Origin of the sequence: Serratia silvae (assembly GCF_023282985.1) — a bacterium.
Classification (GTDB): Bacteria; Pseudomonadota; Gammaproteobacteria; order Enterobacterales; family Enterobacteriaceae; genus Chania; species Chania silvae.
In genome coordinates, this window is record NZ_JAGQDC010000017.1 from 56416 (window position 1) to 114086 (window position 57671).

At 53.7% G+C, this 57671-nt stretch carries 56 protein-coding genes, 1 pseudogene and 1 riboswitch (1 of these 58 running past the window's edge); of the genes and pseudogenes, 20 read left to right on the forward strand and 37 right to left on the reverse strand.

Going from position 1 to position 57671, the window contains the following annotated elements; all coding sequences use genetic code 11:
• On the reverse strand, positions 1–586 hold the 5' portion of the coding sequence (locus tag KAJ71_RS18515) for a glycosyltransferase (RefSeq protein ID WP_248947042.1). Its footprint begins 422 nt before the window's first position; only the first 586 of its 1008 coding nucleotides appear in the window; it begins with the start codon at positions 584–586; the stop codon falls past the left edge of the window.
• Positions 587–862: 276 nt separating this feature from the next.
• On the opposite strand from KAJ71_RS18515, the gene pabB reads away from it, so the two are divergent.
• The 4 genes from pabB (at position 863) to KAJ71_RS18535 (ending at position 6481) form a co-directional block, all read left to right on the forward strand.
• A complete protein-coding gene (gene pabB / locus KAJ71_RS18520) occupies positions 863–2236 on the forward strand; it encodes an aminodeoxychorismate synthase component 1 (RefSeq protein ID WP_248947043.1) in 1374 nt (457 codons plus the stop codon).
• Positions 2233–2811 (forward strand): CoA pyrophosphatase, encoded by a 579-nt coding sequence (locus KAJ71_RS18525; protein WP_248947044.1) that lies wholly within the window; start codon positions 2233–2235, stop codon positions 2809–2811. The genes pabB and KAJ71_RS18525 overlap by 4 nt, the downstream gene beginning before the upstream one ends.
• A gap of 374 nt (positions 2812–3185) precedes the next feature.
• Positions 3186–4550 (forward strand): L-serine ammonia-lyase, encoded by a 1365-nt coding sequence (gene sdaA, locus KAJ71_RS18530; RefSeq protein ID WP_248947045.1) that lies wholly within the window; start codon positions 3186–3188, stop codon positions 4548–4550.
• 347 nt (positions 4551–4897) lie between these two features.
• Positions 4898–6481 carry an EAL domain-containing protein gene (locus KAJ71_RS18535; protein WP_248947046.1) on the forward strand — a complete coding sequence of 528 codons (1584 nt, stop codon included), beginning with the start codon at positions 4898–4900 and terminating at the stop codon, positions 6479–6481.
• Positions 6482–6585: 104 nt separating this feature from the next.
• On the opposite strand, the gene KAJ71_RS18540 is transcribed toward KAJ71_RS18535, so the two are convergent.
• Positions 6586–8133, reverse strand: coding sequence for a TerC family protein (locus tag KAJ71_RS18540; protein WP_248947047.1), 1548 nt, complete (start codon positions 8131–8133; stop codon positions 6586–6588).
• A 586-nt stretch (positions 8134–8719) separates the two neighbouring features.
• Between KAJ71_RS18540 and manX the strand changes: the two genes are divergently transcribed.
• The 5 genes from manX (at position 8720) to mntP (ending at position 12893) form a co-directional block, all read left to right on the forward strand.
• Positions 8720–9691, forward strand: coding sequence for a PTS mannose transporter subunit IIAB (manX, locus tag KAJ71_RS18545; protein WP_248947048.1), 972 nt, complete (start codon positions 8720–8722; stop codon positions 9689–9691).
• A 55-nt stretch (positions 9692–9746) separates the two neighbouring features.
• Complete coding sequence (locus KAJ71_RS18550) at positions 9747–10547, forward strand: PTS mannose/fructose/sorbose transporter subunit IIC (protein ID WP_248947049.1); 801 nt, start codon at positions 9747–9749, stop codon at positions 10545–10547.
• 15 nt (positions 10548–10562) lie between these two features.
• A complete protein-coding gene (locus KAJ71_RS18555) occupies positions 10563–11405 on the forward strand; it encodes a PTS mannose transporter subunit IID (RefSeq protein ID WP_248947050.1) in 843 nt (280 codons plus the stop codon).
• Between the two features lie 54 nt (positions 11406–11459).
• A complete protein-coding gene (locus KAJ71_RS18560) occupies positions 11460–11918 on the forward strand; it encodes a DUF986 family protein (RefSeq protein ID WP_248947051.1) in 459 nt (152 codons plus the stop codon).
• A 217-nt stretch (positions 11919–12135) separates the two neighbouring features.
• Positions 12136–12316, forward strand: a riboswitch (yybP-ykoY riboswitch).
• A 10-nt stretch (positions 12317–12326) separates the two neighbouring features.
• The gene (gene mntP / locus KAJ71_RS18565; RefSeq protein WP_248947052.1) at positions 12327–12893 is read left to right on the forward strand and encodes a manganese efflux pump MntP; all 567 of its coding nucleotides are present in this window, start codon (positions 12327–12329) and stop codon (positions 12891–12893) included.
• A gap of 80 nt (positions 12894–12973) precedes the next feature.
• Here the strand turns inward: mntP and rlmA are convergent, their stop codons facing one another.
• A complete protein-coding gene (gene rlmA / locus KAJ71_RS18570; RefSeq protein WP_248947053.1) occupies positions 12974–13789 on the reverse strand; it encodes a 23S rRNA (guanine(745)-N(1))-methyltransferase in 816 nt (271 codons plus the stop codon).
• A gap of 143 nt (positions 13790–13932) precedes the next feature.
• On the opposite strand from rlmA, the gene pgeF reads away from it, so the two are divergent.
• The gene (gene pgeF, locus KAJ71_RS18575) at positions 13933–14646 is read left to right on the forward strand and encodes a peptidoglycan editing factor PgeF (protein ID WP_248947054.1); all 714 of its coding nucleotides are present in this window, start codon (positions 13933–13935) and stop codon (positions 14644–14646) included.
• A gap of 65 nt (positions 14647–14711) precedes the next feature.
• Here the strand turns inward: pgeF and cspE are convergent, their stop codons facing one another.
• The 3 genes from cspE to KAJ71_RS18590 form a co-directional block, all read right to left on the reverse strand.
• Positions 14712–14921, reverse strand: coding sequence for a transcription antiterminator/RNA stability regulator CspE (gene cspE, locus KAJ71_RS18580; RefSeq protein WP_002221949.1), 210 nt, complete (start codon positions 14919–14921; stop codon positions 14712–14714).
• A 41-nt stretch (positions 14922–14962) separates the two neighbouring features.
• A complete protein-coding gene (locus KAJ71_RS18585; RefSeq protein ID WP_002211058.1) occupies positions 14963–15079 on the reverse strand; it encodes a DUF2627 domain-containing protein in 117 nt (38 codons plus the stop codon).
• Between the two features lie 749 nt (positions 15080–15828).
• Entirely contained in the window at positions 15829–16827 is a 999-nt protein-coding gene (locus tag KAJ71_RS18590) for an MBL fold metallo-hydrolase (RefSeq protein WP_248947055.1), read from the reverse strand.
• A gap of 213 nt (positions 16828–17040) precedes the next feature.
• Between KAJ71_RS18590 and KAJ71_RS18595 the strand changes: the two genes are divergently transcribed.
• Positions 17041–17325 carry a hypothetical protein gene (locus KAJ71_RS18595; protein WP_248947056.1) on the forward strand — a complete coding sequence of 95 codons (285 nt, stop codon included), beginning with the start codon at positions 17041–17043 and terminating at the stop codon, positions 17323–17325.
• Positions 17326–17361: 36 nt separating this feature from the next.
• On the opposite strand, the gene KAJ71_RS18600 is transcribed toward KAJ71_RS18595, so the two are convergent.
• From KAJ71_RS18600 to KAJ71_RS18610, 3 genes are all read right to left on the reverse strand, one after another.
• Positions 17362–18732, reverse strand: coding sequence for an amino acid permease (locus KAJ71_RS18600; protein WP_024486480.1), 1371 nt, complete (start codon positions 18730–18732; stop codon positions 17362–17364).
• Between the two features lie 174 nt (positions 18733–18906).
• Positions 18907–19143 (reverse strand): DUF4060 family protein, encoded by a 237-nt coding sequence (locus KAJ71_RS18605; protein WP_021181027.1) that lies wholly within the window; start codon positions 19141–19143, stop codon positions 18907–18909.
• A 90-nt stretch (positions 19144–19233) separates the two neighbouring features.
• Positions 19234–19536, reverse strand: a complete 303-nt coding sequence (locus KAJ71_RS18610) for a phage protein NinX family protein (RefSeq protein WP_024486479.1) — start codon at positions 19534–19536, stop codon at positions 19234–19236.
• A 185-nt stretch (positions 19537–19721) separates the two neighbouring features.
• On the opposite strand from KAJ71_RS18610, the pseudogene KAJ71_RS18615 reads away from it, so the two are divergent.
• Positions 19722–19835, forward strand: a pseudogene (locus KAJ71_RS18615) (glutathione transferase); the annotation flags it as partial.
• Positions 19836–19922: 87 nt separating this feature from the next.
• Here KAJ71_RS18615 and KAJ71_RS18620 read toward each other — a convergent pair.
• The 3 genes from KAJ71_RS18620 to KAJ71_RS18630 all read right to left on the reverse strand — a co-directional run bounded on the left by KAJ71_RS18620 (position 19923) and on the right by KAJ71_RS18630 (position 20795).
• Positions 19923–20204 (reverse strand): YebO family protein, encoded by a 282-nt coding sequence (locus KAJ71_RS18620; protein ID WP_248947057.1) that lies wholly within the window; start codon positions 20202–20204, stop codon positions 19923–19925.
• Positions 20205–20302: 98 nt separating this feature from the next.
• Positions 20303–20446 carry a PhoP/PhoQ regulatory lipoprotein MgrB gene (gene mgrB, locus KAJ71_RS18625; RefSeq protein WP_375540743.1) on the reverse strand — a complete coding sequence of 48 codons (144 nt, stop codon included), beginning with the start codon at positions 20444–20446 and terminating at the stop codon, positions 20303–20305.
• Positions 20447–20555: 109 nt separating this feature from the next.
• Complete coding sequence (locus KAJ71_RS18630; protein ID WP_021181023.1) at positions 20556–20795, reverse strand: DUF2766 family protein; 240 nt, start codon at positions 20793–20795, stop codon at positions 20556–20558.
• Positions 20796–20964: 169 nt separating this feature from the next.
• Here KAJ71_RS18630 and KAJ71_RS18635 point away from each other — a divergent pair, with 169 nt between their 5' ends.
• Positions 20965–21177, forward strand: coding sequence for a YccJ family protein (locus KAJ71_RS18635; RefSeq protein WP_021181021.1), 213 nt, complete (start codon positions 20965–20967; stop codon positions 21175–21177).
• Between the two features lie 145 nt (positions 21178–21322).
• Here the strand turns inward: KAJ71_RS18635 and cbpM are convergent, their stop codons facing one another.
• Both cbpM and cbpA read right to left on the reverse strand, forming a co-directional pair.
• The gene (gene cbpM / locus KAJ71_RS18640) at positions 21323–21625 is read right to left on the reverse strand and encodes a chaperone modulator CbpM (protein ID WP_248947058.1); all 303 of its coding nucleotides are present in this window, start codon (positions 21623–21625) and stop codon (positions 21323–21325) included.
• A complete protein-coding gene (cbpA, locus tag KAJ71_RS18645; RefSeq protein ID WP_248947059.1) occupies positions 21625–22545 on the reverse strand; it encodes a curved DNA-binding protein in 921 nt (306 codons plus the stop codon). Before cbpA ends, cbpM begins: the two co-directional genes overlap by 1 nt.
• 793 nt (positions 22546–23338) lie before the next feature.
• Here cbpA and KAJ71_RS18650 point away from each other — a divergent pair.
• Entirely contained in the window at positions 23339–23725 is a 387-nt protein-coding gene (locus KAJ71_RS18650) for a helix-turn-helix domain-containing protein (RefSeq protein ID WP_248947060.1), read from the forward strand.
• Positions 23726–24425: 700 nt separating this feature from the next.
• On the opposite strand, the gene KAJ71_RS18655 is transcribed toward KAJ71_RS18650, so the two are convergent.
• Both KAJ71_RS18655 and lysM read right to left on the reverse strand, forming a co-directional pair.
• The gene (locus KAJ71_RS18655) at positions 24426–24590 is read right to left on the reverse strand and encodes a hypothetical protein (protein ID WP_248947061.1); all 165 of its coding nucleotides are present in this window, start codon (positions 24588–24590) and stop codon (positions 24426–24428) included.
• A 505-nt stretch (positions 24591–25095) separates the two neighbouring features.
• Positions 25096–25536 carry a peptidoglycan-binding protein LysM gene (gene lysM, locus KAJ71_RS18660; protein ID WP_248947062.1) on the reverse strand — a complete coding sequence of 147 codons (441 nt, stop codon included), beginning with the start codon at positions 25534–25536 and terminating at the stop codon, positions 25096–25098.
• A 224-nt stretch (positions 25537–25760) separates the two neighbouring features.
• Between lysM and KAJ71_RS18665 the strand changes: the two genes are divergently transcribed.
• Positions 25761–25952, forward strand: coding sequence for a YdfD/YebW family protein (locus KAJ71_RS18665; RefSeq protein WP_248947063.1), 192 nt, complete (start codon positions 25761–25763; stop codon positions 25950–25952).
• A gap of 84 nt (positions 25953–26036) precedes the next feature.
• On the opposite strand, the gene ompC is transcribed toward KAJ71_RS18665, so the two are convergent.
• The 6 genes from ompC to KAJ71_RS18695 all read right to left on the reverse strand — a co-directional run bounded on the left by ompC (position 26037) and on the right by KAJ71_RS18695 (position 33850).
• Entirely contained in the window at positions 26037–27146 is a 1110-nt protein-coding gene (gene ompC, locus KAJ71_RS18670) for a porin OmpC (protein ID WP_283106823.1), read from the reverse strand.
• Between the two features lie 568 nt (positions 27147–27714).
• Complete coding sequence (gene astE, locus KAJ71_RS18675) at positions 27715–28698, reverse strand: succinylglutamate desuccinylase (RefSeq protein ID WP_248947064.1); 984 nt, start codon at positions 28696–28698, stop codon at positions 27715–27717.
• Positions 28699–28710: 12 nt separating this feature from the next.
• Complete coding sequence (gene astB / locus KAJ71_RS18680; protein ID WP_248947065.1) at positions 28711–30051, reverse strand: N-succinylarginine dihydrolase; 1341 nt, start codon at positions 30049–30051, stop codon at positions 28711–28713.
• Between the two features lie 27 nt (positions 30052–30078).
• Positions 30079–31551: a succinylglutamate-semialdehyde dehydrogenase gene (astD, locus tag KAJ71_RS18685; RefSeq protein ID WP_248947066.1), complete on the reverse strand. Its 1473-nt coding sequence runs from the start codon at positions 31549–31551 to the stop codon at positions 30079–30081.
• Positions 31551–32585, reverse strand: coding sequence for an arginine N-succinyltransferase (astA, locus tag KAJ71_RS18690; protein WP_248947098.1), 1035 nt, complete (start codon positions 32583–32585; stop codon positions 31551–31553). Before astA ends, astD begins: the two co-directional genes overlap by 1 nt.
• A 50-nt stretch (positions 32586–32635) precedes the next feature.
• The gene (locus tag KAJ71_RS18695) at positions 32636–33850 is read right to left on the reverse strand and encodes an aspartate aminotransferase family protein (protein ID WP_248947067.1); all 1215 of its coding nucleotides are present in this window, start codon (positions 33848–33850) and stop codon (positions 32636–32638) included.
• 659 nt (positions 33851–34509) lie between these two features.
• On the opposite strand from KAJ71_RS18695, the gene KAJ71_RS18700 reads away from it, so the two are divergent.
• Positions 34510–35484, forward strand: coding sequence for an alpha/beta hydrolase (locus KAJ71_RS18700; protein WP_248947068.1), 975 nt, complete (start codon positions 34510–34512; stop codon positions 35482–35484).
• A gap of 155 nt (positions 35485–35639) precedes the next feature.
• On the opposite strand, the gene KAJ71_RS18705 is transcribed toward KAJ71_RS18700, so the two are convergent.
• Positions 35640–37049, reverse strand: a complete 1410-nt coding sequence (locus tag KAJ71_RS18705; RefSeq protein ID WP_248947069.1) for an aminotransferase-like domain-containing protein — start codon at positions 37047–37049, stop codon at positions 35640–35642.
• A gap of 141 nt (positions 37050–37190) precedes the next feature.
• Between KAJ71_RS18705 and KAJ71_RS18710 the strand changes: the two genes are divergently transcribed.
• Genes KAJ71_RS18710 through KAJ71_RS18720 form a run of 3 tightly spaced genes read left to right on the forward strand, consistent with a single transcriptional unit; the run spans position 37191 to position 39759 of the window.
• The gene (locus KAJ71_RS18710) at positions 37191–38591 is read left to right on the forward strand and encodes a cytochrome ubiquinol oxidase subunit I (protein ID WP_248947070.1); all 1401 of its coding nucleotides are present in this window, start codon (positions 37191–37193) and stop codon (positions 38589–38591) included.
• A 2-nt stretch (positions 38592–38593) separates the two neighbouring features.
• Positions 38594–39601 carry a cytochrome d ubiquinol oxidase subunit II gene (gene cydB / locus KAJ71_RS18715; protein WP_248947071.1) on the forward strand — a complete coding sequence of 336 codons (1008 nt, stop codon included), beginning with the start codon at positions 38594–38596 and terminating at the stop codon, positions 39599–39601.
• A 14-nt stretch (positions 39602–39615) separates the two neighbouring features.
• Positions 39616–39759 (forward strand): DUF2474 domain-containing protein, encoded by a 144-nt coding sequence (locus KAJ71_RS18720; protein WP_094983222.1) that lies wholly within the window; start codon positions 39616–39618, stop codon positions 39757–39759.
• Positions 39760–39762: 3 nt separating this feature from the next.
• Here KAJ71_RS18720 and KAJ71_RS18725 read toward each other — a convergent pair whose 3' ends face one another.
• The 8 genes from KAJ71_RS18725 to KAJ71_RS18760 are packed head-to-tail and all read right to left on the reverse strand — an operon-like array spanning position 39763 to position 47772.
• Positions 39763–40851 carry a fatty acid desaturase family protein gene (locus KAJ71_RS18725; protein ID WP_375540744.1) on the reverse strand — a complete coding sequence of 363 codons (1089 nt, stop codon included), beginning with the start codon at positions 40849–40851 and terminating at the stop codon, positions 39763–39765.
• A gap of 2 nt (positions 40852–40853) precedes the next feature.
• Positions 40854–41948, reverse strand: a complete 1095-nt coding sequence (locus KAJ71_RS18730; RefSeq protein WP_248947073.1) for a fatty acid desaturase family protein — start codon at positions 41946–41948, stop codon at positions 40854–40856.
• A complete protein-coding gene (locus KAJ71_RS18735) occupies positions 41941–43059 on the reverse strand; it encodes a sterol desaturase family protein (RefSeq protein ID WP_248947074.1) in 1119 nt (372 codons plus the stop codon). The genes KAJ71_RS18730 and KAJ71_RS18735 overlap by 8 nt, the downstream gene beginning before the upstream one ends.
• A complete protein-coding gene (locus KAJ71_RS18740; protein ID WP_248947075.1) occupies positions 43056–43673 on the reverse strand; it encodes a phosphatase PAP2 family protein in 618 nt (205 codons plus the stop codon). The genes KAJ71_RS18735 and KAJ71_RS18740 overlap by 4 nt, the downstream gene beginning before the upstream one ends.
• Entirely contained in the window at positions 43670–44956 is a 1287-nt protein-coding gene (locus KAJ71_RS18745; RefSeq protein WP_248947076.1) for a F390 synthetase-related protein, read from the reverse strand. The genes KAJ71_RS18740 and KAJ71_RS18745 overlap by 4 nt, the downstream gene beginning before the upstream one ends.
• The gene (locus KAJ71_RS18750) at positions 44953–45759 is read right to left on the reverse strand and encodes an MBL fold metallo-hydrolase (RefSeq protein ID WP_248947077.1); all 807 of its coding nucleotides are present in this window, start codon (positions 45757–45759) and stop codon (positions 44953–44955) included. Before KAJ71_RS18750 ends, KAJ71_RS18745 begins: the two co-directional genes overlap by 4 nt.
• Complete coding sequence (locus tag KAJ71_RS18755) at positions 45752–46768, reverse strand: NAD-dependent epimerase/dehydratase family protein (RefSeq protein WP_248947078.1); 1017 nt, start codon at positions 46766–46768, stop codon at positions 45752–45754. Before KAJ71_RS18755 ends, KAJ71_RS18750 begins: the two co-directional genes overlap by 8 nt.
• Positions 46765–47772 (reverse strand): 3-oxoacyl-[acyl-carrier-protein] synthase III C-terminal domain-containing protein, encoded by a 1008-nt coding sequence (locus tag KAJ71_RS18760; protein WP_248947079.1) that lies wholly within the window; start codon positions 47770–47772, stop codon positions 46765–46767. The genes KAJ71_RS18755 and KAJ71_RS18760 overlap by 4 nt, the downstream gene beginning before the upstream one ends.
• Positions 47773–48147: 375 nt before the next feature.
• On the opposite strand from KAJ71_RS18760, the gene KAJ71_RS18765 reads away from it, so the two are divergent.
• A complete protein-coding gene (locus KAJ71_RS18765; protein ID WP_248947080.1) occupies positions 48148–48330 on the forward strand; it encodes an Rpn/YhgA-type helix-turn-helix domain-containing protein in 183 nt (60 codons plus the stop codon).
• Positions 48331–48380: 50 nt separating this feature from the next.
• Here the strand turns inward: KAJ71_RS18765 and narI are convergent, their stop codons facing one another.
• The 6 genes from narI to KAJ71_RS18795 form a co-directional block, all read right to left on the reverse strand.
• On the reverse strand, positions 48381–49058 hold the full coding sequence (gene narI / locus KAJ71_RS18770) for a respiratory nitrate reductase subunit gamma (RefSeq protein ID WP_161712431.1): 678 nt from the start codon (positions 49056–49058) through the stop codon (positions 48381–48383).
• A 2-nt stretch (positions 49059–49060) separates the two neighbouring features.
• Entirely contained in the window at positions 49061–49783 is a 723-nt protein-coding gene (gene narJ, locus KAJ71_RS18775) for a nitrate reductase molybdenum cofactor assembly chaperone (RefSeq protein ID WP_248947081.1), read from the reverse strand.
• Entirely contained in the window at positions 49780–51324 is a 1545-nt protein-coding gene (narH, locus tag KAJ71_RS18780; RefSeq protein WP_021805674.1) for a nitrate reductase subunit beta, read from the reverse strand. Before narH ends, narJ begins: the two co-directional genes overlap by 4 nt.
• On the reverse strand, positions 51321–55082 hold the full coding sequence (locus KAJ71_RS18785) for a nitrate reductase subunit alpha (protein ID WP_248947082.1): 3762 nt from the start codon (positions 55080–55082) through the stop codon (positions 51321–51323). The genes narH and KAJ71_RS18785 overlap by 4 nt, the downstream gene beginning before the upstream one ends.
• Positions 55083–55461: 379 nt before the next feature.
• The gene (locus KAJ71_RS18790) at positions 55462–56418 is read right to left on the reverse strand and encodes an NAD-dependent epimerase/dehydratase family protein (RefSeq protein WP_248947083.1); all 957 of its coding nucleotides are present in this window, start codon (positions 56416–56418) and stop codon (positions 55462–55464) included.
• Between the two features lie 265 nt (positions 56419–56683).
• Positions 56684–57430 (reverse strand): transcriptional regulator, encoded by a 747-nt coding sequence (locus KAJ71_RS18795; protein ID WP_248947084.1) that lies wholly within the window; start codon positions 57428–57430, stop codon positions 56684–56686.
• Positions 57431–57671: the final 241 nt, after the last annotated feature.

Genomic DNA, 57671 nt, shown 5'->3' on the forward strand with positions numbered 1-57671 from the left:
TCACCTCGGTGGTCCATGGGATATCCTGGTGGTGTAAACCAGGTTCGAAATAGAGCTGGTGCTGCTTGATAAAATCCAGGCGATACACGGCTAACCACACCACATGAATAAAGCGTCTTGATTTCAACGCCTTTTCCAACCACTGCGCGCCAGAAATAACCGTCGTATCTTTCAGACGCATAGCCGGAATAATGGGTTTCAAATCACCATTGCTTACAAAATAGCGCTCACCGTTACATTGCATCACGTCTAATTGATGTTCTTCGGCTAATGCAAGCAGCGTTGAGTACATTTTCGGATCCAATAAATCATCGGCATCGGGGAAAGCGACATATTTGCCACGAGCCACAGCCAGCCCGGCATTGCGGGCATTGGAAACCCCTGAATTGGGTTGATCGATGACCTTGATATGCGGATGCTGTGCGGCGTAGCGGTGCGCGATCTCTCCTGAACCATCGGTGGAACCATCGTTAACGATGATCACCTCCAACTGTTGCTCATGTTGCGCCAGCAATGAATTCAAGAAAGGGACAAATAGCTCCCCAACGTTATGCAAAGGGACAATAACGCTTAATTTTAATGACATTGCTGCCCTCACCTGTAGGGTAAATTAGAATAATTTTCGGGTACAACAAGATGCATTTATTATTTTACTTATTGATATATTCACCATGGTAGTTTATTTCGGCGGATATATAATGGCATTTTTAACATTTTATATTATGTTAGAAGTTGCAAAAAATGCTCAGTTTACCCTTGGTTTACTTTTCATCCGGCTAATCTGTAAGCAGCACCTTACGGCGTAATGTGGCAGAATGGCTGCCAACACCGCTGTTTACGTGAGTCAGGTTGATTGAACCCCATGAGTGTCACCGCCCCAAACCTTAAATCGTTACCCTATACGCGCGAAGCCATGTTTACGCTGTTCGCTCCATTGGCACACCTTCCCTGGGCCATGCTGCTGCATTCAGGCTTTGCCGAGCACCCGCATAACCGGTTTGACATTCTGGTGGCAGAACCGCGCACCACGCTGACGACTCGTGGTGCCAGTACCGAGATCCAGCAAGGTGAGACTCGCAGTAACTCACCAGAGGATCCCTTCCTGCTGTTGCAGCAACAGCTTGATGCCCTCGACCTGCATCCGCCACTGAACGGCGATCTGCCCTTTCAAGGAGGAGCGCTGGGTCTATTTGGCTATGATTTGGGGCGACGTATCGAAGCGTTGCCGCAGTTGGCACAGGCCGATACCAAACTGCCGGATATGGCGGTGGGCATTTATGACTGGGCACTGATCGCCGATCATCATCAGCAAAAACTGACCCTGCTGAGCTATGGAGATGTAGAACAGCGCTGGCAATGGCTTGACCAACAGCGGGCAGTGCCACAGCCCGCCTTTGCCCTGTCCGGCAACTGGCAGGCCAACATGACGCGCCAACAATATGGCGAGAAATTCCGGCAGATCCAGGGTTATCTGCGCAGTGGCGATTGCTATCAGATCAATTTGGCTCAGCGTTTTTCCGCCCCTTATCAAGGGGACGAATGGCAGGCATTCAAGCAGTTAAGCGCCAGCAACCGTGCACCGTTCTCCGCTTTCCTGCGCCTGCCAGCCAACGCAGTGTTGAGCGTTTCACCAGAGCGTTTCCTGTGGTTGGCCGATCGGCAGATCCAGACCAGGCCCATCAAAGGCACACTACCCCGCCTTGCCGATGCCACGCTCGATGCCGAACAGGCGAAAAAGTTGGCCAACTCACCGAAGGATCGGGCCGAAAATCTGATGATTGTCGATCTGCTGCGTAATGACATCGGCCGTGTGGCGGAGCCTGGCAGCGTCAAGGTGCCGGAACTGTTCGTGGTTGAGCCGTTCCCGGCGGTGCATCATCTGGTCAGTACCATTATCGCCACCCTGCCTTCCAACCGCTCTGCCACCGAGCTGTTACGCGCCTGTTTTCCCGGCGGATCGATTACCGGTGCTCCCAAAGTGCGGGCAATGGAAATCATCGAGGAGCTGGAACCACAACGCCGTAACGCCTATTGTGGCAGCATTGGCTATCTCAGCGTGTGCGGTACGATGGACACCAATATCACCATCCGCACCCTGATTGCCGAAAACGGGCGCATCAGTTGCTCTGCCGGAGGTGGCATTGTTGCAGATAGTCAGGAACAGGCAGAGTATCAGGAAACCTTTGATAAGGTAGGCCGCATCTTGCCACAGCTGGGGGAGTTTACCGTTTCGTGAACCATCAGGATTATCCGGCCTCATTGGCCGATTTTATCAGCCGCTTTCAGCTGAAACTGCCGCAGGCGATGCAGATCTCCCGAAACGCGCGCCCGGCCGCCGTGCTTATCCCGATCGTTTGTCGGCCAGAACCGACCTTGCTGCTCACCCGCCGCGCCGACTCGTTGCGTAAACATGCCGGTCAAGTGGCCTTCCCCGGCGGTAAAACCGATGCTGAAGACGGTTCCCCCATTATTACCGCACTGCGTGAAGCGCAGGAAGAAGTGGCAATCCCGCCACAGCGGGTGCATATCCTCGGCCAATTGGCGCCGCTCGACAGCAGCACCGGTTTTCAGGTGACACCGGTGGTGGGCCTGATCCCGGCAGACGTGGCGTTTCATGCCAACGAAGATGAGGTCGCCGAGGTGTTCGAAATCCCACTGCATGAAGCGTTGCGGCTATCGCGCTATTATCCGCTGGATATTCATCGTGATGGTCACACACATCGAGTCTATCTATCCTGGTATCAGAGCCAGTTCGTCTGGGGGCTAACGGCCGCCATTATTCGTCGTCTGGCACAGCAAGTGAGCATTTGAATCTGGCGTGTTTTGTGATTTCCGTCACATTAAAGCCGGGATTACCTGTCGTTTTGAGTATAAAGCGATCGCTATCACTCCAGCAGCCTGTTTTATCAACTACCGTTGCTGCTATCGATGTTTTAAAAAAACTGTAAACTCTCTCTTCAACCTTACGAAATACCTGTAAAATAGCCATAACCGGAATAAACCACTAATATTATAAGGATTACCCCGGTCGCGTTTATTAAGACGTTAACAGTGAAACCACGGATTATTTTATTTCATGCGAAAAGGGCCGCAAAACCCGTACGGCCCTTTTACACTATCGCAGTTCTCTGCGCGGTTTCTAACCGTAGCAGCCATAACAATATGCCTCTTTAAGGAGTTTTAGCGTGATTAGCGTTTTCGACATGTTTAAGATCGGCATCGGCCCGTCCAGCTCTCATACGGTTGGACCGATGAAAGCCGGCAAACAGTTTGTCGACGATCTGGTAAACGAAGGCTTGATGCCTTCCGTCACGCGTGTTGCCGTCGATGTTTACGGCTCACTCTCATTGACCGGTAAAGGTCACCATACCGATATCGCCATCATTCTCGGCCTGGCGGGCAATATGCCTGATACCGTCGATATCGATGGCATTCCAGGCTTTATTCGCGATGTTGAGCAACGCCAACGCCTGATGCTGGCCAGCGGCCTGCACGAGGTCGATTTCCCCCGCGACGGCGGCATGGTATTCCGTAGCGACAATATGCCGCTGCACGAAAATGCCATGCAGATCCATGCCTTCGCGGGTGACAAGCAGGTTTACAGCAAGACCTATTACTCCATAGGTGGCGGATTTATCGTTGATGAGGAACATTTCGGCAAAGCCGAAAGTAACGAAGTCTCGGTTCCCTATCCATTCAACTCCGCAAGCGAGATGTTGGCCCACTGCCACACCACCGGTCTTTCCCTTTCCGGGATGGTCATGCAAAACGAACTGGCGTTGCACAACAAGCAGGAGATCGAAGCCTACTTCGGCAACGTTTGGCAAACCATGCGCGCCTGTATCGATCGCGGTCTGAACACCGAAGGCGTGTTGCCTGGCCCACTGCGGGTTCCGCGCCGCGCCTCCGCCTTGCGCCGCTTGCTGGTTTCCTCAGACAAACTGTCCAGCGACCCGATGAACGTGATCGATTGGGTCAACATGTTTGCACTGGCGGTGAATGAAGAGAACGCCGCTGGTGGCCGAGTAGTGACCGCCCCGACCAACGGAGCCTGCGGGATCGTCCCTGCGGTGCTGGCTTACTACGATCATTTCATCGAGTCTGTCAGCCCGGAAACCTATGTTCGCTACTTTATGGCGTCCGGTGCCATTGGCACGCTGTATAAAATGAACGCCTCGATCTCAGGTGCCGAAGTAGGTTGCCAGGGCGAAGTCGGTGTGGCCTGTTCGATGGCCGCTGCAGGCCTGGCCGAGCTGCTTGGCGGTAGCCCTGAACAGGTTTGCATCGCCGCCGAAATTGGCATGGAACATAACCTGGGCTTGACCTGCGATCCCGTTGCAGGCCAGGTGCAGGTTCCTTGCATTGAGCGCAATGCCATTGCCTCGGTGAAAGCGATCAACTCAGCGCGTATGGCACTGCGCCGCACCAGCGAGCCGCGCGTATCCCTGGATAAGGTGATCGAAACCATGTACGAAACCGGTAAAGACATGAACGCCAAGTATCGTGAGACTTCCCGTGGCGGTTTGGCGATCAAGGTTCAGTGTGACTGATTAAGTCTGCCCCCTCGTCGTCACCGGCGGGGGGAAACGGCCGACAAAACCTGAACTGGCTACGCTACACGTAAAAGCGTTACATGCTGCGCCCGCTTAGATAATAAATAGATTAGCCAGGGGCAAACATCTTCACCCCCGAAAAACTCAGCAATATTGCTAATCTTACCGCCTCACCCATCCGCCGGTTAAACCCCAAAGTTTCCCTCTGATCGCGCCAACCGAAATAATTTGTTGAGTTACCATCAATTTTACATGCGAACAGGCTAGAATTAGCCAAGCATTGTATTACAGAATTTTCGCCTGGAAATGACATCAGGCCGCTAGACTGAACAAGGACTTACCAGATGTTGATGACCCAACTTGCCGCATCGAAATACCGCTATTACCGTTGGCTCCTCGCCGGCGCGGTTGGGTTGGCTATTTTATTGATTTCGCTATACACCCGCTACTATCAGGAAGTCCGCAATACCGAGCAGAACCAACGAATCCTGGCCAGCCGGGTGACCACCAAACTCAATACCTTACTGCTGCCCGCAGAGCAACAGGCGATCCGCACCATGTCGCTGGTTGGGCAACCCTGTGATTCGGTGATACCGACGTTACGCTTTCGTGCCGCACAGAATCAGGCGCTGCGCTCGTTGCTGCTGGTCAAGGACGGCACGATTTATTGCTCCAGCCTGTTTGGCCAGCGCCGCTATGTATTTACCGCCATTTTCCCGACCATGACCAAAAGCGGCATGCAGTTGGCTCTGCGCCCTGCCATCTTGGTCGCAAAAGGAACGCCGACGCTGGTGCTGTGGACTCCGTTGCCCGATCAAAGTAGCAGCGGAGTGCTGCACGTTTTCAATATCGATCTGTTGTCAAATTTCCTGCTGGAACCACAAGAGCCTTATGCTCACCGGGTAGCGCTGAACGTGGGTGCCTACAGACTTGAATATGGTCAACAGGAAATTACCCTGAACGATGCCAAAGCCGAAGACCTTCAATACACCGCCAAATCCGCCAAGTATCCTTTTTCCATCTCACTGTTTGGCCCCAACGCCCGCACTTTGGCGCTGGCCGCGTTACCCCGCCATATTCCTCTGGCACTGATGCTGAGCCTGCTGGCGGCCTACGTGGTCTATCTGATCACCGCCAACCGCATGAGCCTGTCTTACCATATTGGCCACGCCATTGCGCATCGCGAATTCCGCGTCTACTGCCAGCCCATTATCGACAGCGATAATGGGCGCTGTGTCGGCGTTGAAACCTTGATGCGCTGGAGGAATAAGCGACAAGGCTGGATTTCGCCAGACGTGTTCATCCCACTGGCCGAACAGCACGCCCTGATCATTCCCCTCACGCGTTATCTGATGACCACGGTGGTAGAAAACCTCAACCTGTTCCCCCCTCGCCCCTCTTTCTATATCAGCATCAACGTCGCAGCAGAGCATTTCAATACCGTCAGCATTATTGATGACATCCGCAGGATCTGGCTGCCCGCCCATCCGATGCCGTCACTGATGCTGGAGCTTACCGAGCGTACCGCCCTGTCAGAAATTCAGTATGAACAGATTAAAACGCTCAAAGAGATGGGCATCATGCTGGCGATAGACGACTTTGGCACCGGCCACAGCTCACTCAGTTACCTGAAAAAGCTCAGCCCGGACGTATTGAAGATCGATCATGGCTTTACCGCCGCCATTGGCACCGATGCGGTCAATGCCACGGTGACCGACACCATCATTACGTTGGCGCAGCGCCTGAAATTAAAACTGGTGGCCGAGGGGGTTGAAACAGAGGAGCAGGCAGAGTATCTACGCTCGCAGGGTGTCAATGCCTTACAGGGATATTATTTTGCCAAGCCGATGCCCATCAACGTATTCCCACTGTGGCTGCAACAGTATGAAACCCGCCAACGTGTGCTGCATCAACAGAAAAAAAACTGAGAGAATGGCTCTAATCACCGTCCCCCCTAACCCTCTCCCATAGGGCTGTCTCTTGATCAGATCTCCTGATCAAGAGACAGCTCCCTGTGGGAGGGGAAGACCACTTACTCGTTTTGTTCGTGCAGCGATTTCACCTTGGTGATACTGACCAGCTCAATGCGATAATCCGAGATCTCAAGGATTTCAAAGCGTAGGTCATGGAGTTCGACCACATCTCCCACCGTTGGCATCTGGCCGGAGTGAGAAAGCAGGAAGCCTGCCAGAGAGGCATAATCCTCGGTGGGGCTAACCAGATCGTCGCAATCCAACGCCTGCTCCAACGAGTGGAGATCCGCCCCGCCTTTCACCAGCCAGTGGTCGCCATCCTCGATAATATCCGGCGTTTCATCTTCGTCCGGGAACTCACCGGCAATCGCTTCCAGCACGTCTAACGGCGTGACCAGCCCCTGCACCACGCCAAACTCATTGGTCACCATCACCAGGCGGCCCTTGGCCCGACGCAATACCGCCAGCAGCTTGATCACGTCCATGGTTTCCGGCACGACGATCGGTGGTGTACGCGCGGCAAACTCGGCGATATCCACGCCCTGATCCAGCGCGACTAACAGATCCTTGGCACGCACCACGCCGATAAACTCGTCCAGCTCATAGCGACAAACCGGGAACAGGCTATGCGGGGTATCCAGCAGCTGTTCACGCACTTCGTCGCGGGAGCGTTCGCAATCTACCCACGAAATCTCGGTGCGCGGCGTCATTACACTGCGCAAGGTACGAGAAGCCAACGTCAGCACGCCGCTGATCATATAGCGTTCCTCCTGCGCAAAGGTTTCCTTCACCTCACGCAGGTTGTTTTCATCCATCTGCTGCTGGGTACGCTGTTGCCCCATCAGGCGCATGATCGCTTCAGCCGTGCGCTCACGCATCGGGCGACGAGACTCGTGCTTGATGAAGTTGCGCCGTGCAATCTGGTTAAACATCTCGATCAGGATCGAGAAGCCAATCGCCGCATACAGATAGCCTTTTGGAATGTGCACGCCAAGGCCTTCGGCAATCAGGCTCAGGCCGATCATCAGCAGGAAGCTCAAACAGAGCACCACGATGGTCGGATGGGCGTTCACGAAGTTGGTCAAAGGTTTCGAGGCCAGCAACATCACCGCCATCGCAATCACTACCGCTGCCATCATGACCGGTAGATCGTTGACCATCCCCACCGCCGTGATCACCGCGTCGAGCGAGAACACCGCATCAAGGATGACAATCTGCACCACCACCGCCCAGAATTTGGCGTAGCCACGGTTGGCGCCTTCCTGGTGGGTACTGCCCTCCAGCCGTTCATGCAACTCCATAGTGGCTTTGAACAACAGGAATACCCCACCAAACAGCAGGATCAAATCGCGGCCAGAGAAAGCGAACTCCCCCACGCTGAACAGCGGTTTGGTCAGTGTCACCATCCACGAAATCACCGACAGCAACCCAAGACGCATCACCAAAGCTAATGAAAGACCGATAATGCGCGCTTTATCACGCTGCTTGGGCGGAAGTTTGTCGGCCAGAATGGCGATAAATACCAGGTTGTCGATACCCAGCACGATTTCCAAGACCACCAAGGTCAATAACCCGGCCCAAATCGAGGGGTCCATTAATATTTCCATATCAGACTCCAGAAGAAAGACAGGTTGGCAGAGCTGCGCTCAGACATAGGGAGACAAACGCAGACGTGGCGTTGGCGATGACAGAGAGAAAACGGGATAGCACAAGCAGGAGGCAGCCATAAGGCCGAGCGAACGTTGTTGCGCCAACGGGTGGCGGATGAAACCTTGTAAAACAGTAACTTCGGTGACAGTCCATAGGGAGGGCTGAGGCCCTTCACTCCTTGGTTATGAAAGAGGAATGCACTCTAACAGGAAATTTTTCGCCAGAAAAGTGGCTTTGTTCAGTTTATGCCTCAATTTGTAACAGCTTTGCTGTTTAATTCCGCACACTAACTATTCGGTTTTATCGAACCACTAATAGCTGAGCAATGTCACAAAATTTATTTTTTCACACATTAAAATAAATGGCGTTAACAGGAATTAACGGCCACAGGTTTTTGAAACTGCGTGATAAATGTTAAGTGTGAGTTTCTTTTTTTCTACCATAATGTATTTAAACCAACGTATCTGAACCGCGGAAGTGACTGCCAGGATGGTGATGAGTCAAGACACAATCCGTGCCTTAATTTCAACGAGGAGGTAGCGAGTGGCAATAGCTATTATCATCGGCACACACGGGACTGCAGCAGAACAACTGCTGAAAACAGCAGAGATGCTATTGGGTGAGCAAGCCAACGTCGCCTACATAGATTTCGTTCCCGGTGAAAATGCTGAAACGTTAATTGAGAAATACAATGGGAAAATCAGTGAACTCGATACCAGCGATGGCGTCCTGTTTCTGGTAGATACCTGGGGCGGCAGCCCATTTAACGCGGCCAGCCGTATTGCACTAGACAAACTACACTATGAGGTCATCACCGGGGTTAACATTCCTATGCTGGTGGAAACGTTCATGGCCCGTGATGACAACCCAAGCTTTGACGAACTGGTCGCGCTGGCGTTGGAAACCGGCCGTGAAGGCGTGAAAGCGCTGAAAAAACCGGTCGAAGAAAGTGTTAAGCCCGACGCTCCACAGAGTGTATCCACCGCCAAAGTCGCTGCGCCACAAGCGCCTCTCGGCCCCAATGACCATATGAAAATCTGCCTGGCGCGTATCGACGATCGTCTGATCCACGGCCAGGTTGCCACCCGCTGGACCAAGGAGACCAACGTCAGCCGCATCATCGTAGTCAGTGATGAAGTGGCGGCCGATCACGTCCGTAAAACCTTGTTGACTCAAGTTGCCCCTCCAGGCGTTACCGCTCACGTTGTTGACGTGGCAAAAGCGATCCGCGTCTGGAACAACCCTAAATACGCAGGCGATCGCGTGATGTTACTGTTCACCAACCCAACTGACGTTTGGCGTCTGGTGGAAGAAGGTGTGGATATCAAATCGGTGAATATCGGTGGTATGGCGTTCCGCCAGGGCAAAACCCAGGTGAATAACGCGGTGTCCGTCGATGAGAAAGACATCGAAGCGTTTAAGAAGTTAAACGAACGCGGGATCGAACTTGAAGTCCGTAAGGTCTCTTCCGACAGTCAGCTAAAAATGATGGACCTGATTAACAAACTCAATTAACGGCTTCGTCGTTAATTTTTTACTCAGCGCTGTTTGGTCATATAGGAGAAGTGCAATGGAGATCACCACTCTTCAGATTGTACTGATATTTATCGTTGCCTGTATCGCCGGGATGGGTTCCGTCCTGGATGAGTTTCAATTCCACCGCCCGTTAGTAGCCTGTACGCTGATTGGCTTCGTTCTCGGTGACATCAAAACCGGTATCATCATCGGCGGTACACTGGAGATGATCGCACTGGGTTGGATGAACATCGGGGCTGCGGTTGCACCCGATGCGGCGTTAGCGTCGATTATTTCCACCATTCTGGTTATCGCCGGTGGGCAAAACATCGGTGCCGGTATTGCCCTGGCTATTCCACTCGCAGCGGCAGGCCAGGTACTGACCATTATCGTGCGTACCATCACCGTGGCCTTCCAGCATGCGGCGGACAAAGCGGCAGAGCGGGGCAACCTGAGCGGTATTACCGTGATCCACATCGCGGCCCTGCTGGTGCAGGCAATGCGTGTCGCTATTCCTGCGGTGATCGTTGCGGTCTCTGTCGGGACAGCTGGCGTCCACGCCCTGCTTAACTCAATTCCGGAAGTGGTCACAGGCGGTCTGAACATCGCCGGTGGCATGATCGTGGTAGTCGGTTACGCGATGGTCATCAACATGATGCGTGCCGGTTATCTGATGCCATTCTTCTACCTAGGTTTCGTTACCGCAGCCTTCACCAACTTTAACCTGGTCGCACTCGGCGTGATCGGCGTGGTGATGGCGGTGCTCTACATCCAGCTCAGCCCTAAATACAACAAGTCTCAGGTGGTTCAGGCCAACCCTGCCGGTGCCAACGACCTCGATAACGAATTGGACTAGGAATAGGTGAAAGAAATGGTTGATACAACGACTCAAAAGAAACTGACACCTGCCGATATTCGAGGCGTATTCGTACGCTCCAACCTGTTCCAGGGTTCATGGAACTTCGAACGTATGCAGGCGCTAGGTTTTTGCTTCTCGATGGTACCGGTGATCCGTCGCCTGTACCCGGACAATAACGACGAACGCAAGCAGGCAATTAAACGCCATCTTGAGTTCTTCAATACGCAACCGTTCGTCGCAGCGCCAATACTTGGCGTAACCATGGCGATGGAAGAACAGCGTGCCAACGGCGCACCGATCGACGACGCGGCCATCAACGGCATCAAAGTAGGTCTGATGGGCCCACTGGCTGGCGTGGGTGATCCGATATTCTGGGGTACCGTTCGTCCGGTATTTGCCGCATTGGGTGCCGGTATTGCCATGAGTGGCAGCCTGCTCGGCCCACTGTTGTTCTTCGTGCTGTTTAACCTGGTGCGCCTGTTGGTTCGTTACTACGGTGTCGCCTATGGCTATCGCAAAGGGGTCGATATCGTTAGCGATATGGGCGGTGGTTTCCTGCAAAAACTGACGGAAGGGGCGTCCATCCTCGGCCTGTTTGTCATGGGGGCCTTGGTTAACAAGTGGACGCACGTCAATATCCCGCTGGTGGTGTCGAAAATTACCGACCAGACCGGGCAAACCCACGTAACCACGGTACAAACCATCCTAGACCAGTTGATGCCTGGCTTGGTGCCACTACTGCTGACCTTCGGTTGTATGTGGCTGCTGCGCAAGAAGGTCAACGCGCTGTGGATTATCATCGGCTTCTTCGTGATTGGTATCTTCGGTTACTGGATTGGTCTGTTAGGTCTGTAATAGCAATTTTAGCCGGGGGGCAACCCCCGGTTTTTTTATTTATGGAGTGGTGAGATGTCGCTGACCGATGGCGTAATACTGATTTTTATTCTGCTGATGCTGGCGTATGCGCTGTATGACGAGTTCGGCATGAACCTGCTGAAAGGCAAAACGCTGTTAAAGGTGCAGCTCAAGCGGGGTAACCGTCTGGACTGTCTGATCTTCGTCGGTCTGATCGCTATCCTGCTCTACCGCAACCTGGTCGAACAGGGAGCGCCGATAACCACCTATCTGTTAATTTCCCTGGCCTTGATTGCGGTATATATCTCCTATATCCGCGGGCCCAAGATGTTGTTTAAAAACACCGGTTTCTTCTATGCAAATGCGTTTATCGACTATCGCCGTATAAAAGCCATGAATTTATCCGAAGACGGTATTCTAGTTATCGATTTAGAACAGCGCCGGTTATTGATCCAGGTCACGCACTTAGACGACCTGGAGAAAATCTATCATTTTTTCCTTGAAAATAAATAAGTTAAAGAAACTCGCTCCATCCTGATTAATTGATAGTGATTATTCTGAGTAATTGAACAGCATGGCTGGGATTTTTTTTGCTTATTATTTCCACACCATTGATGCAACTATCGCCATTATTACCCTCAATAAACGCGTTAATGAAAATAAGTCTCAATTTCACCCAATACCCCGGTGAAATTAAACGTTGTCCGCAGCAAAAATATTATGGTATGGTTGCGCCGTCATTGGGGAGTAGCCGGTTTCTGGGTAGTCATAACCAGAAACGCCCGTATCAACATACTCGTTTCGTCAGCGAAACGTGGTGCGGGCAGCCAGGTAGGTTGGCGAGACCATAGGCACGTAACTCCGTCGTAAGGTTGGGGGTGGGTTGCGTGTATATGGAGCCACCCGGCCGAGACTATTTCAATGAACCTTTCCGCAACTCTTATCCTGGCTTTTGGCATGTCTATGGACGCATTTGCCGCGTCGATTGGCAAAGGTGCCACTCTGCATCAACCCCGTTTTCGCGAAGCCATCCGTACCGGTCTGATCTTTGGCATCATTGAAGCCATTACCCCGCTTATCGGCTGGGGCATCGGGCTGTTTGCCAGCCAATACATCATGGAATGGGACCACTGGGTCGCCTTTAGCCTGTTGTTTATTCTTGGCGTGCGCATGATCGTTGAAGGGGCAAAAAACAAACCGGAAGAAGAGAAGGTCAATCGTCATGGCTTCTGGGTGCTGGTTGCGACGGCCATTGCCACCAGTTTGGATGCGATGGCAATCGGCGTGGGTCTGGCGTTCCTGCAGGTTAATATCCTGCATACCGCAATGGCGATCGGGATGGCAACCATGATCATGGCTACGCTGGGGATGATGGTTGGCCGGTATATCGGCCCGCTACTGGGCAAACGCGCAGAAATTCTTGGCGGTGTGGTGCTGATCGGGATTGGCTTTAATATCCTGCTGGAGCACTTGGGCTACCTGGCTTAATCCCTCCGGCGACGAACAACACTCCCTCACCCTCTCCCAAAGGGTTGGGGTGAGGGGAAACCGGTTAACATTGATGCCACTCAGCCCCGGCGGTACAAACGGATGGCAAAATCCGTCTCGCAGGCAAAGGTGACCATGTCGAGCAAACCTTGCTGCACTTCCGGCGAGGCGCGCCAGGCAAACGGCGTCATCTGCAACAGATTGGCAGCCTGTGCTCCCGGCAGCGTCATCGGATAAGCCAATGGCTCGGCCAATTCACCGCTAAAGCCCTCAAGCTGCTCATCATGCTCCGCATGCAATTGAACCTCCTGATAAACCTGCTGTTTTAGCTGATAAAGATGACGCGGCCCCGGTGACACCGTCACAACCACCCCACCCGGCTTGACGACCCGCGCTAATTCCTCTGCTTTACAGGGTGCATAGATACGTAACACCGCATCGAGCGACGCGTCGGCAAACGGTAAGCGATGGCTGGAGGCCACGCAGAAAGAAACTGTCGGATAGCGTTTGGCTGCCGAACGGATAGCCACCTTGGCGACATCCAGGCCATACACCGCGACGGCCCGCTCCTGAGACAAACGCGCCGCCACGGCTGCCGTGTAATAGCCTTCACCACAGCCAATGTCCAGCAGTGACTGCGGCTCAGTAGGCAAGGTACTGGCTAACAGCTCGGCCACCCGTTGTTGCAACGGCTGATAGTAGCCGCCGTCAAGAAATGCGCGGCGGGCCTGCATCATCTCGGCACTGTCACCCGGCTGTTTCGATCGCTTGTGTTGCACCGGCATTAAATTGACGTACCCTTCTTTGGCACGGTCGAATTGATGGTTATTTTCACAACGCCACTGTTGGTTTGCGAAATCAAGCGGTTGGAAACATAGGGGGCACTGATAAAACATGGATGAGATCCCAGAGAGATATGGCGCGGGTAGTCTAAAGAAGGCTTCAGTGCGATGCAAGGCGGATGCCCATCGGCCACTAGCCAAGTGATTCAAAAGCTGACTACACTGGTAACTATTTTCAGCCACAGGTAAAGCACTTTATGACCGACTATTCCCCGCTCCTCAGCGGCGTTCCTGGTATCGCTCATGGCTTTGGCAATAAAGATGCCCTGCTGCCAACGTCGTTACAACCTTATCTCAGTACGCTGCCTGAGAAGAAGCAGGTACACGGCACGCGCATCATCGATATCCATCAGCCAAGCCAGCAATGTGGCGAAGCCGACGGCTTTTTTACCCGCAAGCCGGGGATCCTGATCAGCGTATTAACCGCAGACTGCCTGCCGGTAATTTTCAGCCGTAAAGACGGCAGCGCCATTGCTGCGGTACATGCGGGCTGGCGCGGCCTGCTGGATGGCATTCTGGAGCAGATGGCCAAACGCATCAGCCTGGAAGACGATACTGCCAACTGGGTGGCTTCCATCGGCCCCGCTGCGGGCGCTTGCTGCTATCAGGTTAATCAGGAGCTGGTCGAACAGTTTCAACAGGCGCTACCCTTGCCAGCAGAGTTGATCAGCCCGACCTACCGCCATCTGGATCTGGCCGCCATCGCCGTAAACAAGCTCAATGCCTTGGGATTCTCCGCGGTCGATCATGCAGGCTCCTGCACCATCTGTACGCTCAACAGCGACCCACGGCAGCCCCAGCGCTTTAAATACACCAGCTATCGCCGCAACAGCCATCGCCGCGCACAAGATCCCAGCCATCCAGGGATTAAAGGCCGCAATCAGTATTCCGGCATCATCATCACCGGTTGAAATTCACCGACGCCGGATACGAAAAAACCCGCACTAAGGCGGGTTTTTTGTTCAGCTGACGCTGATTAGATTGCAGTAACGTTTACTGCAGATGGGCCTTTCTGGCCATCTTGGATTTCGAACTCAACGTTCTGGCCTTCAGCCAGGGTTTTGAAGCCGTTACCCTGGATTGCAGAGAAGTGTACGAACACATCTTTGCTGCCGTCAGCCGGGGTGATGAAACCGAAACCTTTAGACTCGTTGAACCACTTAACTTGACCTTTGATCTTTGCCATCTTGAGTATTTCCTTTGGATTGTTTAAACCGCCCGTAGGCGTTACATAGACAAACTAGAGTCGTTACTGCTTGAGGCACTAAGATAAGGATCGGCAGAGAAGCGGTATTCAACGCTAACGTCTTTACTCAGAACTTCTTTACTGAAAATGCCACACATATACAGAACTGTACCTCGTTTTACCCAAGTGCGTTATCACATACTCTGGAATCGATGGCAAGCCATTTTTAATCACTCATGGACGTGTCGCACATATTTGAAACGGTCAGCAGCAAGATTAGCTTAAATAGGGCGAAAGAGGTTGAAGCCTTGGCTATTTTCTGCTTTGTAAAGAAGTCGCGCTGTACTCCGCGTGGCGCCTCAGTTTTAACAATTCTTTCAACTCAACAGCGAGCGGTTTTGACCACATATAAGCCCCAAACAGGCCAAAGAACGTAAAAAATTTTGAATCTTTATGGAATTTTATATGCAACTATTGAATATCGATGACCGGGGGACAAACGGCCAACTGATCCGACCTTTGGATAGCAAAGCCTGTCATAGCAGGACAGTTCTGCTTTTGGCCGCAACAACAGAGCCGTCCATACAGGCCAAAACGCTCACGCAGGCCAGTGCATAATCATGCAGCGAACCAAATTTGGCCACCAAGAATGTGCAGGTAGACGAAATAGCTGCCCCGCCCTGCGAGTTTATATCCGTAGCTAAGTTAGTAAGGATAAAAACAAATATTAAAAATATCACCCGACAAGCCGGTGGCTATTTCCGCCATAGATTAACAAAATCGCCAATGCATTTTTTTCACTAATCTTGGCATGGCTGTTTTATCCATTACCCGCCGCGAACCCCGCAAAGCCGCACCGCGCCAAGCCCCACCCGATGCAGGACACGCTGTTACCCTCTGACACTCATTAGGAGTTAGAGTTAACCTCAATATGTTCACCAATCTTCAGCGGATAAAAACGATGATGCTCAACCCCAGCTTCGCTCAGTGCCAGGCTGAGTTGCTCAGGCGGTTCATCCAACGACTCATCGGCCAATTCAAAGACGCCCCAATGGATAGGGATCACTCTGGGTTCATTCAATTGCTGATACAGCCTCACCGACTGCTGCGGGTCCATATGCTGCTCTTGCATGAACCATCTTGGGGCATAAGCACCAATGGGTAGAGCCGCAATATCGAACGGCCCCAGGCGGGTGCCGATATCAACCAACCGTTCGCTGTAACCGCTGTCACCAGAGAAATAAAAGCGTAGCGCGGGGTGATGGATCACCCAGCCACACCACAGAGAACGGTTGCGATCCCACGGCGTACGCATACTCCAGTGCCGCGCTGGCGTGGCGTAGAACGTCATCTCGTCCAGCGTCAGACTCTCCCACCAATCCAGTTCGACCACCCGTTTGGCCGGGTAATGGCTGAACCAGCGTTTGAGGCCCAACGGCACAACAAAAGTGGCATTGCGAAAGCGTTTGGTCAGCTCCCTGATGGTTTGACGATCCAGATGGTCGTAGTGATTATGGGAAATCAGCACCACATCTACCGCTGGCAGTTGCTTTACCGTTAGCGGAGGCGGTGTCTTGCGATGTGGGCCGTAGAAACTCACAGGTGATGCCCTTGGCGACAGAACCGGATCGATCAGCACATAGCGGCCCCCCAGGCGCAACAGCAGAGAAGCATGGCCCAACCACCATACGCGGTTCTGTTCGCCGCTCAGATCGGCGGCTTGCCACCAGTTGGCGATAAACTGCTCGTAGCCTGCCTGAGGAGGTTTGGGTAGACCGAGCTTCTTGCGTTCGTCTTGCCAGCGCTTCAGATCCCCGGCCTGGTGTAGCGACGGCTCCGGGTTGCAGAATCCCTGTGGCGTATGATGCGCTTTGCTGGCATCGTAATATTTGTTGGTTATTTTCAACCCATTCTCTCCCTGTAGTACCATAGTGGTGCCGCAATCGTTACAAGATTGCCTACCCAATAGCTTATAGTATCGCAATGACAAACAACTGACCTTTTTGTGGATATTGTTGTCATAGCCAGAGTAAGAAGGCCAAGGTCGCCAAGAACCTGTTAAGCCTTTCTTAAGAACCTTGTGATTTACTTACTAGGACATTCTGAAAAAGGAGGAGTTATGAGCCGGACTGCATCAGGCAAGTCACGCGTTCGTATGGGCCGCTATCGCCGAGCGCTGACTACGCAAGGGCAATACTGGAAAATGTATCTGGCAATGAAGCTGCGCCGGCTACGCATACCGTCACCGTTGCTGTTACTGGCAAGCACCCTGGCAGGCTTTTTTATGCTGGGCCTGCTGATGCTTAGCGTGGTGGTGATTGATGTTATCAGCACCCTGTTCCTGCTGTGCAGAAAGCTGCTGCGGCTGGGGCGCCACCATCAGGGCAACGCCGTCGCCCGTTAACCGTTTGGAGGCGTTGCGGCGCCTCCTACGTGAAAACTACCTCTTGTTACCACCCGCCTTTTTACGCCGGGTCAGCAAAAATCCAACCCACAACAACAGTACCCAAACCGGCATCAACAGTACGGAGATGCGGATCCCTGGGCTGAAGTACATGATCACCAGGATCAACGACAGGAACACCAGGCACAGATAGTTGCCAAACGGATACCATAGCGACCTAAAGCTGGTGATCACCCCTTGGCGATCCTTGGCCGCGCGGAATTTCAGGTGCGCCAGGCAAATCATCACCCAGTTAATCACCAACGTTGAGACCACCAGCGCCATCAGCAAGCCAAACGCCTCGCCGGGCATGACGTAGTTAATCAATACGCCTACCGAGGTGGCCAGCGCCGATAACGCGATAGACAGCACCGGTACGCCACGTTTGTTGACCTTGGTCAGCGCCTTGGGTGCATTGCCTTGTGTCGCCAGGCCAAACAGCATCCGGCTATTGCAATACACGCCGCTGTTGTAGACCGACAGCGCCGCCGTCAGTACCACCACGTTGAGCATGGTCGCCACCAGGTTGCTGTTAAGCGCATGGAAGATCATCACAAACGGACTGCCCCCTTCCACAACCTTGCCCCACGGATAAAGCGACAGCAGCACCGTCAACGAGCCGATATAGAAAATCAGGATGCGATACACCACCTGATTGGTGGCTTTAGGAATGCTACGGCGTGGATCGGCGGCTTCTGCTGCGGTGATGCCCACCATTTCCAGCCCACCGAACGAGAACATGATCACCGCCATCGCCATCACCAGGCCACTGATGCCGTGTGGCATAAAGCCGCCCTGATCCCACAGGTTGCTAATGCTGGCTTCCGGGCCACCGTTGCCGCTGGCCAACAGGTAGGCACCAAATACGATCATCCCCAGGATCGCCGCCACCTTGATGATGGCAAACCAGAACTCGGTTTCCCCATACAGGCGTACGTTCACCAGATTGACCAGGTTAATCACCACGAAGAATACCGCTGCCGATGCCCAGGTTGGGATTTCCGGCCACCAGTATTGAATATAAATCCCTACGGCGGTCAGTTCCGCCATACCGACCAAAATAAACATCGCCCAGTAGTTCCAACCGGACAGGAAACCGGCAAAGTCCCCCCAATACTTATAGGCAAAATGGCTGAATGAACCGGCCACCGGTTCTTCCACCACCATCTCCCCCAGCTGGCGCATGATCAAAAAGGCAATAAAACCGCCAATGGCATAGCCCAGCAGCACGGAAGGCCCGGCCATCTGAATGGTTTGTGCAATACCCAGGAATAGGCCGGTACCGATGGCACCTCCCAGGGCAATAAGTTGTATATGTCTATTTTTTAAACCGCGTTTTAGCGGGGTATCCTGAAGCTGACCGCCCATCTTATCCTCGTCCGGCTGAGTATCCACGCTGCATTGCGCAAGATATCGCCAACCAATAAATAAACCTGCGGGCGTTTTAACACTTAACCTTTCAGGCATCAAGGATTAGGACACAACCCGGTGCCCGATTATCATTAACCGGGCCAGAGGGTTGCAGGAGGTTTGCTACGCCTGTTAGCTAGGCATACCGCACAGTTTGCTGAGGTTACGTGCGCCGATCATCAGCGTCGCCACATAGGATTGACGGCGGGTGATGACCTCCACCGCCACGCGATCGTTTTGATACTTTATCAGGTAGGTTGAGGGCCAGCCTTGTCGGTGCAACCCATAGCTTTTGGCATGACAATCGATCGCCGCATGGGCAATCACTAAATGAGAGAGAGTGGTATCACCTTTGATAATGCGTTTCATAAAACAGTCTCCGTCAGCGACAGGTCCATTGTCAGAATAAGGCGGTGTCTCATCATTACGAGTCATCTACATTATCGACTAATATTTGATTTATTGCGCTTGCTGACTCAATAAAAAACAGATCATTGCGGCACGCAACGGGCTGTGACTACCGGCTTGCCACTCTCCTTGCTGGGTGATCATACTGGCTTGCCACTGTGGCTGGTCACTTTGTTCGGGGGCATTCAGACTTATTTTGTTGGCGCAGATAATCGGCCAGGCATCGGAGGGGTTCTTGCAGTAGTCTTTCCCTTTCACGCCGCCGTAAGGGTACCATTTGTCCGGATTTTCCCCGGTGATTAACGCAATGCTGCGGTTTACTTCGGCGTCGCTTTCTTCGTACCATCTAATCATTGCTGACATCCATCTTTCGTAGAGTTGGCGCTACATTACGATGCCAATACGACAGATTTATGACAGCCTGCGGGCCTTTTACATTATTTCTACTAACGGATGAATTGATTATGTTGCTGGGTCTTAACCACCTGACGCTCGCGGTAAGTGAGGTGGAACGCAGTTTTCGTTTTTAGATAGCCTGATCTTGCTACTTTCTTGATCCCGACCGTCACGCACTGGAAATTCACTGTGGCGATCTGGCAAGCCGGTTGGCAGCCTGCCGGGAGAAACCCTATCAGGGGATGGTGTTTTACTGAAACGGAATGGTGAGAAGGCGATCCGGTTAAAACTGAAACTGAGATAACCGACGTGTCCTTAACCTTCTCACCAAATGAGGTGCGCGATTAACGCTCTGGGATAAACCCTTTATAACTCAGTGCCGGGCTAAGGTCATCATCATAATCGTCAACCGATGCCTTGTCCCCTCGGGCAGTTTGCACCAACGTTTTTAACAGTGCAGTTTGCTGGCGCTGCTGCTCGGCGATTTCCTGCAACAGCTGGATCTGTTCGTTGGCACGTACGCTGGCGCGATTCACGATGAACCAGACCCACAGGCCAAGCAATACAGCCAACACCACAACGGCGGTGGAAATCAGGCCGGACGGGCCAGAAGCTAAATCAAACATGGACAACCCTATCTACTCTACTGCCTCAACCAAGCCGATATAGTAACATTCTCACCAAGGCCAGGGGCAAGTTTGCGAAAAATTGTTATTTCGCCATGTTACCAGGGAACAATACGCGTGATAGAGCAAATGCCCAGAGCAAACTTCCCACCTTGATCGCAATAGCTATCCAGAGCCAGCAGATAGAAAAGTAAGCAGGCAATCAGCGTTGCCGCTATCACCAGCAGTTTTTTACGCCCCAAACCTTAGCAGCCTTATGATTATGTTATTAACCTAATTATCAATATTAGCATAGGCAACTTAAACGAAGTTTAACTGGCCGTTTAGATTTCCCTGCCCATCAGGGCCCGGTTACTCGCGGTTAAACTTCATCTCAATCAGCGCAATCGCTTTTTCAATCGCCCGCTTGGTGATCGGATCGGCCCCGGCCGGGTGGCTGCTAAAATCGATACTCTTGAGCTGGCTGGCCATCTTGTCCCGTACTTCGGTCGGCGCGATCACGTCGATCACATCCAGGATCTGCTTGATAACCAGTTGGCAGGCAACCAGATCGGAAACCAGTTCTTGATCGTTGCTCAGTGCGCTAGACATAATTTTTCCTCTGTTAATTTAAACGCGGCAAAGAATACCACGCCGTTTTGCATTTTGCCGCAGGCGTTCCTGCCTGAATTTTCGGCAATAATACGCATGCCTTGCAAAAACCAGCAGCAGAATTGTGGCCTATACTAGGCTGTGCCTCACACTCAACAGGAGAGCAGTCATGGCAAATCATAATGTAAAATCTTGGGCGACAGTACGTGAAACCTCGGTAGAAATTGCCGAAGCGATCTTTGAGTTGGCCGGTAATGACGAGGTTTTGGCGCAAAAAATTTGGGAAGAAGGCAGCGATGAAGTGTTACCGCTGGCGTTCAGTAAAACCGAAGCTGACCAACTGTACTGGGGCGAAGAAACCATCGAACGTAAAAACGTCTGAGGCCCCTCACCCCAACCCTCTCCCACAGGAAGAGAGGGAGCTGATAGCCTTGGCTCATTTGGAAGTAAAGAGGTCATTTCAGCAAACTCGATCGCCCCTTTGGCCAAGGTGAGTCAGCCGATGATCATGATGGATCACTACACTTTCACTCGGCGATAAAGCGCTCAAGACGATGACGTAGCTGAGCGTTCTCCCTGCGCAACTGTTCAATCTCATCAAGCAGCGTCAGCGCCACCGCAATACCGGGCCAATCCAGAGCCAGTTCGCGTTGCAGACGCTGGGCGCGATTAAACGCCGCCACCGCCCCATCATCAAACAGCCAATCATCCGCCGCCAGATCGCGGGGCTGGATCACTCCCAACCCCACCACCTCGGCCAGTTCGCTTTCCGTTACGCCGGTATGCAGGCAAAACTCGGTAATGGTGAGGGTTATCTGTAGGTTGGCCATTATGCTTTACTCCATTGCGTACGAGGATCGAAGGCCTTATTCGCCTCGGCCAGTCGTTGCCAGAGTGCGGCGCTGTCTGCATCGGGTTTGGCAGGCATGACAATCTTGATCACCGCATACAAATTGCCGGTCTCTTTTTTGCTGACCAGCCCCTTCCCTTTAACACGTAATCGCTGCCCAGTCTGGCTCCCTGCGGGGATAGTCAACAGGATATTGTCCGCCAGCGTGGGGACAGAAACCTTGGTGCCTAACGCCGCCTCCCAAGGTGCCAACGGCAGAACGATTTCCAGATCGTGCCCGATCACCTCAAACAACGGATGCGGTGCCAACTGAATGATCAGGTACAAATCGCCATTGGCTCCGCCAGCAAGGCCTGGCACACCTTGGCCTTTCACGCGGATTCGTTCTCCGTCCGCCACGCCCACCGGGATTTTCACGTTAAGCGTTTTAGCGATCTCTTTTTCTGTCTGACCAAATGCGTTGTACACCGGCACCTTATAGCTCAGGGTGCGGGTTTGCTCAGTGAGGGTTTCCTCCAGGAACAGCGCCACGCCGATCTCAACATCCTGCCCACGGGCAGCACGCGGTTGGCCCTGCTGGCGGCCACGCGCACGCTGGCCAAACATAGAGGAGAAGATGTCGGAGAAATCCTCGGCACCACCATACTCTTCACGCCGGGTCTGGCGGCCGAAGTTGGGTTCGTTTCGATGCAGCCGCATTTGGTCATATTCAGCCCGGCGTTCGCTGTCTTTCAGCACTTCATAGGCTTCTGCGACTTCTTTAAAGCGAGTTTCGGCATCGGCCTCGGTACTGACATCAGGGTGATATTTGCGAGCCAGGCGGCGGTAGGCGGTTTTGATAGCCTTGATATCATCTGAGGGTTTAACCTCTAGAATGGCGTAGTAATCCTTGATTTCCATAATGCTATGGTCTCTTTACTGTGGCCGGAAAAGTGGATAGCGCGTTGATGCATGAGCAAGTTGAGGAGATATGGCTCATTGTAGCGCCATCAAGCAGTTAGTGCAGTATGCGCATCACTTCACGCGGTGATTTAGCGTTTCGGGCTGATTTGTTGCGGAGCAAGCGAAATACCGTGCTGACAAAGTGTTGATGACACGGCCCATATCTAAGCCGGTCACCAAGTTGCGAGTGAATTTCGAGTTAACATTGCAGGTTCCGGTTGCTAGCCAGTTTCAAGGCTCTTTACCTCCCACGCCTTGCGTGTTATTGCCCATCAATACTGGCATTGCCATAAAAGCGGCAACGCCCACGATCACAAAAAGAGTAATAATCACTGTCATTAACATGCGATCACCCCATCAACGTGGCGTTGTTACGGCTGACTCTCTGTTTTGGCTAATTACATTGCTGGCCTGCCTGGACTACTTGGCATTTGCGGTAGCGGGCAATTTCAGATTAGCTGGTTTTTCCGAATGCTGGCAAGTCCTGTATTGAGGCTTTTTTCTACTGGATGTTGAAGAGCTAGAAAAGATCCGGCAGCAGGGCTATGCGGTACGTTACAATGTTACCGAAGTCATCCCCGGCGCACGTGCGATCGCTTGCCCGTCTTGCAGGCCACCTGATGGCGAAGGTCAAAACGATCCCGCTTTAACCGGCACGAAGGTGACAATCCACGGCCTGTAAGGTACGCTAAGTGAGCCTGCCGTAAGCTCTGCGCTGCGGTTTAACGACAAAATCAATTGGGTAAATTTATTGATACAAGAACATCACCTCGCACTCGTCTGCGCACTCAGTAAATGGGTCGAAACCCACTTGGGACGAGTGATCCACCTTGAAGAGCTAGCCGAGTATTCCGGCTATTCACTGTGGCATATGCAGAAGCTGTTCAAAGAAGCGACGGGGATCTCGCTGGGCAAGTATATTCGCGAGCGCCGCCTTGCCGGGGCGGTGTACCAGCTGCGCAGCAGTGAGGCTTCCATTTTCGATATCGCCTTGGATTTTGGTTTCGGTTCCCAATCGCACTTCACCTACATGTTCAGAAAGCGTTTCAACATTACGCCCTACGACTTCCGCCAGGATCTGAGTGTCGCTCTGCATATCGAGCCTCCGCTACATATTATTCACCAGAAGATGGCGTGAGGTGGCAGCGGGTTGTTTAAGTCACTACCAAAGAAACGGCCCCAGAAAGGAGCCGTTGGCTGAGTGTGCTAGCTATGTCAGGGTTGTTGATAAATCAACCAGCGTTACTTTAGTGCTACCGCCACGAGTACAGCAATGCAAACCCAAAACACCGCCGTGGCGATCACAACATGGGATAATCTTGCATGAGAGAGTAATTGACTCATAAACACCTCGCTTACATAGGCAATAGAACTGACAGAAATTTCCGTACAGATTAATCTCAGCTTAACAGGGGTTTGCTATTTACGACAGCTCCCTACTTCAAGGTAAATAACAATATTTGATTAACATCGCAAAAACACTCAAGAAACACATTTGCCACAACAATTTATTGCAACTTAAATATAATTAAAGTGAATTTATTTAGACTGGTTAACCAACCAAGTCAGCAGTTCATATTCTCTGACCATCGTAAGAAAAGACTGTCATAAAACGCGGCGCCCCTTGTTACGCCTAGGCTGTAGCGGCTTTGCCGTGACGGGAAAAACGCAATCCAACGATCGTTGTCTATTTAATGGCATGCCGCCGACGAATAATTCGCCATAACCTTTATTAGTGGTTAAATCGCAGCTGCTGCGTTAAGCCCCAAATAAACCCACTCGTACGGCAAAAATTTTTCATCGTTGAATCAAGGATTGCGATAAACGCAGCTCTGGCTTCAGCCGCCTTTGATGTAACAGCTTTTGGCATCGACCTCTTGAACGCTATGCCGCAGATCGGATAGATACGTGATGCCAAACAAGATCGACACGACAAGCAACACCGAGACCAATAAGGCAATGACCGCAATAAGCTTGGTTTCATCGTGCGGATTGTGTTCCATTTTATCTCCTGAAAACAGTAAGTTACTCCCACTTACTGTGTGATCGTCAACGTAAAAATGATCAATATGCAGCAACCGCCTTCAACGTTGTGATGACCCGTTGCGCATCGTCCATGGTTTTCCTGGTATTGCTTGTCTAGTGGGGTGTTCACACCCTCTACTCTCTCATCGCATGCCATACAGTATTGATGCCAAAAGGGGCATCCTGATATTTAAGCAACGGAAGGTTTTACGCAGGTAATGGTAAGACTTTTCTCGGGTATAAACGCTAACAATTTTCTGCAACAGGGTCAAGACTCTCAGGATAAGTTGCCAGCACGCGGGCAGGAAACATTCATTGAATTTATCTAATTGAGGTTGAGGAGCTTATAGGGGTGGAACATCTGTATGAACGGACTCTGTATAAGCATCGGCTGAGGGGATTTCAGCACAGCGCCCCAGATGGGGCGCCGGATTACGCAGTTTGAAACCCGAGATCGGGCTTCAATTACCTAGATTTTCAGCATCATTGAGGGATGCGCAATACCTGGCCCGGATAGATTTTATCTGGATGACTTAGCATCGGTTTGTTGGCTTCAAAGATCTTGTTGTACAGATTGGCATTGCCATACATCTCTTTGGCCACGGCACTCAGGGTATCGCCCTTCTTGACGGTATAAAAGCGGCTTTCCGCTTCCGATTGCACGACTGCAACATTATCTTCCACGCCGCTAATACCTGCCACGTTACCCACGGCGACCAGAATTTTTTCTTTCAGCTCCTGGCTGATACCGTTCCCGCTGACCACAGCCTTGCCATCAACAACCTGAACATCCACCTTATCCGTATCTGGCAGGCCGCTGTTATCAAGGTGCGCTTTCAGCTTGGCGCTTTGATCTTCAGCGTTACCACTCACCGTATCCCACAGTTTTGCGCCAGCTTCTTTGACGAAGTTAAACAATCCCATATTCGCTCCCGTTAATGATTGGATAGTTAAGAATTTTTAAAACTCATTAAGCTTAGCAGTACAGAACGGAACTGCAATCCTCATAAGGATGATTAAACGCTGCCAAAATTCTGAAAATTCCGTTTTTGTTTGGTTAATTATTGGTTTCTTGTATTAATTAACTAAGTTCAGCCCGATTTTATCTACAATGGTGGTAGGAGCCTTAATGAGGAACGTGATGGGTTATGTACGCTTTGGTGATGTTCGTTTGCTATCTGGATGGCGGTTGCGCCGATATCGTCGTTGACGTGCTGCGTGATGAGCATCAGTGCCTGGTAGCGATGAAAGAACAACGGTTACGCCATGCTGGCTGTTTTCCGATCGAGGACTTTATCGACGGCTTCTGGCTGCCTGCCAGCGAGTATGCCCCTTTGTGATCCCACAGACCAACTGAAAAAGGCAGAGCTTGCGCCCTGCCTTTTGAACCACGTTCCGACACAGGAATGAGGTTTGAGTACGACTTAGAAACGGTAGGTCAAGCTGGCTGCCACGACGTTGTCAGTGTTCAACTTCAGCTTATTATTGTCATTCAACTGGTTGATTTTGTAATCAACGTAGGTGTACATGTTTTTGTTGAAGTAGTAAGTCGCACCGATATCGATATATTTCACCAAATCAACATCGCCAATGGTCTCAATGTCTTTACCCTTTGACTGCAGGTAAGCCAGTGATGGACGCAGGCCATTTTCGAACTGGTATTGCGCAACCACTTCAAAGTTTTGCGTCTTGTTGGCGAAACCAGCGGTACCGTTAACCTTAATCGGTGTCATGTTACGGGTTTCAGCATACATTGCCGCCAGGTAAACCTGGTTGGCATCATACTTGAGCGCGGTGGTCCAAGCCGTGGCGCTATCACCTTTACCATAGGTTCCGTCTTTCTGAGCGCTGGTGCGATTAGAGTCAGAGAAGGCTGCCGCAGCACCAATACCGCTACCGCCGATGTCCTGATAATCCACCGACATACCATAACCGTCGCCGTTCTGCTTGTGCACATTATTGCTATTATGCTCAATATTGCGGCTATTACCGTCATTTTTACCCTGATACTGCAATGCCACATTCAAGCCGTCCACCAGACCGAAGAAGCTTCGGTTACGGTAGGTCGCCAAACCGGTAGAGCGGCCAGTCATGAAGTTATCGGTGAAGGTATAGGTATCACCGCCAAACTCCGGCAGCATATCGGTATATGACTCTACGTCATACACCACACCGTAGTTACGGCCATAGTCAAATGAGCCGTAATTGGCGAATTTCAGACCGGCAAAACCCAGGCGGGTTTTAGTGCCTTCGGTAGCATCAGAGCCATTTTCAGTTTTATTAGCCTGGACGTTGTATTCCCACTGACCATAACCGGTCAAATCGCTATTAATCTGCGTTTCGCCTTTAAAACCAAAACGCACATAGGTCGCGTCGCCATCGGCAGATTTGTTATCGCTGAACAAATGCTTGCCGTTAACACGGCCGTACAGGTCGAGTTTATTGCCATCTTTATTGTAGATTTCGGCCGCATTGGCCATAGAGGCGACGGTGCCAAGAACAACCGCCAGGGCTACTACACTGCGTTTCATCATTTATTTTCCTAGATTTTATTAAAAGCTGCCCGTCACGCCCAATTTATGCTTTGGGCTGTGATTTTTATCATTTTGTTTTTATCTACGCCCCTTAATAAAGCGCCATGTGACATTAGCATCATGAATAAAAACTTAAAATAAAAAAGTTCATGAAACAGTGTGCATAAAGCATGTTTATTTGTAACCAAATATTACAAATAAGGGCAATTATAATACAATGATTTAAATAGACATTTAATGTATAAGCCATAACGTTTACGTTGTTAAGCACCAAAATGGTGCGGCCACGTTTCATTTTGTGTGATTTACCTACGTTTTTGAATAACCACAAAATTAGCATGCTAAGTAATGGCGTTACTTATTTCACACTTTTAACTTATATCAATCTGATTATCGGGAATTGCAAGAATAATCCCATCTCTAATCCGGCTTTTACCCATCGGGGCAAACAATAGCGTGTAACAGGCCAAATAGCCTATCAACTGATTAAATAAATTACGCTATTAAAATTTGAAAGGAAAAAAGTCACCACAGGTCAATTACCTGTGGCGTAATGAACGGGTTGAGATTAAAACAGGATACTACGCGGGACTTCGGTCAACATCATGCCTGCACGTAACCCCAATGCCACCTTGGGATTGGGAAACAGGACCCACTCCTTTTCATGCTGCACCCGATAGTTTTCCCCCGGCTGCTCATACAATAAAGTGCCCTGCGGCAGAGCGGTAAAATTGGCAGTATCGTCACTTAAATAGAGTTTGAACGACTCACTGCGTTTAATCAGTGACCGCTCGACGCGGAACACCCGAATCGGAGCCTGCCCCCGCAAAGGGAGAGATTGCTCACTGACCAGTGCCTGCAGTGCTTTATTGATAGCGGAAAATTGCTGTAGATCGTTGCTGCCAAAGGGACGAGCCTTGCCCAGTTCGAGAGTACAGCTGGCCGCCTGCGTATGCTCGCTGGAAAAGTGGCTGAACGTGCCGCCGGGCGCTTGGTGTATCACCAGTGCATCCAACTCGGCGGCGTCTAGTAACGCCAACATCTCTGGGCTGTAACTCTGTGGTTGATAGGGCAAGATACCAAAGCGTGGCAGCAGCGATCCGCGGATCGCCGTGTGCAGATCGTAATGAAAACGTGTGGCCTGCTCTCCGGCAAAGAAATTGCTGACCGCTTGTTCTAACTGCTGCGCCCGCACCGTTTCGCCAGAGGGCTCAAACTGCTGATAGCGCCCACCAAACATGCGATTCATATCGCTTGCCAGATAACGTTGATTGGTTCGCATCGCAGGTGGATTACCTAACACCACCAACAAGCGCACCGCCAATGGCCGCACGCCTGCGAAGATCTCGTTCACTAGCCGGTCAAGCAGTTCGATCGGGGCCGTTTCATTGCCGTGAATACCGGCAGAAAGCACCACCGCTTGCCGATAGCCTTGCCGCGGGCAGAGCTCCAATAGCCCTTCCCCCAGCCACTTCCAGCGCAGTGCAGCGTTTTCACCCTCGGGGGTGGCGGGTGGCGTTCCAGCCAACGTCAGAGCCAATAAATTGTTCACTATTGCCTCCGGTTACTGTTGGAACGGGTAAACATTACCCAGCCCAAGGATAGAAGTCAGGGCATCCAGTGCCGCACGCCCTTCATGCAGCAGTTGCGGGTCTGCCAAATCCTCTTGTACCAAGCGATCACGGTAATAGCGGTCTACCCAGTCGTTCAGGGTGGCGAATAGCGTATCGTTCATCATCACCCGTGGGTTTATCGCCCTCAACTCAGCACCGTTCAGCGCCACGCGTAAACGCAGGCAAGCCGGGCCACCGCCGTTGCGCATACTTTCGCGCAGGTCAAACACCTTGATCTCGTCAATCGGCCCACCGCTGGCCACCATCTCCGACAGATAATGCCAAACGCCCGGATGCTGGCGGGACTCTTCCGGCACCACGATCATCATCTTGCCATCGGCTTTGGTCAGGATCTGGCTGTTAAACAGGTAGGTCGCCACCGCATCCCCCACGCTGACACGAGAGGTTGGCACCTCTATCGCCACCAGTTCCGTCTCCAGCAAAGCCATCTTACGGCGGATTTGATCCAGCCCCTGCTGTTGGTGCAGAAACGCCTGCTGATGATGGAACAACACCTGCTGATTGCTGACGGCGATCACGTCGTTATGAAAAACGCCCTGGTCGATCACCGCCGGATTTTGTTGCAGAAATACCGTGTGTTGATCGTGCAACTGATGCAGACGGGCAATCGCCTCGCTGGCCTCTCGCGTCTGGCGAGCCGGGTAACGCGTGGGAGCACTTTCCCCGCCAAACTCCTGCTTACCGTAGACAAAGACCTGCACCCCACACTTGGCATAGTCACCCCCAAGGCGGTTATGGTTGGCGGCACCTTCATCCCCAAAGAGTGCCACCTGCGGTAAGGCATCGTGGTGAGTAAAGTATTGCTCATCATTGAAGATGGCACGCAGCACGCTGGAGGTGGTTTCGGCCTCAATCGCGCGATGGAATTTGTTATTCAGATTGGCAGCGGTGAAATGCACTTTACCATCCTGACTGTCTGGCGAAGGCGACACCGTCGCGGCATTGGCTGTCCACATAGATGAGGCCGAACTGAGCGCCGAGAGCAGGCGCGGTGAGGTTCGCATCGCCTGGGCCAGCACGCTTTCGTCGCTACCGCTGAAGCCCAATTTACGCAGCGTGGGGAGATGGGGTCGTTCCTGCGGTGGCAATACGCCCTGCTGGAAGCCCATATCCGCCAGCGCTTTCATTTTCAGCAGCCCCTGCTTTGCCGCCAGCTTGGGGTTCGACACGCTGTTGCGGTGCTGCGTCGAAGCCTCATTGCCAAACGACAGCCCGGCGTAGTGGTGCGTCAAACCCACCAACCCATCGAAATTGACTTCATATCCGGACATTTTTCTCTCCTGTAGACTGCCGAACGATCAGTTAAATATCAGGCCCGGTGACAGGCTGGCTGGCAACGTCAGGCTGGCACTCTCCAGCGAAGCCATCGGCCATGCGCAGTAATCTGCAGCATAGAACGCACTTGGCCGATGGTTGCCAGAAGCCCCCACGCCACCGAAAGGTGCCGCGCTAGAAGCGCCAGTCAACGGCTTGTTCCAGTTGACAATACCGGCTCGCGCCTCCAGCAGCAGCCGTTCGAACTGCTCCCGCTGCGGGGACACCAGCCCAACGGACAGGCCATAGCGCGTGTTGTTGGCAATGCGCAGCGCCTGGTCAAACTGGTCATAACGGATGATCGTGGTCAGCGGGCCAAAGTATTCTTCGTCTGGCACATCCGCCACGCCGGTCACATCGATAATGCCGGGGCTTAATAACGCACTGCCGCTCTCCAGCGATTTCATGGTCAATAAGGCTTTACCGCCCAACGCCAACAGATGGTGCTGAGCTGCCAGCATGTTTTCTGCCGCAGAGGAGGAGATCACCCCGCCCATAAACGGCTGAGGTTCGGCATCCCAACGGCCAATGCGCAGCGTAGACGCCACCTGAACCAGGCGTGTAATAAAAGCATCGCCCTGTGGCCCGTTTTTCACCAAAATACGGCGAGCACAGGTACAGCGCTGTCCGGCAGAAATAAACGCCGATTGAATGGCCAGATTCACCGCCGCGTCACAATCTTCTACCTGTTCAACGATCAGCGCATTGTTGCCACCCATCTCCAGCGCCAGGATCTTTTCTGGCTGACCGGCCAATTGGCGATGCAGGTGATAGCCGGTGCCAGCACTGCCGGTAAACAGCAGCCCATCAATATCGGCACAGCTTGCCAACGCCTCACCGGTTTCACGCCCTCCCTGTACCAGATTGATGACCCCGTCCGGTAATCCCGCCTGCAACCAGAGTTGTAACGTCACCTCCGCCGTCAACGGCGTCAGTTCGCTGGGTTTGAACACTACGCAATTGCCCGCCAGCAACGCCGGAACGATATGCCCATTCGGTAAATGGCCAGGGAAGTTGTACGGGCCAAACACCGCCAGCACGCCGTGCGGCCGATGGCGTAGCACCGAAGCGCCGTCAGCCATTGCAGTTTCCGTCACCCCGGTACGCGCCTGATAGGCCTGTAGCGAAATGCCCACCTTGCCAATCATCGCCTGGACTTCGGTCAAGGTTTCCCAACGGGGTTTGCTGGTTTCACGGCTGATAGTCTCGGCCAGATGTTGTTTATGCTCTTCCAGCAACGCCGCGAAGCGTTTTACCAACTGTTCGCGCTGGGCAAACGGCGTGCGCGCCCAGGCAGGAAAAGCCTCGCGTGCAGCTGCGCAGGCCGAAGCCACGTCGTCAATACTGGCCGCATTGGCTTGCCACAGCGGCAGGTTATCCAACGGATCGGTTTTACTGAACTCTGCGCCCCGACCTGCCAGCCAGACGCCATTAATTAACAATGCAGGATGTGACATTACATTTTCTCCTGAGCTATAAGCTTGATGACCCGCACCGGGCTCCCCTGTTCGACGCCTAGCGCCGCCGCCGTCTCGGCGTTGATACGCAGGCGGTCATCATGCAGTTGGGCATGCACCAACAGGGCGCGATAATGCTGATAGTTATCGTTAGCCACCAGGTACGCCGGGGCCTCGCTGCTGACCAGCGCATCATCCAGTACTACCTTCACCAGTTTGCTGCGCTTCACCGCGCGGATCTCGTCGATCTCGGCTTCCAACGTCGGGCCCCCGTCAAAGATATCGACGTAGCCCTGATAGCGCAGCCCTTCGGCTTCCAGCAGTTTGCGCGCCGGTGCGGTTTGCGGGTGAACTTCGCCGATCACTTTCTGCGCATCTTCGGCCAGAAAGTCGACGTACAGTGGGTGTTTCGGCATCAGTTCGGCGATAAACGCCTTTTGTCCGGTGCCGCTGAGATAGTCCGCCTTGGCGAACTCGATAGAAAAGAAGTGACGGCCAACGCTTTCCCAGAAGGGGGAACGGCCATTTTCATCGGAATAACCGCGCATTTCCGCGATCACTTTGCGGGAGAACTGGTTGCGAAAGGCGGCCATAAACAGGAAGCGTACCTTTGACAGCAGCTTGCCATTCTCGCCATGCCGGTAGTCCGGATCGAGGAACAGCGTACAGAGTTCCGAATGGCCGGTATGGTCGTTGCTTAAAAACAGCGTTGGCACCGATTTATAGACATTCAGCTGTTTTGAGGCATGCACCTGAGTACCCACGCGGAAGCTATACCAGGGTTCGGTCAGGCCAACCGCGACTTCGATCGCGCTCACACCAACGACCTGTTGCCGTTCGGTATCCTCCATCACAAACAGATAGCAGCGATCACTTTGGGGAAGTTCGCCTTGCCAGGTTTTTAACGCCCGCTCAATACGTGCCGACAACGTCTCTTCATTCTGCGGCAAAGAGGTGAGGCCAATACCGGATTTACCGGCGAGCGTCAGCAGATCAGCCAGGTCACGACGCTCTATAGGGCGGATAATCATCATAATGCGAACCTCGGAAGTCATCGGCTGCGCACCGGGCGCAGCCGCCTTGATTAGCTGCAAATCCGCGCCACAGCGCGCGCGAACCGCGCCAGCCCCTCTTTCACATCCTGTTCTGGGATGATCAGCGAAGGCGTAAAGCGCACCACGTCCGGGCCAGCGATCAGGGCTATCACCCCCTCCTCGTTAGCCAGTTGGGTGATCTGCTTGGCTCTACCGGCATATTCAGGATTCAGCGCGCAGCCAATTAACAGACCCGCCCCGCGGATTTCGCTAAAGATCGGATACTGTAGGTTGATTTGCGTCAGCCCGGCGATAAACCACTCAAGACGCTGCTTCACCCCATCGAGCACCTCCGGTGTGTTAATCAGCGAGAACACCACACCAGCCACTGCTGCCGCCAGCGGGTTACCGCCGTAGGTGGTGCCATGAGTACCAACGCCCAGGGTTTTCGCCAGCTTGTCGGTGGTGATCATCGCCCCGATCGGGAAACCGCCGCCCAACGCCTTGGCGGTGGTCAACACGTCCGGCACTACCCCGTAATTCATATAGGCATACAGCGAACCGGTGCGACCTACGCCAGTTTGCACCTCATCAAAGATCAGCAGTGCGCCATGGCGATCGCACAGTTCACGCAACCCTTGCAGGAACTGCGGTTGTGCAGGTACCACACCACCCTCGCCCTGAATCGGCTCAACGATCACTGCGCAGGTACGGTCATTAATCACCTGAGCAGCTGCCGCCAGGTCGTTAAACGGCGTATGGGTAATACCGCCAGGTAATGGCGCAAAATCCTGCGAATATTTTGGTTGGCCCCCAGCTGAAACGGTAAACAGGGTGCGACCATGAAACGCGTTATTGAATGCAACAATCTGGTTCTTTTCTCTGTTGCCACTATCCAGTGCATATTTTCGCGCCAGCTTCAGCGCGGCCTCGTTGGCTTCCGCGCCGGAGTTGCAGAAAAACACCTTGTCAGCAAAGGTGGCATCAATCAGCTGTTTGGCCAGGCGCAACACCGGCTCGTTGGTATAACCGTTGCCCAAATGCCAAAGCTTGCCTGCCTGTTCGACCAGCGCCGCCAACACCTGCGGATGGGCGTGGCCCAGGGCATTGACGGCAATGCCTCCAGCGAAATCAATATAGGATTTCCCCTGCTGATCCCAAACCTGTGAGCCTTCTCCCCGCACCAAAATAAAATCCGCAGGGGCATAAACCGGGATCATCCAGTCGTCGAAAGACTGGCGGGTAACTGCGATTGGCTGTTCCATAATGACCTCATAACGTCAGCAAAGGCTGAATTTTGGCGGTAAGAACCGCTCTGGTGGCGCAAGGGCAGCGAAAAAGCAAATTAACCCTATTATCCGGCGTGTTTTCTGGCCGACGATAATGCTGCTCACCGCCGCCTATTCAGATACAAACCTGTTACATAAAATCGGTTATTTACTATATATGCCGCATTTAACGCCCCTGAGCGGGGAATAAATGTTAATGAGTAGTTAAAATACAGCCCATTTGATAAATAGTGTAGAGCAGCTATCGTGCCAGAACGGGGATTTTGACGGTTTTACTAATTTTTTTCGTTAAAACAAAGGGTTATATTGCATAAATATTCAATAATTATGCATTTGTAATGATTAATGGAAAAAATAGAGCCTAAAATCATCAACGCCGGAGAAATCCTATTCAATCGCAAAATTCTTCCGCTTTTCTGATCCTGCTCGCAAAAATAATTGCGCTAGATGGCGGGATTGGTGCCCTTTTGCACCGTGTTCATGCAATGCGCCCTCATTTAGCGCAGCAAAGCGACGGCAAACCTGGGTGAAGCGCACCTCGGTACAAATTCCTTAACTAAGCGGCATTGCAGGTTACCCCCTTGTCTTTGACTACACTGTTAAGCTACCCCGTACTCAACGTTTAGGATCCCAACATGAGCAAAAAAACCTTTGATGCCAACCAGCCCGCAGCGGTTAAAGACGTAGCCGCCTTTCTGGCGGAGTTAAATGCCAGCGGCGGCAAACCGATGGAACAGATGAAGCCGAAGGAGGCACGTAAGGTGTTGGAAGGCGCGCAACGCAGCGTAGAGGTGGTACAGTGTGAGGTCGAGATCGAAGAGAAAACCATTCACGTGGCCGGTCAGGACATCCTGCTGCACATCGTGCGCCCGCCACGAGTGAAAGGTAAATTGCCGGTATTTATGTTTTTCCACGGCGGAGGTTGGGTATTGGGTGACTTCCCGACCCACGAACGATTGGTGCGCGATCTGGTTTACAGTTCCGGAGCGGTCGCGGTGTTTGTCAATTACACACCGTCGCCAGAAGCCCAGTATCCCACCGCCATCGAGCAAGCCTACGCGGCGACGGAATGGGTGGCGGAATACGGAGAAAAGATCAACGTTGACGGCAGCCGGCTGGCGGTAGTGGGCAATAGCGTTGGCGGTAATATGGCCACAGTGGTCAGCCTGATGGCTAAAGAGCGAGGCACACCGGCACTGCGCTGCCAAATCCTGCTGTGGCCGGTCACCCACGCCAGTTTTGATCGTGATTCCTATCATCAATTTGCCGAAGGCCATTTCCTGACGCGCAATATGATGAAGTGGTTTTGGGACAACTACACCACCGACAAGGCCCAGCGTAAGGAGATCTTCGCCTCACCGCTCAATGCGAGCCAGGAACAGCTGCGAGGGCTGCCACCCGCGCTGATCCAGACCGCCGAGCTGGACGTACTGCGGGATGAGGGAGAAGCCTACGCCCGCTTGCTGAACGCGGCTGGCGTCGAGGTGACCGCCACCCGCTACAATGGGCTGATCCACGATTACGGCCTGTTAAACCCGCTCGCCCAGGTTCCGGCGGTGCATTCGGCTATTCATCAGGCCGGACGTGCATTGAAGCATTATCTGGCCTAGATGACTGAGTTTACTACCGCGCCACCAAAGCCTGAGGCAGGTAGGAATATTGCAGGTTAGCCGACCGTTGAGCGCAGGGATGCTCGATACGAGCCATCCAGGGATGGATTCACGACGCGCATATTCCCACCTGTAGCACTATTCTACGCAGCTAGTTAACCCAGCCCCCGGATCAGCCTAGCCAAGGTCTTGATGGCGGTTTCAAGCCTGTCGCTCCACTCGAAGGAGGCGTTCAGGCGGAAACAGTGGTTGAAACGATCGCCGGTGGTAAACATTCGCCCCGGCGCAATACTGATGCCCTCTGCCAGAGCACGCTGGTAGAGTTCCATAGATGACTGTGTCGCCTCCAGCTCCAACCACAGGAAATAGCCTCCGTCCGGCTGGCTGACCTTCACCGTCGGCGGGAAGTGATGGGCGATCGCCTGATGCATGGCGCTTTGGCGCTGGGCCAATAAACGCCGCAGGCGACGCAGATGGGTATCATAGCCGCCATGCAGCAAATAATCGGCAATCGCCATCTGGGTCGGCACGCTGGTTGAAACGGTGCTCATCAGCTGCAAGCGTTGAATTTGCGGCGCATATCGCCCTGCTGCTACCCAGCCCACGCGAAATCCCGGAGCCAGACATTTTGAGAACGACGAGCAGTGCAAAATCTGCCCGCCCTGATCCAACGCCTTGGCAGGCAATGGCCGCTCGGCGCTGAAATAAAGCTCGCCGTACACATCATCTTCCAGCAGCGAGATCTGATGCTCACGCAACATCGTCACCAGCCGTTTTTTATTCTCTTCCGACATGCTCGACCCTTGCGGGTTCTGGAAATGAGTCATCAGCCAGCAGGCTTTGATCGGATATTGCTCAATCGCCTGCTGCAACGAATCCAGATCGATCCCATGCTGCGGATGAGTAGCGATCGCCACTGCTTTCAGCTTCAGGCGTTCCAGCGCCTGCAACGCACCGTAAAATGCCGGGGATTCAATCGCCACCGTGTCCCCCGGCTGCGTCACCGCTTGCAGGCTGAGGCTTAACGACTCCATCGCCCCGGCGGTGATCACAATCTCATCGGGGGAGACCTGCATCCCATTCAGCGCATAGCGTTGGGCAATATGGCGACGCAATGCCTCGTTGCCAGGCGGCAAATTGGCAAGCGAACTGTGAGGCGTGAATTTCCGGGCTACGCTGCTCAGCGCCCTGGCCAACTTGGGTTGCATAAACAGGGTGGCATCCGGGAAGGCAGAGCCGAAAGGCACAATCTCCGGATCCTTACAGGCTTGCAATACGTCAAAGATAAAGGCGTTGATATCCACCTGTTCGCTCACCAGCAGTTTTTCACCCCGGATGGGCTGTGGTAACGCCTGTGAACGGGCCGCCACATAGTAACCAGACTGCGGCCGCGCTACGATCCAGCCCTGGCTTTCCAGTAGCTGGTATGACTGCACCACCGTCATCAGGCTCAGCCCGGCACGTTTACCACTTTCCCGCAGCGAAGGCAGCTTGTCCCCGGCACGCCATACTCGGTTCTGGATCTGTTCGCGGATCTGCTGGGCGAGCTGTTCATATCTGGTCATACAATTCCAACTGTTATAGGAAAAAGTAAAATAACTGTCACTGTTATCGTTACTCTACCTCATGCTCTACTTAGCGCAAGTTTTAATAAGCAAGTTATCGCTTTCCTAAGAGGTCGATTATGAACAAATCAAGGAGGCTCCATGTTCGGACTTGATGCATTAGAGTTGGCACGGATCCAGTTCGCCTTCACCGTTTCCTTCCATATTATCTTCCCGGCGATCACCATCGGCATGGCCAGCTATCTGGCGGTGCTCGAAGGCCTATGGCTGAAAACCGGCAATCAGGCTTACCGGGATCTGTACCATTTCTGGTCCAAAATCTTCGCCGTCAACTTCGGCATGGGCGTGGTTTCCGGCCTGGTGATGGCCTATCAGTTTGGCACCAACTGGAGCTTTTTCTCCGAATTTGCCGGCAGTATCACCGGCCCATTGCTGACCTATGAAGTGCTGACCGCCTTCTTCCTCGAAGCCGGTTTCCTGGGCGTGATGCTGTTTGGCTGGCATCGTGTCGGCCCCGGCCTGCACTTCTTCGCCACCTGTATGGTAGCACTCGGCACGCTGATATCCACTTTCTGGATCCTGGCCTCCAACAGCTGGATGCAGACCCCACAGGGGCATGAGATCATCAACGGCGTCGTCGTGCCAGTAGACTGGTTCAACGTGATCTTCAACCCGTCCTTCCCTTACCGCCTGCTGCATATGACCACTGCGGCATTCCTGTCGTCGGCCTTCTTTATCGGCGCCTCGGCTGCCTGGCACCTGCTGCGTGGCCGTGATACGCCAGCCATGCGTAAAATGCTGTCGATGGCCATGTGGATGGCGCTGATCGTCGCTCCTATCCAGGCGGTGATTGGCGACGCGCATGGCCTCAACACGCTGAAATATCAACCGGCTAAAATCGCCGCCATCGAAGGCCACTGGGAAAACCCGCCGGGAGAAGCCACGCCGCTGATCCTGTTCGGTTGGCCAGATATGGCACGTGAAGAAACTCGCTTCAAGGTGGAAATCCCCTACCTCGGCAGCCTGATCCTCACCCACAGCCTCACCGAGCAGGTTCCGGCGTTAAAATCCTTCCCACCGGAAGATCGTCCTAACTCTGCCGTGGTGTTCTGGTCGTTCCGGATCATGGTGGGGTTGGGCATGCTGATGATCCTGGCTGGCGTGTGGAGCCTGTGGCTTCGCTGGCGCGGCGGGTTGTATCAGTCCAAACCCTTCCTGTACTTCATTCTATGGATGGGGCCTTCAGGGCTGATTGCCTTGTTGGCTGGCTGGTTCACCACCGAGATTGGCCGCCAGCCATGGGTCGTCTACGGGCTGCAGCGCACCGCTGATGCCGTCTCTGCCCACGGCGACATCCATATGAGCGTGAGCCTGCTGGCCTTTATCGCCGTCTACTGTTCGGTGTTTGGCGTCGGCTACTCCTACATGATGCGTCTGATCCGCAAAGGCCCGCAGGCCCATGAAGGTGACGAGCCAAGCGGCCACGGCACACCGGCACGCCCGCTCTCAGCGGTACACGAAACTTTGGACGACAGGAGCTGAACATGGGTATCGATCTTCCGCTGATTTGGTTTGTGATCATCGTGTTCAGCACCATGATGTACGTGGTCATGGACGGCTTTGATCTGGGCATTGGCATTCTGTTTCCGTGGGTGAAAGACAGCCACGATCGCGACGTAATGATGAATACCGTGGCGCCGGTGTGGGACGGCAACGAAACCTGGCTGGTGCTTGGTGGGGCCGCCCTGTTTGGGGCTTTTCCTCTGGCGTATGCGGTGATCCTGGATGCGTTGGCCATTCCCCTCACCCTGATGCTGTTTGGCCTGATCTTTCGCGGCGTAGCCTTTGAGTTCCGCTTCAAGGCCAAACCGGAAAAGCGCCATATCTGGGACAAGGCGTTTATCGGTGGTTCAATCCTGGCCACCTTCTGCCAGGGCGTGGTGGTCGGGGCGATTATCGACGGCTTCCCGGTGGAAGGACGTGCCTATGTTGGCGGCCCCTTCGACTGGTTCACACCGTTCGCCCTGTTCTGTGGTTTGGGCCTGGTAGTGACCTATGCGTTACTCGGCTGCACCTGGTTGGTGATGAAGACTGCCGGAAGCTTGCAGGCCCGGATGCATCGTTTGACCACCCCGCTGTTGGTTAGCCTGCTGCTAATCTTGCTGGCCGTCAGCGTGTGGACGCCAATCGCTCACCCTGAAATTGCGACCCGCTGGTTCAGCCTGCCGAACCTGTTCTGGCTGCTACCGGTGCCGCTGCTGGTGCTGCTCAGCGCCTGGGGGATCTGGCACGGCGTACGCCACAATGCCCACTATTCGCCGTTCCTGCTGACGCTGTTATTGGTGTTTCTGGGGCTAAGCGGTCTGGGTATCAGCATCTGGCCGCTGCTGATCCCGCCGACCATCACCCTGTGGCAAGCCGCTGCGCCGCTACAAAGCCTGGGCTTTATGCTGGTGGGCGCGCTGTTTATTATTCCGATTATTTTGGTCTACACCTTCTGGAGCTACTACGTGTTCCGCGGCAAGGTGAGCCATGAGGATGGGTATCACTGATGATGAACAAGACGATGAATGAGAACACCGCCACCATTCCCTGGTGGAAACGCGTCGGCTGGTTGGTGGTTATCTGGAGTGCCAGCGTCCTGGGGCTGTTTTTGGTTGCTTCGCTATTCCGCCTGCTGATGACCGCCGCCGGGATGAAGCCGGAATAACGCCTACTGCTTCCCCATCGCCCCCAAAAAACGCTGTTGCATCTGCAACAGCGTTTTCAGATCCAGGCACTGATAATCCAGCCCATGTTGGGCCGCAACCTCGGCAATAATCTTCGCCAGGGCTGGGTAATGCCGATGGCTCCAATGCGGGAACAGATGGTGGGTCAGGTGCAGGTTGGCGCCGCCCAGCCAGTAGCCAACCCAGCGCGGCGTGGCCTGCCAGTCGAAGGTGGTGGCAAACAGATGTTGATACCAGCCATGCACCATCTTGCCCTGCTCGGGAGCCTGATAAAAATTGGCTTTGGCCCAATGGGTACCGACAATCAGCATCACAAACACCAACGACGACAGCATCTGGCTCAGCAGATAGGTCAGCCAGATCGCCGTCGTGCTGACCTCAGGCGGCATCAGCCATAGCGGGATTGCCAACGCCAATGTGAAGTGTGCCAGCTTGCTCAGCAAGAAAACGCCCCAGCCTTTGCTCCCCTGCAACATCATCTTAGGCGTCATGCGCGTTTTACCGGCCCGATCCAACCAGTCAAACAGCCAGATGTAATACGGAAAAGTCAGTGCCGCCACTATCGGCCAGTAGTATTGCTGCAAACGCATAAAGATTTTACGCTGCTGGAACGGCGTTTGCCGCAGCACGCCGTTCGGCTCGATATCCGGATCGTAACCTTCGATATTGTTGTAGGCATGGTGGAAGATAACGTGGCGCACCCGCCAACAGTCGGCGTCCAGCCCCAACGGGATACTGACGGCAAAGTTAAGCCAGTGGTTCAGCCGTGCCTGTTTGAAAAAAGCATTGTGTGAGGCGTCGTGCACCACGTTCACCGTCAACATCATGGCAGAGAAAATAAAGCCAACGTAGCAACCAAAATAGGCCCAGGCGTTTTGCTGCTGCAAACTGAGTGCATAAAAGCCCGCGCACAGCAGGATCAGCAGCAACACCTTGGCGAACATCCCGCGGTCGGCAAAGCGGTGGTCGCACCGTTCCGCCAGATAGGCCTGGCTACCACGCATCAGCGCCAGATGAATATCGCGGTTCTCCCGTTGGAACGCCAAGGGCCGCAGCGGCGTGGTGTCTGGCATCTTCATAGAGGCTGTTGCCCCATCGTACGTAGGAAACGTTGCTGCTGTTGCAACAGTTCGCGATAGCCGATGCAGCGATAATCCATGCCATAGCGTGGCGCAAGCTCGGCCAGTATGGCGGCCAGCGCCGGATAATGGCGGTGATTCCAGCCGGGGAACAGATGGTGGGTGAGATGATAATTCAACCCGCCGGTCAGGTGATGCAGCCACTTTGGCGAGGTTTCCCAGTCGCAGGCGGTGGCAAAGTTGTGCCGATACCAGCCCTGCGGCATTTGGCTCCCCTCAGGCACCGGGTAAAACTCAGCCTGCGCCCAGTGGGTACCCAGCAGTAAGAACACCACCAGCAGCGAGGCCAGCATCTGGCTCAACAGATAAGCGATCAGCACCGTTTGCCAGCCAATGCCGTGTTGCTGGCAAACCACCAACGGGATCACCAGCACCACCACGATGTGGCACAGTTTGCTGGCAATAAACACTGCCCAGCCCTTGCGCCCAGCCAACACACCCTCGGCGGCCAACGGTGTTTTGCCCAACCGGTCTGACCAATCAAACACCAGCGCAATATAGGGCAACGACAAGGCGGCAATCAGCGGCCAGTAAAGATACTGATAGCGCATGTGCGCTCGCCATTGCTGGAACGGCGTCTGGCGGAAAAAGCCGTTCTCTTCGGTGTCCAGATCGTAATGTTCAACGTTGGCATACACATGGTGATAGTTGACGTGCCGCGTCCGCCAGTAATCTGGATCGACCCCCAATGGGATCGTCACCAAACGCCCCGCCAGGCGATTCACCCATGGAGTCCGGGCGAACGCATTATGCGAAGCGTCATGATTGACGTTGACGTTCAGCAACATGCCCATCATGACAAAGGTAAAGTAGCACAGCATAAACGCCAGCCCCTGCTGCTGCATCAGGCTGAGCAGGTAAAACCCCACGCACAATAACAGCAGGACGATAGCCTTGGCCCAACGGGCCACATCGGCAAAGCGGTGATCGTTACGGCCGCTCAGATAAGCATGGGCCCGGCGTTTCAGTTCACGATGAAACGCCTGTTCCCCATCAGCAGGGAAAGAGAGTGGCGGCAACGGATCAGCCATGTGCAGCCTCCTTCTGGCGTCCCCAGCCAGCGGCGACGGCGCAGCCATGCATGGCAATGCCGCAGGTCATCAGCCACCAGTAAGGTTGGTGCCAATCCAGCGCCAGCAGCAACAGCAGTGGAGCGGCCAACGCCACCAGCAACCAGACCTTTACGCCCCAGCTACGGCCTTCTGCAATCCCACCCAGCGCCACCGCGCCTACCGCCAGCAGCATAAACAGTGCCGCCTGCTCGCCGGTCAGGCCGTTGTAGCCGTACCCGAAACGATACACGTAACCCAGTACCAGGGCGAACAGCAGCAACGCACCACTCACCATGCACCAGGCGGAGCTGCGGAAACGGGCACTTTTGGCCGAGGGTTTGAAAGGCAGTTTGAAGTAGCGTAAAAACGGCTGATTACTGGCCCAGAACGGGTTAACCGAAGATTTTTCCCCGCGTACGCCATAGGCGAAAGGCTCGGTCGGCAGCGACGGGCCAAAGGTGCCAAACAGCTTGTCCCAGAAGATAAAGCTACCGCCAAAATTACGGTTGCAATAGGCCAGATCGTTGACGTGATGCACCCGATGGTGCGCCGGAGTAACGAAGATTTTTTCCAGCAAGCCCAGTTTTGGGGTCAGCGCATTATGGTTAAACAGCTGAATGCCGTAATGCAGGATCGATACGGTGATAAACACCGAAAGCGGCACACCGGCCAACGCCAGCAGCATAAAGAACGGGATCGACGTTAATGACGAATACCACGAGTTACGCACGCCTAGCGAAAGGTTGAAATGCTCGCCCTGGTGATGTACCACATGCACCGCCCACAGCAAGCGGAAACGGTGATGCAGACGGTGTAACCAGTAAAAACCAAAGTCCCACGCCAGCAGGGCAAACAACCACACCAGCGCGACAGGCCAGCCATCTACCAGGCCCAGGCTGTAATGGGTCGCCACATAGCCATAGCAGAAAATCTCCAGCCCCCGGAACAGCCACAGCATGATATGCCCGGAGTTGAGGTTGAAGATCACATCGTGCCAATCAACGCTGCCCCGGTTGCGCTTTTGCAGCCACAGGGCTTCACCCAGCACCACACACAGCATAAATATTATCGGTATTACCAGATCGGTCATGGTCGCTCTCCCTGACGTAAATCACTGACAATCCATCTAACATGCTGGCAGGCATAGCCGACGGCCACGGCCAACACCGCCCCACTGAGCAAATCCACCAACAGGTGACGGCGCAGTTGCAGGATTGAGAAGGCAATCGCCAATCCCCAAACCGACAACAGTATGCTGCGCCATTTTTTCCGACTGTCCGCCACGGCCCACACGGCCAAGGCCGTCAAGGCTATATGCAAAGAGGGTAAGCAGTTTTGTTTTGAATCAATCCCGATCAATACCGCCAGCATGGTAGAGCTGAGTGAACTGCCCTGATCGACCGGGTAGTCCATCGTCGTCGGCCACAGCAGATAGATGGCCCCCGCAACAATAGCGGCAAGCTGCATTGAGCTTCTAAGCCACTTGATCCGGCTCAGCGGGCACAGCAGATAACACAGCGGAACGATCAGGAAAAAAGACAGGTATAGCCAGATGGCATGTGGGCTGAAGGGAATGGCGCGATCCAGCCAACTCGGCGTCAGCTGATAACCCGCGCCTTGCCATCGGTCAGTAGCGTTATAAATCAGGCCAACAAAGCCCCAGCCCAGCAGCATTTGCCATAGGCGATAGATCACCTCTTTCATGGTGCCTCCGGCAAACGCACGATGCGACGGCGTTTAGCATCGAACTGCGGCATGATACTTTGCGCGGTCAGTTGCCACTCCAGTTGCTGCACCGCGATACCTTGCTGGGCAAACAGCGCAATCAGTTGCTGCTGGCAATGTTCCAACTCGGCAGGGCTACAGTCAGCCTTCAGGTGCAGCCGTTGGCTAGTTAACTGGGTCAGGCGATAATCCGCCACAGCGGGCAACGCGTTGGCAATCACACGGCGGCACAGATCGGCAAAGACTCGCTGCGCTATGCCCTGCAATCCTGGCAGCAAAAGTTGATCGTCACAGCGCCCTTCAATCCGCTCCAACGCCATGCTGGCCTGGCCGCATGGGCAAGGCTCCACACGCCGTACCAAAATATCATCCAGCCGATAACGCACGATCGGCTGCGTACGGCGAATAAAGTCGGTGATCAGCGGGGTAAAGCGCTGCTCGTCGATCCACTGTGGTTCCACGTGAATAAACTCTTCGTTCAGATGCAAGGTGCCGTGGCTACAAGTGGCAGCCAGAAAACCTTCGGTAGCCTGATAGACTTCACCCACGTCGGTAAATACCCGCTTTAGCAGTTGGCGATCCTGCGGCTCCAGCACCTCGGCCACCGAGATCACCTTTTTCACCTGTAGTCGTAACTCGCCCCGCTCGACCGCATTAGCTAACGCGCACAATACCTGCGCAGGTGCGACCACAATGGTGGGTTGCTCCCGCTCAATCTGCGGTAAGTGCTCGGCAAAGGGAGCAAACAGATCGTAAAACGTCAGGCTCAACCAGCGGTTGTTGACGCTGTGATACAGATTGTTGTCCGCACGCAGAAACAGCGCGACTCGCTCACCGGCAAACACGCCTTGCGGCAGCATTTTTGCCAGCATGCCGCCAGCCCAGATCTGCTGCTCCTGCGGGCTGACCACAAACACGCCGCGCCGCCCGGAGGTGCCGGTCGATAGGCCTACGCTGTATTTGCCGACTTTAGGGGTAAAGTCGCGATCGGTTTCGCTGCGTGCAGCGCAGGCCAATAGCGTCTCCAGTTGCAGCCCGGCAGTATTCATCCGATCAAAATGCGTCATCATGATCGCTTTATCCATTTCCGGCCATTCGCTCAACGGTAACAGACAGTATGGCCGGAAATACGGGCTATACGCCAATACCCGGCGGGCGAAGCGTTTCAACTGGCGCGCCTGGTACGCTTCAAGTTCTGCCCGCTCGGTAAAATGCAGTTTTCGCGCCCGCAGGTAGTGCCACAGCGTCATCAACGGGATCATAAATCCCCCTCATGGCACAGCAGGATCTTCGCCGCACCGCCGTGATGCAATTGGTTGAGTGCCTCAAGGGTTTGGTAGTAGCTACGCGGGTTATCCATGATCAAGTTCGCCAGCCGCGAAGGGCCACGCAGTTGCTGATAGTTCAGCGGCGACCAGGCGGCATCGCTTGCCAGCAGCGTCCAGCCGGCTTCGGTTTGGACAAAGGCACCAAGATGGCCCGCAGCATGACCTGGCAGAGGCACGATGAGGATTTGCCCATCGCTGCCTGGCAGCGCATACCCCTGCTGGAACGGTGCCAGTTCGGCTGGCAGACTCTGTCGTGGGAATGACTCCACAAACTGCAATGCGGATTCAAACTCCTCAGGGATCAACCCCGGTATAAATGCCCGCTTCAGGGCGGCAAAGCCACGCAGCTCTCGAGTTTGCTGCCAGCCATCGCCGGAGCAAATCATATTGAGACTGCTGAAATCACGCAAACCAGCGATATGATCAGCGTGAAAATGAGAAATAATCACCGCCTCGATATCACCTACGCCCACCCCCCGGCTACGCAATTGTTCGAGCAGCGCCTGCTGTGGGTTGAAATAGGCTGGCGTAATCTGGCTATACAGCCGGAAAATACCGCTGGCGGTGTACTGCTGAAAATAGCTGGCATAACCGGTATCCCATAGCCAGCGTCGCTCGCCCACCTCCAGCAGATAGGCGCGGGAGGGAAATTTGCAGCTCCGCATCGGCGAACCACGCAGCGCCATGCAGCCAAGGTGAGTGCAATAGCCGATTTCAAAGGTGGTGATATTAGCCATGCGCCGCCATCCCCTGCTGTTTCATCCATTGCCCGGTCAGCTCAATGCCCTGCTCCAGGCTATAACGCGGCCGGTAGCCCAACTCTTCAATCGCGCGGCTGTTATCCAGCGTCATATCAAAATAGGCGGCCGCCGCGCTGTAGCGCGTCAGCATCGGCTCTTTGCCGGTAAAATGGGCTATCAATTCCATGCCACCTGCCACCGCCCACAATAACCGGTAAGGCAATGCCTGCACCCTATATTGCCAGCCTAGCTGTTGGGCCAGCAGTTGGTGCAGCATATCCTCCAGCCGCTGCGGCTGTTGGTTGGTGATGTTATAAATGCCGCCGGAAGGCAAATTATCCCGGTTGCTGGCCAGATCCATCGCATGCACTACGTTGAGCACAAAGGTCAGATCCAGATAAGCTCTGCCACCACCTGGCAGGCGCAGAACACCTTTATCACGCCGCATCTGGGCCAGGATCCTGGGTACGATCACTCGGTCATGCGGGCCAAACAGGCCGCGCGGACGCAGGATCAGGTAGGTGGTTTGCGGATAGCGATGCAGCAGCCCGCCAATGCTCTGCTCGGCAGCATACTTGCTGGCAGCGTAATGGTTGGCAAATCGGCGGGCAGATTCACTTTCGGTGATGTTGTGATGATGTTTGAAGTCAAAATAGATCGCTGGCGTCGAGATATGGATAAAGCGTTTTACGCCGCAACGCCCGGCTACTTTGGCGAGTTTTTCCGTGACATAAGTGTTGGCCTGGAAAAACACCCTGCGATCGCCCCATGGAGAAGATTTAGCGGCGCAATGCCAGACGATGTCATAACCTTTCATCAGTTGTTCGCACTGTTCCGTCCCGGCACGGGTCAGATCCAACGGGGTAAATTTTGCCCCCAGCGCCACCAACTCACGGCCAACGTCCTCATCGCGCCCGGTGGCATGCACCTGATGCCCAGCAGCCAATAACCACTCGGCCGCATTGCGCCCTAACCCACTGGTTGCTCCAGTTACCAAGACTTTCATGGCAGCAGCACCATGCCGCCCAGGGTCAGCCCAGCAGCGGTGCCAATCAGCATCACCGGCAGATTGGCATTCAGCCTGTCGGTGATCGCCGCTTCATGTAAAGCGGAAGGAATTGACGCCGCTACCTGGTTGCCCCGGTAACGATAGATATCCACCAAGGCCTCTGGCGCCACATGCAGCCTTTGGCGCATATGTTCCAGCGAGAGATGGCTGGCCTGATGCGGCACTACGGTGGCAATCTGTGGCAAAGTAAGCCCTGCAGCGCTCAGCAAGCGCTCAAGATAACCTTCGATCAGCGCTGAAGCCTGGCGGAACAGTTGCTTGCCCTTCATGTGGAATAGGAAATCGCTGTCGTTCATCCCGGCTCGCGGGTTACGGCGTGTGCCACCAGCACGGATTTCACACAAATCGCTGCCTTCCGGGTAGGTTTCCATCAGGTAGGACAAAATGCCGCTACGCCCATCACCGCGTTCCACAATGGCACAAGCGGCACCATCGCCAAAAATCAGTGAGGATTCTTCATCTTCCCAGTTGATACCGCGCGAGGCAATATCGGCAGAGACAATGGCAATACGCCGGTAAACGCCAGCGTTGAGTAGCCCAGCCGCCACCTGCAATGCGCTAATAAAGCTGACGCAACTGGTATTGATATCAAAACCTGCGGTACCTGAGGGTAATCCGGCGATTTTAAGAATATGCGCGGCACTAAAGGGTAATGCCTGTACGGGAATAGCCGAGGCCGAGATCAACAGATCGATGGAGTCACGCAGGATAGCATGGCGAGCCAGCGCATCATCTAATGCGGCAACGGCCAGTTCGGCCTGGCTGGCCTGATTGCTGGCATGAAAGCGATGAATAATCCCCGAGCGTTTTTCTACATAGCCGACGGGTTTGTTCAATTGCCGATCCAACACCGAAGATTCGATGCAGCCGGGAGGCAAAGCCGCGCCGGTCGCGATGATTTTCAGCGGCAGTACGGGGTGGGACAGGTTATCAATGGTCATAGGTGTTCAGTCTGCTTATCCCTAACTCGTTTGGCTTAGCATCCCGCGTAATTAATCAATCGATTTACGCTATTTTGATCTAGCCCTTATTTAACATCAGCATAATGAAAATCCTAACAGGAATTTTTACTGATTGATTCCGTTCGTTTAACTAACCTGGTAAACCATGCCGTTAACCTAATGGCACAGCGTAAATCAACGCCGAAAAGAGATCTATAGGAATAAACTATTCGCCTTGCTCTGGGAAACCAAGGCTGGTCACATTATTCACTACTAAAGAACAACTGATATCGTTGATTAACTATATGTTGCAGGTAGGAAGCACGGCTAATCCGTGAGTTGGCCAAGCGTACACCACGGCATGAGGAGGAATTGATGACTATTGCAGAATATCTCGAGCAAAAAGGCTTTGAGAACGGTCTTCAAAAAGGTATCGAGAAAGAGCGGGAAACAGTTCTGAAAATTGCGAGTGCCATGCTGGCTAAAGGCTTTGACCAGACGATGGTAATGCAACTCACCGGCCTTTCCACGGAAGATTTGGTAGAAATCAGCCAATAAATAGCAAAGCGGCAACGTCCATCAGACCTTGCCGCTGGGTAATGCAGGAACTAACGGCGGTTACGCACCAACTGGTAGCGGCGAGTCAGATATTCCACTGGCACGCTCCAGATATGCACCAGGCGGCAGAACGGGAATATCAGGAACAGTGTCATGCCGAGCACGATATGGATCTTGAATATCAGTGCAACCCCTTCCAGGTGCTGAGCCGCGCCGCCATGGAAAGTCACCACCGCTTGCGCCCAAGCCACCAGCTTCAGCATCTCGCTGCCGTCCATATGTTGGGCAGAAAACGGAATGGTCAACAGCCCTAGGCACACCTGCACGACCAGCAGCGTCAGGATCAGGATATCCCCCACGCTACTGGTGGCGCGGATGCGTGGGTTGGTCAAACGGCGCTTCAATAACAACACGCCACCCACCAACATCATCACACCACAAGCCCCACCGGCAAACATCGCCATTTTCTGCTTCACGGCGATTGGCAGGAAAGATTCATACATCCAGTGCGGCGTCAGCATGCCGAGGAAATGCCCGGCAAAAATGCCCAGAATGCCAATATGGAACAGGTTGGAAGCCAGCCGCATGCCCTTTTTATCCAGCATCTGGCTGGAGCCAGCTCGCCAGCTATATTGCCCGTAGTCGTAGCGTAGCCAACTGCCGATCAGGAAGATCGCCCCGGCGATATACGGATAGATATCGAAGAAGAAAAGCGTCAGAAAATGCATGATTAGCGTCCTTTGGTTGCCGTGGTCATTGAACCCACATCCAGATACTGTGGCGCTACCGCGCCAGCAAAGCGCCGCTGGTGGGTTGCCTGCTGCGCCGAAGCACAGCCCTGCTCACTAAGGAACTTTATTTGCTCTTCTTCCCAGACGGCATCCAGCGCCTGTGGCGTGTCGTCCCTGGCTTCATCTGCCACCTGATCCCCCAGACTGGTGCTGGTCACTGCGGTACCAGACAACGCCAGCAGCAGATCGAACAACACAGCATACGGGCTTTGACGCTGCTGCAAGCGAGCCCCCAGCAGTGCCAGAATAGGGGCGATATCCTGCAATCCACCTTGAGCTTCCTCTTTGTTGCAGCTAGCCAGATACTCCAGATACAGCGGCAGGAAGTCTGGGAGTTCGCGGCTGTCGATCTCCAGCCCGGCTTCGCGGTATTGCGCCATCAGATCGACCATCGCCTGGCCACGATCGCGGGATTCACCGTGAACGTGTTCAAACAGCAACAATGAGGTTGCACGGCCACGATCGAACAGCTCGCAATACTCCGCCTGCACATCCAGCAACGGACGGGCGCAGAAGCGGCGGATAAACATAATCAGTTGAGCACTGTGATGTAAATCCAGTTCACAGGCTGGTTCCAGCGCTTCCACCAGCTCTTGCTGATGGTCAAACAACGCCTGCTCAGGATAATCCAGCAGGCGGGCAATAATTCGCAGAGCGATCATGAGGCATCCTCCTTGCGCGGGGTTTTCTGCGTCACGTCGATGGCATCGATGCGGCGGCTATTGAACAGGTTGAACTTGCTGTCGCTGCCGTGGCAACCGTCGCCAAAGCTGAAGCCACAGCCTTTGCTTTCCGGGAAGGCTTCGCGCGCCAGTTCACGGTGGCTGGAAGGCACGACAAAACGGTCTTCATAGTTAGCGATCGCCAGATAGCGATACATCTCTTGCGCCTGCGCCTCTGTCAGCCCCACCTGCTCCAGCGCGCTGGTATCCACCACGCCGTCCACAGTTTCTGCCCGCTTGTAGTGGCGCATCGCCAACATTCGTTTCAGCGCCAACAGCACCGGAGCGGTATCCCCGGCGGTCAACAGATTCGCCAGATATTGCACCGGGATGCGCAGGCTTTCGACGTCAGGCAGTACGCCGCTATGGGCCAACTCACCGGCATCGGCAGCCGACTGGATCGGAGACAACGGCGGCACGTACCACACCATCGGCAAGGTGCGATATTCCGGGTGCAGCGGCAGCGCCAGCTTCCAGTCCATCGCCATCTTGTAAACCGGCGACTGCTGCGCAGCCTCAATCACCCCTTGCGGAATACCGTCTTTCAGCGCTTGCTCAATCACCGCCGGGTCGTGTGGATCGAGGAAGATATCCATTTGGCTCTGATACAGGTCTTTATCGTTCTCTGTCGCGGCCGCTTGTTCAATGCGGTCGGCATCGTACAGCAGCACGCCGAGATAGCGGATACGCCCCACGCAGGTTTCCGAACAGACGGTCGGCTGGCCAGCTTCAATCCTTGGATAACAGAAGATGCACTTCTCGGATTTGCCGCTTTTCCAGTTGAAGTAGATTTTCTTGTACGGGCAGCCGGTCAGGCACATCCGCCAGCCGCGACATTTATCCTGATCGATCAGCACAATGCCGTCTTCGCCGCGTTTATAGATCGCACCGCTCGGGCAAGTCGCCACACAGGCCGGATTCAGGCAGTGCTCGCACAGGCGTGGCAAATACATCATGAAGGTGTTTTCGAACTGGCCGTACATCGCCTTCTGCATGTTGTCGAAGTTTTTATCCTTGGCACGCTTGTCGAACTCGCCGCCGAGGATCTCTTCCCAGTTTGGGCCACTTTCGATCTTGTTCATCCGCTGGCCGGTGATCAGCGATCGCGGGCGGGCGATCGGCTGATGCTTGCCCTGTGGGGCGGTATGCAGGTTTTGGTAGTCGTAATCGAACGGCTCGTAATAATCGTCCAACGCGGGAACGTCCGGGTTGGCAAAGATCTTCGACAGCAGGCCAACGCGGTTACCCATGCGCGGCTCCAGCTTACCGTTAATTTTGCGTATCCAACCGCCCTTCCACTTATCCTGATCTTCCCAGGCATTGGGATAGCCGATGCCCGGCTTGCTTTCCACGTTGTTGAACCAGGCGTATTCCATGCCTTCGCGGCTGGTCCAGACGTTCTTACAGGTCACCGAACAGGTATGGCAACCGATGCACTTGTCCAGGTTGAGCACCATGCCAACTTGCGAACGAATTTTCATTTGGCTTTCTCCTGCTGGCTGCCCTGTGCGTAGTCGTTACCTTCGCCGTCTAACCAGTCGATATGGTCCATTTTGCGCACCACCACAAACTCATCGCGATTCGAGCCGACGGTGCCGTAGTAGTTAAAGCCGTACGCCAACTGCGCATAGCCGCCGATCATATGGGTCGGTTTCGGGCACACGCGGGTCACCGAGTTGTGGATCCCGCCGCGCTGGCTGGTGATTTCCGACCCTGGAATGTTCACGATGCGTTCCTGCGCGTGATACATCATGGTCATGCCCGACGGAATACGCTGGCTGACCACCGCACGGGCAGTGAGCGCGCCGTTGGCGTTGAAGGCCTCGATCCAGTCGTTATCTTCAATGCCCAGATCTTTGGCATCGTCCTCACTCAGCCAGACGATTGGCCCGCCGCGTGACAGAGTCAGCATCAACAGGTTGTCGCTGTAGGTGGAGTGAATGCCCCACTTCTGGTGCGGCGTCAGGAAGTTCAGCGCCTTCTCTTTGTTGCCGTTCGGTTTTTTATTCAACAACGGCTGCGCGGCACGGGTGTCGATCGGCGGGCGATAGACCAACAGACTTTCCCCGAAGGCACGCATCCACTCATGATCTTGATACAGCTGTTGGCGGCCGCTCAGGGTGCGCCACGGGATCAGCTCATGCACGTTGGTGTAGCAGGCGTTGTAAGAGACATGTTCGTCCTCCAGGCCAGACCAGGTTGGGCTGGAGATGATCTTGCGCGGCTGGGCCTGAATATCGCGGAAGCGGATCTTTTCATCTTCCTTGTTCAGCGCCAAATGGGTGTGATCGCGCCCGGTGATGTTGCTCAGCGCCTGCCAGGCTTTCACCGCCACCTGCCCATTGGTTTCCGGTGCCAGCGACAGGATCACTTCCGCCGCATCAATGGCACTTTCGATCTTCGGCCGCCCGGCTGCCGGGCCTTCGGTCTTCACGTAGTTCAGCTTTTTCAGGAAGTCGACTTCGGCCTGGGTGTTCCAACTGATGCCCTTGCCACCGTTGCCAAGCTTGTCCAACAGAGGGCCAAGCGAGGTAAAGCGTTCGTAGGTCGCGGGATAATCGCGCTCGACCACCATGATGTGTGGCGCGGTTTTACCGGGGATCAGCTCACACTCGCCTTTCTTCCAGTCTTTCACTCCATAGGGCTGCGCCAGTTCGGCAGCGGAGTCATGCTGGATCGGCAGCGTAACAATGTCGGTTTCCTGGCCCAGATGGCCAACGCACACCTCGGAGAACGCTTTGGCGATACCCTTGTAGATCTCCCAGTCGCTCTTGGAGTCCCAGGCAGGATCGACAGCCGCAGACAGCGGATGAATAAACGGATGCATATCCGACGTATTCATATCGTCTTTCTCGTACCAGGTAGCGGTAGGCAACACGATATCGGAATACAGGCAGGTACTGGACATGCGGAAATCAAGCGTCACCACCAGATCTAACTTGCCTTCGCCGCCGTTATCCAACCACTCGACTTCCTGCGGTTTTACGCCGCCTTGCTGGCCCAGATCCTGGCCCTGGATGCCATTCTCGGTCCCCAGCAGGTATTTGAGCATGTATTCATGCCCCTTGCCGGAGGAACCCAGCAGGTTGGAGCGCCAGACGAACAGGTTACGCGGGAAGTTCTGCGGGTTATCCGGCTGTTCGGCAGCAAAGCGGACGTTGCCCTGTTTCAGGCTCTCCACGGTGAAATCCAGCGGCGTCTGACCGGCCGCTTTAGCCTGAGCGGCCAGATGCAGCGGGTTGGTGTCCAGTTGTGGGGCCGATGGCAACCAGCCCATGCGCTCGGCACGCACGTTCAGGTCGATCAGGCTGCCAGCAAACTGGCTCTTGTCCGCCATCGGTGACAACAGCTCTTCGGTGCCAACCGTCTCATAGCGCCATTGGCTGGAGTGGTTGTAGAAGAACGAGGTGCTGTTCATATGGCGCGCAGGCCGTTGCCAATCCAGGCCAAAGGCCAGCGGCGTCCAACCGGTTTGCGGGCGCAGCTTTTCCTGGCCGACATAGTGCGCCCAGCCGCCGCCGCTTTGGCCAACGCAACCGCAGAAGATCAGCATGTTGATCAGCCCGCGATAGGTCATGTCCATGTGATACCAGTGGTTGACACCGGCCCCAACGATAATCATCGAACGGCCGTGGGTTTTCTCGGCGTTTTCGGCAAATTCGCGCGCAATGCGGATGATGTTATGGCGTGATACGCCGGTGATCTGTTCCGCCCAGGCCGGCGTATAGGCTTTGACTTCGTCATAACCGTTGGCACAGTTGGCATCATTCAGGCCACGATCCAGACCGTAGTTTGCCAGCGTCAGGTCGTAGACGCTGGTCACCAACGCCTGGCTTCCGTCCGCCAGTTGCAGGCGTTTTACCGGCAGTTTGTGCAGCAGGATGTCGTCCAGCGCCACGCTGTTGAAATGCTCACTCTCGGCACCGCCAAAGTAAGGGAAACCAACGTCAACCACCTCATCATGGCTCCCTAGCAGGCTGAGTTGCAGCTCCACATCCTGTTGAGCTTTACCTTCACGCTGCTCCAGGTTCCATTTACCCTTCTCACCCCAACGGAAACCGATAGACCCCTGTGGTGCCACCAGTTCACCGCTGGTCTGATCCAGCGCGACGGTTTTCCACTCTGGGTTGTTTTCCTGACCAAGGCCATCCACAAGATCGGCGGCGCGCAGCAGGCGACCAGCGGCGTAATAGCCTTCGTTACGCGGCTCCAACAGCACCAGCATCGGCATATCGGTATAGCGACGCACATAGTCGCGGAAATAACCGACCTCACGATCCAGATGGAACTCTTTAAGCATCACATGGCCCATCGCCAGCGCCATTGCGCTATCGGTACCCTGTTTCGGGTTCAGCCACTGGTCGCATAACTTGGCCACTTCCGCGTAGTCTGGCGTCACCGCGACGGTTTTGGTGCCCTTGTAGCGAACCTCGGTGAAGAAGTGGGCGTCCGGGGTGCGCGTTTGCGGCACGTTGGAGCCCCAGGCGATGATATACGAGGAGTTGTACCAGTCGGCGGATTCCGGCACGTCGGTCTGTTCGCCCCAGGTCATCGGCGAGGCAGGTGGTAAATCGCAGTACCAGTCGTAGAAGCTCAGACAGGTGCCGCCAATCAGCGATAGGTAACGGGCTCCCGCCGCGTAAGACACCATCGACATCGCCGGGATCGGCGAGAAGCCGATAATGCGGTCCGGGCCAAAGGTCTTGGCGGTGTAGACGTTGGAGGCGGCGATCAGTTCATTGACCTCCTGCCAGCTGGAACGGACAAAACCACCGCGGCCACGAGCCACTTTGTAGCTTTTGGCTTTTTCCGGGTCGGAAACGATCGAACCCCAGGCATCCACCGGATCGCTGTGCAGGGCTTTAGCCTCGCGCCATAGTTTGATTAGGCGTTTGCGCATCAGAGGATATTTCAGGCGGTTGGCGCTGTAGAGATACCAGGAGTAGCTGGCACCGCGTGGGCAGCCACGGGGCTCATGGTTGGGCAAATCTGGGCGGGTGCGTGGATAATCGGTCTGCTGGGTTTCCCAGGTGACCAGGCCGTTTTTCACATAGATTTTCCAGCTACAGGAGCCGGTACAGTTAACACCATGGGTGGAGCGCACCACTTTGTCGTGCTGCCAACGGCTGCGGTAACCGTCTTCCCAATCGCGATTGGTGTTTAGCGTTTGGCCATGACCGCCAGAGAAAGGTTCGGCCAACTGCTTGAAGTAGCGGAACCGATCTAGAAATTTGCTCATCCGGAGTTCTCCTGAAGGCTCGTTACACTCGAATTTCAAGCTGAAACTTGAAAGACGACGGGTATGTTGTTGTAAGAAGTTGCCAAGTGACATTGCTCAATCTGCAGCCAAGGCTACTGATGCTCTGCCGGACGTAACTTGATTGCGATCAAGGGAATCAGTGAGGGAAAACGTGGGGAACGGCGGAAATACCACTAAAGGATGATAATTAGAATCACCCCTATCTAACTGTAATAAAACAAGAATAATGGATTTACAGAGATAGGTGTCAGGCAAACCTCCTGAAGCGGAAATTTGGGGGTAGCGGCGGAAAAACGGATGTGTGAACGAGATTAATGACAAAGATAGGCGGCACAACATGCGGCCCCCTACCTATTCGTCAGTCGAATTCGTGCTTCACCGTTTTCTCGATAGCCTGATTGAGATCGACGGGAGCAACAAAATTATGCTCTACGTTGGATTTAAATTGGGCTGTGGCACAAAACTTCTGAACCTTGGCACGGCTAATTGAAAATCTATATCGGCTAATCTTACCCACCAGATCAAGCAGTGCAATACCCCATATTCCTGGCAAATAGGGGATGTGAATGAGCTTATCTTCACGGCCGAGAACGTTAGTAACCACCCCTATCAGCTGATTCATAGAGAGATCTGGCTTATCGGCATAGTTGCTTACCTGATAATCGGCTTGCTGATCGAGTGCATATTCCAAGCGGGCAGCGATATTCTCAACATAGGCCATCGACCGCCTATTACGACCATCACCTATCATCACCAGACGGCTTTTGGCGATCCGACGGAACAATTTATACACATTGCCACGATCCCCTTCACCAAACACCACTGCTGGACGAATAATCGTCAGTCTATTGCCATCGCTATCATTGCGCCAGGCCTCATAGACATATTCCGCCTCCAGTTTTGATTTGCCGTAGTGACTGCAGGGGGCAAAATGGCCTTCCTCATCGGTTTCCTGTTCCACATCGCCATAGACGGCGACCGACGAGGTGAAGATGATCTGTTTGATCGTCAACTCGGCTGCAACCATGCATAGGTTACGTGCACCTTCGACATTGATCTGATAATAAAGCGAGGTTGACCTCACTGCACCCTGACGCTTGTCTGCCAGGTTTATCACCGCATCGCAGCCTGCAAGTGCCTGTCGCAGGCTTTCTGGCTGAGTAACATCAGCATACTGGTACCACTGAGGGAAGCGCTGGCTCTGCTCGACGTCGATGATTTTCACGGCCAAATCGCGGCGGGCGCTCAGGCGTTTTACCAGCCGTGAGCCAATAAAACCCGAACCACCAATAATAGCTATTTTACGTTTATCCATAATTTTTCACTCAGTCCCTCAAAATACTTCCTACTCCATTTTTCCACATAAAAAGCGGATAAAGCTTAGCGGCCAGACTGGGCATTTCACCTAAAAGTTTCAACTAATAAATGATAAAATAGTGTTATACCGCGACAATAGCGTTTGATTAAATGTGAAATCGCTTAATTAACTCACGCTCATTGGTATGACTTTTTTAGATTTACGGGATAATCTTGTACAGTTTATTAATACCCATCGCTTAAACACCTTCGCAGGGGGCCTGCTAGCGAGCGCTACACTCAATCCGCATATCTTTTTCATCCCCTTCGATATACACGCAATTCAGCGTCTGGGGGTTGATACTGGGAGGGCTGTCTAATGAAAAAGAGAAGACCATACGAGGGCTGTTTGGTAACTCATGTTGTACTGCAGGTTTGGTTCGACTACCCAGCGCATAGGATAAGAGCGAAACTATCAACAGCACAATAAACACCGACAGATACTTCAATATCCTGCCCCACGGCGTTACCGTATTTCGCATGGAATCAACCAGAGCCGTTTCATTTAAAATCGGAGCTATGGATGAACAACCTTCTGACGCCGTTGCATTCTCAGTAATTTCACCATCCATATGATTCATTTCCTCCTCAGAGAAATGACTATTAACACTCTCTGCGTCATCACCTCCAAGAATAACTTCCGCAGCGACAGCCGGTTCCTCTGATGAAATAAAGTGAAAAATCGCTTTATTGTCCACCTTATAACCAAGTCGTGGAATGGTTCTGATGAGAGTATGCTCCGTGTCGCCAATTTTCTGGCGAATAGACTTAATAGTCTGATTTATTGTAGAGTCAGAGCAATAAGTGCCTTTCCAGATAGTCTCGATAATTTCTGACCGGCTCACCAACTCAGGCGATCGGGTAACCAGCAGAGAAAGTATCTGAAGCTCTTTCCAACGTAGCCGTGAACTCTTCCTGGAGGGGAGTAAAACATCAAAGTTTATAATTTTTATTTCCTTTTCAATATCCACTTTTCATTTCCCTTATGCATTCACAACATCCTCATTTGTATAGAAACATGAAAAAACTTTCAAGACATTAAATATAAACTCGGAGAAATAAATTTACTTTATATTTCACCCAATCAATAACTACCGATTTACAGTGTCGGCTTTTTTGCTTGAGCGATGCCCTACCAATGTCCATCACAATACGTATTATTTTTAATCAAATCTGAGAAATGCAAAAAAATAGCATATTTAACTTATTGAT

Coding starts and splice junctions, on each gene's coding strand:
- lysM (WP_248947062.1), bottom strand. CDS start 25,536: ATGGGATTGTTTAACTTCGTCAAAGAAGCTGGCGCAAAACTGTGGGAT.
- KAJ71_RS18535 (WP_248947046.1), top strand. CDS start 4,898: ATGTTGATGACCCAACTTGCCGCATCGAAATACCGCTATTACCGTTGG.
- KAJ71_RS18765 (WP_248947080.1), top strand. CDS start 48,148: ATGACTATTGCAGAATATCTCGAGCAAAAAGGCTTTGAGAACGGTCTT.
- KAJ71_RS18750 (WP_248947077.1), bottom strand. CDS start 45,759: ATGGCTAATATCACCACCTTTGAAATCGGCTATTGCACTCACCTTGGC.
- narI (WP_161712431.1), bottom strand. CDS start 49,058: ATGCATTTTCTGACGCTTTTCTTCTTCGATATCTATCCGTATATCGCC.
- KAJ71_RS18790 (WP_248947083.1), bottom strand. CDS start 56,418: ATGGATAAACGTAAAATAGCTATTATTGGTGGTTCGGGTTTTATTGGC.
- cbpM (WP_248947058.1), bottom strand. CDS start 21,625: ATGGCCAACCTACAGATAACCCTCACCATTACCGAGTTTTGCCTGCAT.
- KAJ71_RS18620 (WP_248947057.1), bottom strand. CDS start 20,204: ATGTTTGATTTAGCTTCTGGCCCGTCCGGCCTGATTTCCACCGCCGTT.
- pgeF (WP_248947054.1), top strand. CDS start 13,933: ATGACCGACTATTCCCCGCTCCTCAGCGGCGTTCCTGGTATCGCTCAT.
- KAJ71_RS18560 (WP_248947051.1), top strand. CDS start 11,460: ATGTCGCTGACCGATGGCGTAATACTGATTTTTATTCTGCTGATGCTG.
- KAJ71_RS18595 (WP_248947056.1), top strand. CDS start 17,041: ATGAGCCGGACTGCATCAGGCAAGTCACGCGTTCGTATGGGCCGCTAT.
- KAJ71_RS18695 (WP_248947067.1), bottom strand. CDS start 33,850: ATGGAACAGCCAATCGCAGTTACCCGCCAGTCTTTCGACGACTGGATG.
- narH (WP_021805674.1), bottom strand. CDS start 51,324: ATGAAAATTCGTTCGCAAGTTGGCATGGTGCTCAACCTGGACAAGTGC.
- KAJ71_RS18720 (WP_094983222.1), top strand. CDS start 39,616: ATGAATGAGAACACCGCCACCATTCCCTGGTGGAAACGCGTCGGCTGG.
- mntP (WP_248947052.1), top strand. CDS start 12,327: ATGAACCTTTCCGCAACTCTTATCCTGGCTTTTGGCATGTCTATGGAC.
- KAJ71_RS18665 (WP_248947063.1), top strand. CDS start 25,761: ATGTACGCTTTGGTGATGTTCGTTTGCTATCTGGATGGCGGTTGCGCC.
- KAJ71_RS18635 (WP_021181021.1), top strand. CDS start 20,965: ATGGCAAATCATAATGTAAAATCTTGGGCGACAGTACGTGAAACCTCG.
- cspE (WP_002221949.1), bottom strand. CDS start 14,921: ATGGCAAAGATCAAAGGTCAAGTTAAGTGGTTCAACGAGTCTAAAGGT.
- KAJ71_RS18605 (WP_021181027.1), bottom strand. CDS start 19,143: ATGAAACGCATTATCAAAGGTGATACCACTCTCTCTCATTTAGTGATT.
- astB (WP_248947065.1), bottom strand. CDS start 30,051: ATGTCCGGATATGAAGTCAATTTCGATGGGTTGGTGGGTTTGACGCAC.
- KAJ71_RS18710 (WP_248947070.1), top strand. CDS start 37,191: ATGTTCGGACTTGATGCATTAGAGTTGGCACGGATCCAGTTCGCCTTC.
- KAJ71_RS18555 (WP_248947050.1), top strand. CDS start 10,563: ATGGTTGATACAACGACTCAAAAGAAACTGACACCTGCCGATATTCGA.
- rlmA (WP_248947053.1), bottom strand. CDS start 13,789: ATGTTTTATCAGTGCCCCCTATGTTTCCAACCGCTTGATTTCGCAAAC.
- cbpA (WP_248947059.1), bottom strand. CDS start 22,545: ATGGAAATCAAGGATTACTACGCCATTCTAGAGGTTAAACCCTCAGAT.
- KAJ71_RS18585 (WP_002211058.1), bottom strand. CDS start 15,079: ATGTGTGGCATTTTCAGTAAAGAAGTTCTGAGTAAAGACGTTAGCGTT.
- narJ (WP_248947081.1), bottom strand. CDS start 49,783: ATGATCGCTCTGCGAATTATTGCCCGCCTGCTGGATTATCCTGAGCAG.
- KAJ71_RS18730 (WP_248947073.1), bottom strand. CDS start 41,948: ATGGCTGATCCGTTGCCGCCACTCTCTTTCCCTGCTGATGGGGAACAG.
- KAJ71_RS18785 (WP_248947082.1), bottom strand. CDS start 55,082: ATGAGCAAATTTCTAGATCGGTTCCGCTACTTCAAGCAGTTGGCCGAA.
- KAJ71_RS18705 (WP_248947069.1), bottom strand. CDS start 37,049: ATGACCAGATATGAACAGCTCGCCCAGCAGATCCGCGAACAGATCCAG.
- KAJ71_RS18700 (WP_248947068.1), top strand. CDS start 34,510: ATGAGCAAAAAAACCTTTGATGCCAACCAGCCCGCAGCGGTTAAAGAC.
- KAJ71_RS18755 (WP_248947078.1), bottom strand. CDS start 46,768: ATGAAAGTCTTGGTAACTGGAGCAACCAGTGGGTTAGGGCGCAATGCG.
- KAJ71_RS18735 (WP_248947074.1), bottom strand. CDS start 43,059: ATGACCGATCTGGTAATACCGATAATATTTATGCTGTGTGTGGTGCTG.
- KAJ71_RS18550 (WP_248947049.1), top strand. CDS start 9,747: ATGGAGATCACCACTCTTCAGATTGTACTGATATTTATCGTTGCCTGT.
- KAJ71_RS18760 (WP_248947079.1), bottom strand. CDS start 47,772: ATGACCATTGATAACCTGTCCCACCCCGTACTGCCGCTGAAAATCATC.
- KAJ71_RS18725 (WP_375540744.1), bottom strand. CDS start 40,851: ATGCCAGACACCACGCCGCTGCGGCCCTTGGCGTTCCAACGGGAGAAC.
- cydB (WP_248947071.1), top strand. CDS start 38,594: ATGGGTATCGATCTTCCGCTGATTTGGTTTGTGATCATCGTGTTCAGC.
- KAJ71_RS18745 (WP_248947076.1), bottom strand. CDS start 44,956: ATGATCCCGTTGATGACGCTGTGGCACTACCTGCGGGCGCGAAAACTG.
- KAJ71_RS18630 (WP_021181023.1), bottom strand. CDS start 20,795: ATGTCTAGCGCACTGAGCAACGATCAAGAACTGGTTTCCGATCTGGTT.
- KAJ71_RS18600 (WP_024486480.1), bottom strand. CDS start 18,732: ATGGGCGGTCAGCTTCAGGATACCCCGCTAAAACGCGGTTTAAAAAAT.
- ompC (WP_283106823.1), bottom strand. CDS start 27,146: ATGATGAAACGCAGTGTAGTAGCCCTGGCGGTTGTTCTTGGCACCGTC.
- KAJ71_RS18540 (WP_248947047.1), bottom strand. CDS start 8,133: ATGGAAATATTAATGGACCCCTCGATTTGGGCCGGGTTATTGACCTTG.
- pabB (WP_248947043.1), top strand. CDS start 863: ATGAGTGTCACCGCCCCAAACCTTAAATCGTTACCCTATACGCGCGAA.
- KAJ71_RS18655 (WP_248947061.1), bottom strand. CDS start 24,590: ATGGAACACAATCCGCACGATGAAACCAAGCTTATTGCGGTCATTGCC.
- astD (WP_248947066.1), bottom strand. CDS start 31,551: ATGTCACATCCTGCATTGTTAATTAATGGCGTCTGGCTGGCAGGTCGG.
- KAJ71_RS18740 (WP_248947075.1), bottom strand. CDS start 43,673: ATGAAAGAGGTGATCTATCGCCTATGGCAAATGCTGCTGGGCTGGGGC.
- KAJ71_RS18610 (WP_024486479.1), bottom strand. CDS start 19,536: ATGATTAGATGGTACGAAGAAAGCGACGCCGAAGTAAACCGCAGCATT.
- astA (WP_248947098.1), bottom strand. CDS start 32,585: ATGATGATTATCCGCCCTATAGAGCGTCGTGACCTGGCTGATCTGCTG.